The following is a 57,671-nucleotide window of genomic DNA, read 5'->3' as shown; positions in this document are numbered from 1 at the left end:
CGGCATGGAACAGTTGAACGGTATCAAAGGTATTTTGTCCCCAGATTAGCAACTTGCGCGCCTGCTCTTCACGCCCTTTCGCGCTTTTGCCGCCCATAATTACTGCAATCAGGCGATGTTTTCCCACCACATTGGAAGCGATGATGTTAAAACCGGCGGTTTCGGTATGGCCGGTTTTCAGACCATCAACATGCAGATTGTTATCCCATAGCAAACCGTTGCGGTTGTTCTGCATGATGCCATTCCAGGTCAGCGTTTTCTCGCTATACATGGCGTAAAAATCTGGTTCGCCATCAATAATCGCCCGGGAAAGTTTCGCCATATCCAGCGCACTGGAGAACTGACCTGGCGCATCCAGACCATGTACCGTTTCAAAATGCGTATTCTGTAAGCCCAGTTTTTCAACATACTGATTCATCAGTTTAACGAAACCGGCTTCGCTGCCCGCCACGTAATCTGCCAGCGCGACACAGGCGTCATTACCGGAATCAATGATCACACCACGGCTCAGATCGCGCACGCTTAGCTTGTCGCCAGGCTTGAGGAACATCAGCGATGAGCCTTTGAATACCGGATTACCCGCCGCCTAGGCATCTTTACCTACAGTTATCATATCGTCGCGGGTAATTTTTTTCTGATCGATAGCGCGATCGACCACGTAGCCCGTCATCAGTTTAGTCAGGCTGGCTGGATTACGGCGTTCATCAGGATTTCCGGCCGTCAGCACCTGGCCGGTGGTGGCATCCATCAATACCCAGGAAGCGGCGTCAATGGCCGGTGGCGTCAGGGGAAAAGGCATATCTTCGGCTTGCGCCAGCGATGCCCAAAAAATAGTTGCAGTTACAGTAATCAGCAGACGCCTTTTCAACACTTTATCCTTAGTTGCGCAAACAGGTAAACGAAACAGAAACAGCCGCACGTTTTACGGCAAAAGCGTCGAGAAGGTTTGTCTAAATTGAAAAAAAGTATGATCGGTGCAATCTGCTTCGCAACCTGTACCGGCGCGGTTGTGCTGACGCGCCCGGCAGACTATCCTGAGCGCTGATTTTTTCCCGTAAAGGAAAACGCTGTGCCTTCGGATTTAACTTTTTTGTTTCACGATTATGAAACGTTTGGCACCAGTCCTTCGCTGGATCGTCCGGCGCAGTTCGCTGGCTTGCGCACCGACAACGAATTCAATCCAGTTGGCGAGCCGCAGGTGTTTTACTGCCGTCCACCGGATGATTATCTGCCTCAGCCGGAAGCGGTGATGATTACCGGCATCACGCCGCAAATCGCCATGGCGCGAGGCGTCAGCGAAGTGGCGTTTGCCGAACGCATCCACGCGCTGTTTACCGAGCCGCAAACCTGTGTTGTGGGCTACAACAACGTGCGCTTCGACGACGAAGTGACGCGCAATATTTTTTATCGCAATTTTTATGATCCCTACGGCTGGAGCTGGCAAAACGGCAATTCTCGCTGGGATTTGCTGGATGTAATGCGTGCCTGCTATGCGCTGCGCCCGGACGGCATCCACTGGCCAGAAAACGATGACGGCTTTCCCAGCTTCCGCCTGGAACATTTGACCAAAGCTAACGGCGTGGAGCATCAGAACGCCCACGATGCGATGTCTGACGTCTACGCCACGCTGGCCATGGCAAAGCTGGTAAAAGAGAAGCAGCCGAAACTGTTTGCATTTTTGTTTACGCATCGCAACAAAAATAAACTGATGACGCTGATCGACATCCCGCAAATGAAACCGTTAGTACATGTTTCCGGCATGTTTGGCGCCGCACGGGGTAATACCAGCTGGATTGTGCCGCTCGCCTGGCATCCGGAGAATCGCAACGCGCTGATTGTCGTGGATCTGGCGGGCGATATGACTCCACTGCTGACGCTGGATGCCGATACGCTACGTGAACGTTTATATACGCGTAAAAGCGAACTGGGCGAGCTGGCCTCAGTGCCCATCAAGCTGGTGCATATTAATAAATGTCCGGTTCTGGCCCCAGCCAATACCCTGCGCCCGGAAGATGCCGAGCGGTTAGGCATTGATCGTCAGCGCTGTCTGGATAATCTGGCGCTACTGCGTCAACAGCCGGATGTGCGTGAAAAAGCGGTAACCCTTTTTGCTGAAGCCGAGCTGTTTACTCCACCAGATGATGTTGATGCGCAGTTATATGACGGTTTCTTTAGCGATGCCGATCGGGCGGGTATGACGATTATCCGTCAGACCGCGCCGCAGAACTTGCCTGCGCTGGATTTAACCTTTGAAAGCCCCCGCGTAGCGAAACTGCTGTTCCGTTACCGCGCCCGCAATTTCCCCGGCACGCTGGATGACGCCGAGCAACAGCGCTGGCTGCAACATCGTCGTGAAGTGTTAAATGCCGAGAAAGTGCAGGCGTTTTTGCTGGAGCTGGAGTCACTGGCGAGTTTGCATGAGGCGGATCAGGAGAAGCTTGGGCAGCTAAAAGCGCTGTATTTGTATGCCCAGGAACTGGTTTCATAGCGAAAGTCAGGGGCGGTATTTTCCGCCCCCAGAGATTACACCAGCGCCCAGAGCAGCCAGGTCAAGGCGAAGCCGCTCAGGCCCATCAATGTGGTCAGCACCGTCCAGGTTTTCAAACCATCTGCTACCGACAGGCCGAGATAGCGCGTTACCACCCAGAAGCCCGCATCATTGACATGCGACAGCCCTAACCCGCCGAAGCACGCTGCCAGCGTCACCAGCACGCGCTGCATATCGCTCACCCCAGCCACTGCCTGCAACAGCAGGCCGCTGGTGGTCAGGATCGCTACGGTGGCGGAACCCTGTGAAGCACGCAGCGCCAGCGACAAAATAAACGCCGCCGGTACCAGCGGCAGATGGAGCGTTTCCAGCGTCACCGCCAGCGCTTTACCCACCCCTGACTCCACCAGCACTTTGCCGAATGCGCCACCTGCACCAGCGACCAGAATCACGCTCGCTGAAGTTGGAATCGCCCGGCCAGTCAGATCTTCCAGTTTGTCTTTGCTCCAGCCGCGACGTACACCCAGCAGCCAGGCCGCTAAACCTAACGCAATCAGCAGCGCAATCGGCGGCGTACCAATCACCATCATCACTTTACGCAGCACACTCTCTTCGGACAGCAAGGTGTGCGATAAAGTGCCCAGTACGATTAACGCGATCGGCACCACAATCAACCCGCTAATGGTCAGCGCGCCTGGCGGAGCCACTTCGTGCTTTTTCTCGCTGCCTTCCGGCTTCGCCATCTGCAACTGTTCCAGCACCTCGACCGACAGATGATAATGACGACGGTTCATCACTTTCGCCGCATAATAGCCGACGATACCGACTGGAATCGAAATCGCGATGCCGAGCATCATCAACCAGCCCATATCGGTATGCAGGATCCCTGCCGCCGCAGCCGCGCCCGGATGGGTCGGCAGCGCCGCATGAACCGTCAGCATCACGCCAGCCATGGGCAGACCAAACTTCAGCGGCGATACCCGAGCCACCTTGGTAAAGCCGTAGATCAGCGGGATAACGATAATAAAGCCGACCTCAAAAAATACCGGAATACCCAGGATAAACGCCGCCATCGTCAACGCGGCTACGGTGCGCTTCAGGCCGAGGGTTTTACTGAAGCGCTGCGCCAGCGACTCCGCGCCGCCCGACGCTTCAATGATCGCGCCAAGCATCGCCCCCAGCACGATGATAATGGTGATATGGCCGAGCAGACCGCCCATACCGCTGATAATCGTCTCCATGATTTTTTCAGCCGGAATGCCGGTAGCAACCGCCACCAGCAGGCTGACAATGAGCAGCGCAACAAAGGGGTGAACTTTCGCTTTGATAACCAGCAGCAGTAAGATCACGATGCTGGCAGACGCAATAGCTAACAGCAATGCGGTAGACATGGTAAGCCTCGGTAATAATTATCTTTTTGGGATTAAGGGGGTACAGCACAGCCTGGTGCCGGTACGTCAAAAGGACGACCAGAGCCACACCGGCGCCGAAACGCCGGTGTTATTTCATGGGTTATTTCAGGATTTCTTTGCCCAGGGCGCGAACCAGCCGAGGCCACTGACCGTGTTGCCACGGGGGATATATTCGCAGCCGATCCAGCCGTCATAGCCGACATCGTCCAGCAACGTGAACAGCCACGGATAGTTGATTTCCCCCTCATCCGGTTCATGCCGGTCCGGCGCGGAGGCGATCTGCACATGGCGATAGCGCCCGGCATACTGGCGAATCAGGTGGCTGAGATTGCCATCCACCAGCTGCGCATGAAACAGGTCAAGCTGAGTAGCAACATTAGGACGAGCAATCCGCTCAACCATGTCTAAGGTTTGATACTGGCTGGAATAGAGGTAATTCGGCTTGGTTTTCGGGTTCAGCGCTTCAATCAGTAGCGTGATGCCGTGCGGCGCAAAGCGCTCCGAGGCGTAACGCATATTGTTGACAAACGTATCGACATACGACTGACGATCGGCTCCCTCTGGCACGGTCGCCGCCATAATATGGACCTGCGGACAGTTCAGTGCCAGCGCATAGGTCAGCGCGCGATCAATATCGGCATGTGCATCGGCTTCACGACCGGGAATGGCCGATACGCCCCACTCACCCGCCGCCACGTTACCGGCCGCCGTGTTGAACAGTACCAGCCTGAGATGATTCTCATCCAGTAACTGCTTCAGCTGCGCTGCAGGATAGTCATAAGGAAACAGAAATTCCACCGCCTCAAAACCGGCCTGCGCGGCAGCGGCAAAGCGCTCCAGAAATGGCACCTCGTTAAACTGCGTAGATAAGTTGGCTGCAAACTTCGGCATTATCGACTCCTTAATTCCACCACTTCGTCATCCGTCAGATAACGAATGGCGCGGTCGCCCAGCGTAAACATCAGCCGTGCGGTCTCTTCCAGCTCTTCGGTATTGTCCGCCGCTTCACGCAGCGATTTTCCCACTACCACCGGGCCGTGATTAGCCAGCAGGAAAGCGCGATAGCGCGATGCCAGCCGCGCCAGATCCTCAGCCAGCCGCTGATCGCCCGGCTTATAATAAGGCACTACCGGCACGTCACCCACACGCATGACCACGTAAGGGGTAAACGGACGGATACAGTTTTGCGTGTCCAGCCCTTGCAGACATGAGAGCGCGGTCAGGTAATGGCTGTGCAGATGTACCACCGCTTTGCAGTCAGGATTATTCAGATAGAGCGCCCGATGAAAGGCGATCTCTTTCGACGGTTTATCGCCGGATAGCCACTCGCCTTCTGGCGTGACTTTCGACAAGCGCTCGCCATCCAGCTCGCCCAGGCAGGAACCGGTCGGCGTGGCCAGCAGATTGCCATCTTCCAGCAGCATCGACAAATTGCCGGCTGAGCCAGTGGCGTAACCGCGCTGAAAGAAGGAAGCACCGAGCTGTACCATCTCGGCGCGGGCCTGCTGTTCGTTAAGAGAATATTGTTCAGGCATGGGAAAACTCCGTTTGGGCGCGGCGGAAAAAGTGCTCATCACCAAAATTGCCGGATTTCAGCGCCAGCGACAGCGGCTGCCGAATATCGCGCACCCAGGGTACGCCAGGGGAGATGGTCGGGCCGATGTGAAATGCCGTGACGCCAAGGCTCTGCGCTACCACACCCGACGTTTCGCCGCCAGCCACGATAAAGCGCTGCCAGCCGCGTTTTTTCAGCTCACGCGTCACGGCGGCAAACAGATTTTCCACTGCCTCGCTGCTGCGCTGCGCGCCGTACTGCTGCTGGATTGCCTGCAAATTTTGCGCATCAGCCGTGGCGAACAGCAGCGGAGCCAGCGCCTGATGGCTGTTGGCATCAACCCAGTCGCAAAGCTGCAGGGCATAACTTTCGACATCGTCGAGACACCGTTCGACCTGCACTTCCTGCGCTGGTGCCTGCTGTCGATAGGCGCTGACCTGGCGATTGGTCATTTGCGAGCAGGAACCAGAGATAACTATGGCGCGCGTTCCCTGGGGACGACCGGCCTGTTCGGCGCTGCGGTGATCGGCATCGTCCTGTGCCCATTGCCGCGCCAGACCGATCGCCAGCCCGGAACCGCCGGTGACCAGACGCATGTCACGCAGCGCTTCACCCTGCGTCAGCAGGTGCTGTTCGTTCAGGGTATCGATTGCGACGTAGTGAATGCCCTGCTCACGCAGTTCGTCAAGCTTACAACGTACCGCGTCCACGCCCTGCTCAACCACCTGTGAGGCAATTAATCCCGCTTTGCCTTTGGCCTGGCGCTCCATCAACCGCAGCAGGTTGCTGTCAGTCATCGGCGTTACCGGATGATGGCGCATACCGGAATCTGACAGCAGTTGCTCGCCGACAAACAGATGCCCCTGATAAACGGTGCGGCCGTTCACCGGCAGTGCCGGACAGATCACCGTTTGCGTTTCGCCAAGCGCCGCCAGCAGTGCATCGGTGACTGGTCCGATATTGCCCCGCTCGGTGCTGTCGAAGGTCGAACAATATTTAAAATAGAAGCGCTCGCAGCCCTGCTGTTGTAACCAGCTCAGCGCCGCCAGCGACTGCTCAATCGCCTGCTCAACCGGACAGGAACGCGATTTCAGGCTGATGACGATTGCCTGCGCGTCCAGCGCGTCGCTGTTATGCGGCACGCCATTAAACTGAATGGTGGAGAGACCGTTTTGCACCAAAAAACTGGCGATGTCGGTCGCACCGGTAAAATCGTCGGCAATGACTCCCAGTCGCATCAGGCTTTCTCCCCACCTTGCGGCAGCGTGATGCCGCTGAAAATTTTGATCACCGCGCTGTCATCTTCGCGGCCATAACCGGCATTGCTGGCTTCGGTAAACATATTGAGCGCAGTAGACGCCAGCGGCAGCGGGAAATGCAACGTTTTGGCGGTGTCGGCGACCAGATTCAGGTCTTTAACAAAAATATCGACGGCGGATTTAGGGCTGTAATCACCCTCGACCACGTGACGCATGCGGTTTTCAAACATCCAGGAATTGCCTGCGGCATGGGTAACCACGTCATACATGGTGTCGAGCGGAATGCCCGCACGCGCCGCCAGCGCCATCGCTTCTGCGCCCACCGCGATATGTACGCCCGCTAATAGCTGGTGGATAATTTTGACGGTAGAGCCCAGACCGATTTCGGTCCCAACACGATAGACTTTCGCCGCCACCGCATCCAGTACGGGTTGCAGTTTGGTAAAGGCTTCTTCACTGCCTGATGCCATCACGGTCATATCGCCCGTAGCGGCCTTGACCGCGCCGCCTGATACTGGTGCATCCAGCATTAATAGCTGATGCTCAGCCAGTTTTTGCTCAAACTGTTGCGCGTCCTGTGCAGAGATAGTAGAAGAGATCATCACCACCGTGCCGGGCTTCAGTTTTGCCGCCAGGCCATTTTCACCGAATAAAATCGCATTGACCTGCTTTGCATTCACCACCAGCAACAGCACCGCGTCGAGCTGATCGACAAAGCGGTCTGCTGAAGTCTGCGCATCACGCGCGCCCGCCTGACGCAGAACGTCCAGCGCGGCAGGATTAAGATCCACGCCCCAGGTATTCAGACCCGCACGGATACAAGATTGCGCCGCGCCCATCCCCATTGAACCTAAACCGATAACACAGATGTTTGAGACTGGCATCGTCGCCCCCTCTGTTAAATTAAGTGATTATTTGTTTGATGATGTTAATCCTGACAGGTCACCCGATGAAAAAATGTGTGTGGCATCACAAAAAATAACTTCAGCGCTTAGATGCAACAAATCTTCACACGCGCCCCACATCCGCGCCAGGCCTTAAGAGACGCGCTTCCAGGCAGGGATTCGTGCTTAAAGGCGGCAAATTTTCTGATCGCCTTACCTCTTAAATCCATTACAATGTGAAAAAATGATAATCATCAAGGAGACGATGTGATCCCGGTCGAACGACATCAACAGATTTTGGCGTTGGTTGCTGAGCGCGGTGTGGTCAGTATTGCGGAATTAACCGATCGTCTGGGTGTTTCGCACATGACGATCCGTCGTGACGTGCAAAAGCTGGAAGAGCAAGGCGCTGTGCTGTCCGTGTCAGGGGGAGTGCGCTCAGCGGATCGGCTGGCGGCGGAGCCTTCACATCTCACCAAAACCACGCTGTTTAATGATGAGAAAAATGCTATTGGCCGACTGGCGGCTCAGCATATTCCGCGTAATAGCTGTATTTATCTGGATGCAGGCACCACGACGCTGGCGCTGGCACGTGAACTGGTGGATCGCAATGATTTGCTGGTAGTAACCAATGATTTCATGGTGACGAATTTGCTGATGGAAGCCAGCAGCTGCCGGGTGATCCACACCGGCGGCACGGTATGCCGCGAGAATCGTTCCTGCGTCGGGGAAGCCGCCGCACGTAGCCTGCGTCATCTGGCGATTGACATCGCGTTTATTTCATCGTCCTGCTGGGGGCCACGCGGCTTATTCACACCGGATGAAGACAAAGTTACGGTGAAGCAAACGGTCAGCGAAGTAAGCAGCAAGCGCGTGCTGCTGAGCGACAGTTCGAAGTACAACAAGATCGCGACATTTTTGGCCCTTCCGCTTGAGCGGTTTGACACTATTGTGACGGACGATCAGTTAAACCACACGGCGCGAGAATTATTAAGTGCCGGAGCATGGGAACTGGTTATTGCGGGGTAGAAGAGCGGATAGGTAACGTCTTTCTGTCAGCTTTCCCCCACCTGGTGGGGGAAAGCTGATACAAACTAACTTACATCTCTTCGCTGAACTGCGGCACCGGATTACGGAAGCTGCGAGTGACAAACGCCAGATACAGAATCCCGATCGTTGCCCAAATCAGACCCAGCACCATCGAACTCGCTTCCAGGTTGATCCACAACGCGCCGACGGTTAATGCGCCAAGCAGCGGCAGCAGCAGGAACTGGACGTTATCCTTCAGCGTGCGGTTACGCTTCTCACGGATCCAGAACTGGGCAATCACCGACAGGTTCACAAAGGTAAACGCCACCAGCGCACCGAAGTTAATCAATGCGGTCGCCGTCACCAGGTCGAAGTTAATCGCCATCAGGGCAATCGCACCGACCAGCAATACGTTCAGAGAAGGCGTACGCCATTTCGGATGGATGTAACCGAAGAAACGCTCCGGGAATACCCCGTCACGGCCCATCACATACATCAGACGTGAAACGCCGGCATGTGCCGCCATACCTGACGCCAGCACCGTCACCACCGAGAAAATCAAAATGCCAAACTGCAACGTTTTACCGGCAACAAACAGCATAATTTCTGGCTGTGAGGAATCCGGGTCCTGGAAGCGAGAAATATCCGGGAAATAGAGCTGCAGGAAGTACGATGCCACGATAAAGATCACGCCACCAATCAGGGCAGTCAGGAAAATTGCGCGCGGAATAGTACGTTCTGCATCTTTGGTCTCTTCCGACAAGGAGCTGATCCCGTCAAAACCGAGGAACGAGAAGCAGAGAATTGTCGCACCCGTAATCATCGGCACCACGTGCGCATTGTCTGACCAGAATGGCTTGCTGCTGGCCAGCGTACCTGCGCCTTCGCCGTTCGCCACGCCGTAAATCACCAGCGCAGTGATACCGACCATAACGATGACCTGCAACACCACAATCAGGCTGTTGAAGTTAGCGACCGTTTTAATGCCCTTCAGGTTAGAGAGCGTCATAAAGCCCACCAGCAGCACGACAAAAATCCACGAAGGAATGCCAGGCACCAGCGTTTCAAAATAGTTTTTAGCTAGCAGGATGTTAATCATCGGCATGAACAGGTAGTCCAGCAGCGATGACCAGCCCACCATAAAGCCGACGTGCGGACTGATAGCCTTCTGAGCATAGGTATAAGCGGAGCCCGCAGAGGGGAAGCGGCGTACCAGCTTGCCGTAGCTCACGGCGGTAAACAGAATCGCAATCAGCGCAAAGGCATAAGCGGTAGCAACGTGACCATCGGTCAACCCAGAGACGATACCAAAAGTATCAAACAGGGTCATAGGCTGCATGTAGGCCAGGCCCATCATGACGACCGGAAGTAAGGTCAGTGATTTTTTCAGATGCGCACGCTGTGGTGCGGCGGAGGTATTAAACGACATGCTTCAGTCCCCCCTGTACGGCAACCAGATCGGGTTGAGCCATGGGGAAACTGCGCAAAATGCGACAGGGAGTAAGGTTTGCAGTACGTGCGGCGCCGTAGTCATCACGAAAACGCGTACCAGCGTGGGCTGGTAGTGTGGAAAACATCCCCATCTTTGTATCCTCAATCTCACGCTTCAGCGTGTTTTCAGTGTTTATCTATCCGGGTGCGTGCCCGGCCTCGGTTAAGTCAGCGAAAACAATATGCAAAAAAATAACCGGCGCGATAAGCGTCGGTTATATTCTGTTTTTGCAGGGCGCGTATTCTGCCTCAATCTGTTGGCCCGACACAAGATGCCGGAACAATAAATATAAAAATTGCTCAGGCGTTTTTCAGCATCCAGTCGATCTCAGTAGCGGTAATCAACCGTTCAAACTGCATCAACTCGTAGTTTTTGCAGGTATGCCACACTTTACCGAAACGTTCGCCCACCAGTTTTTGCAGCGGATAGCTGGTTTCAAACTCATATAGAGCCTCGCTTTGGCGAACGGGCAACGCCAGCCCTTCCGCTTCGTGGCCTTTACCTGACACCGGATGCGGCAACGGCAGTTGCGTATCCAGCCCATGTAGCAGCCCGGCCAACACCGCTGAAACCACTAAATACGGGTTAGCATCCGCGCCAGCAACCCGGTATTCGATGCGGTGGTTCTCGACGTCACCGCAGGGAATACGGAGCGCCACCGTGCGATTGTTGTGTCCCCACGACGCCTGTAACGGCACACAGGCTTCCGGCACTAAACGTCGGTAGGCATTAACATTGGGTGCCAGCAGTGCCATTGAGGCGGGCATCAGGTCGATCATTCCTGCCAGCGCACGTTTTAACAAAGGGGAATCGCTGCCATCATCGCAGGCAAACGCATTATGATCGGCAGCATCCAGCAGACTGATATGCACATGCATACCGCTGCCTGCGTACTCTTCATAAGGTTTAGCCATGAAAGTCGCCGTCATGCCGTGATTTTCTGCCACCTGGCGAATCAGGCGTTTTAACTGAACCGCATGATCGCAGGCTTGCAGCACATCACGGGTATGGTGCAGGTTGATTTCAAACTGGCCGGGTGAAGCCTCTGCCAGCGCGCCATCGGCCGGAATACCTTGTAATTTAGCCATTTCATCAATATCACGCAGCACATCGGCGAAATGATCCAGATTATCCACCGAATAAACCTGGCTCTGCATGTTGCGTTCATCGCTACCCGGCGCACAAGGCGGCTGGATATACCCCTCCGCATCACGCTTTTTATCCACCAGATAGAACTCCAGCTCTACCGCTACCACCGGAAATAGACCTCGATTGCGTAGCTGCTGCCACAACGGGTTAAGAACATTTCGGGGTTCAACGTCAAAAGGAGTGCCATCTTGGTTGCGCATGGTTAACAGCAGTTGCGCAATATGTTCTGGATCGGCGGCGGAGGGAACTAAAGTATTGGGAACGGGAAGGCAAAGATTATCGGGCTCCCCCAATGATTGCCCGAGACCGGCGTCTTCTACCGTGTTGCCAAGAATATCCATAGCGAAGACAGATGCTGGAAAATAGCAGCCCTTTTCAAGCTTAAGCAGTGCGGCGACCGGAATACGTTTACCGCGAAAGACACCATTTAAATCATTTAACAAAACATCGACATACTGCGTTCCAGGATGGCGCTCCAGCCAGGCTTTCACCTCAAGCTGGAACGCGCTGGTTCGTCTCTCTTCGCTGTGTCGCGTAAAGTCTTCTACTTCTACCAGGTTTGTCATGATCTCACCCGCCCCGTAATTGGTTTGCGCAATGCTCAAAATAACCGCCACTTATCTAACATAGCGCTAACACAAAAAGTGTGCAAACGTAACAAATCTGTTTGAAGAACGAGCAGCGGATTGCTAGATTGACAAAATATTGCACATTTAAACGTCAGTTGTGCCTTTTCGGTCGATATTTCGAACAGCGACGAGGAAGAAGATGGGCATTGTTTTTGACAACCCGTTGATTGGCGTGGTGATGTGCCAAATCGACAAGGGCGGCCACCCTACGCAGATGGTGCACAACAAATACCTCGACGCCGTGACGTTATCTGGCGGCGTCCCGCTTGCCTTGCCCCACCATTTAATCCAGACCCCTCATCAGTTAGAAAACGCAATGGCAATTCTGGATGGCGTACTGCTGACCGGCAGCCCCAGCAATATCGAGCCCTGGCACTATGGTGAGGAAGGCAAAGAGCAGCATGCCGATCCGGGGCGCGATCGTCTGGCCTTCAGCCTGATTACGCACGCCATTGGCAAAAAGATGCCGATCTTCGGTATTTGCCGCGGAATGCAGGAGTTAGTCGTCGCTAACGGCGGCGCGCTTTATCGCCAGCTTAGCCAGCATCGTCAATTTCAGCGTCATCATGAAGATCTCTCCCAACCGCTCGATCAACAATATGCACCCGTGCATGAGATTACGATTGAGCCAGACGGACTGCTCAGCACCCTTCTTGACTGCGCCACGCTGACGGTGAATTCATTGCATCAACAAGGGATCCGCGAGCCGGGTCCACAATTGCGCATCGAAGCACGTGCTTCCGACGGGCTGACAGAAGCGGTCAGTCTGCAACATCATCCGTTTGCACTCGCGGTGCAGTGGCATCCTGAATGGCACCCGGAAAGGTCGGCGGCATCGCGCCGGTTGTTCGATGGGTTTATCCACGCAGCAATCCGTTATCACAAGGAAAAGACACCATGAATGATGCCACTCTGGCACCCGGACGACGTTTATCGCAGATCCGGCAAGAGTTGGGATTGTCTCAGCGCCGCGTCGCTGAACTGGCAGGTTTAACACACAGCGCCATCAGTACCATTGAGCAGGATAAAGTGAGTCCGGCGATAAGCACCTTACAGAAGTTGTTAAACGTGTATGGCTTATCGCTGTCGGCATTTTTCTCCGAACCGAAACAGGGCGCAATGCCGAAAGTGATCGTTCGACCGGACGATTTAGTGGAGATCGGCAGCCAGGGCGTGTCGCTCAGGCTGATTGATAACGGTCAAGCCCGCAAGCTGGACATGCTTTTGGAAACCTATCAACCCGGCGCCAGCACCGGTGAGAAACTGCGGCACCCCGGCGAAGAGACCGGCACGCTGCTGGAAGGGGAAATCACACTGGTAGTGAATGGACAAAGTTTTCATCTGTACGCCGGTGAAAGTTATGTCATCGACACCGGTTTGCCGCACAGCTTTACCAACACGGCAGACCAAACTTGTCGCATTGTCAGTGCCCATACGCCAGCTAATTTCTGATAAAAATTGCGCGTTGAGGAGGTTGAGATGAAATACGTTGAGAGTTATTACGCTGCAACAGCCAATCCTCATGAACCGTGGCCGCAGTTGCAGGAGAGCATTCAGTGTGACGTTTGCATTATTGGCGGTGGCTTTACCGGTTTGTCCGCCGCGCTTTACCTGACCGAAGCAGGTTATGACGTGGTGGTTCTGGAAGCGGCACGCGTGGGTTTCGGGGCCAGCGGGCGCAATGGCGGTCAGGTGGTTAACTCCTACAGCCGCGACGTTGATGTGATTGAACAGCATTATGGCAAGGAAAGCGCGCGTATGCTGGGCAGCATGATGTTTGAAGGCGCCGGAATCATACGTGATCGCATTGATCGTTATGCCATTGCCTGTGACTATCGCCCCGGCGGAATTTTCGCCGCGTTAAATGCACGCCAAATGGGCCACTTGCGCAACCAGAAAAAGCTGTGGACCCGCTACGGCAACCACGATCTCGAACTCCTGGATGAGCGCGGCATTCGCCGGGAAGTGGCAACAGAGCGTTATGTTGGCGGCCTGCTGGACAAGCGTGGCGGACACCTGCATCCACTGAACCTTGCATTAGGCGAAGCAGAAGCGATACGCCGTCACGGCGGACGTATCTATGAACAGTCCGCGGCAGTAAACGTAGTTTACGGATCGCCGAATCGCGTCAAAACAGCGCAAGGCGAAGTGACGACAAGCTATGTCATTTTTGCCGGTAATGCCTATTTACCGACCAGCATTGAACCGCGCCTTAGCGGTAAAAGCATGCCGTGTGGCTCACAAATTGTGGCGACAGAACCGCTGAGCCGCGATCAGGCGCTGACGCTGCTGCCAAATAATTACTGTGTAGAAGACTGTAATTACCTGCTGGATTATTTCCGGCTGACCGCCGATAACCGCCTGCTGTATGGCGGCGGCGTGGTTTACGGAGCGCGTGAGCCGGGCGATATTGAGGCATTGATTCGTCCTAAACTACAACGCACCTTTTCACAGTTGCAGGATGTCAAACTGGAGTTTGGCTGGAGCGGCAATTTCCTGTTAACCCTGTCGCGTATGCCGCAGTTTGGCCGGTTAGAGAACAACGTTTACTTTATGCAGGGTGACAGCGGTCACGGTGTGACCTGCACCCATCTCTCTGGCAAGTTGATTAGCGAAGTGCTACGCGGCGATGCCGAACGCTTTGACGCCTTTGCTAATCTGCCGCATTTGCCGTTCCCCGGCGGAAGACGCTTTAAAGTGCCACTGACGGCAATGGGCGCGGTATGGTATGCGATACGGGATCGACTGGGCGTTTAGAGAAGCCCGCGCTGGGCTATTCCCTTTGCACTATTTCAGCTTATCTACCACATCCTGCCAGACAAACGGCGTGACATCGCGATAATGCAGGTTTTTCTGCGCCAGTCTGGCGGGTAGATCTGCCTGTACAGATTGCGTAGCCTGACTCATTGCCGCCATCACACCTACATCCCGCAAGGTCTTAACGACTTCACCCATCTCTTCGGCGCGGCGCACGCCGTGTTCTGCCACGCGGCTAATCAGGTAGTGCGGAAATTGTGCATCCCAGCCCAGTGACGGAAAACTCGCGTGCAGCGAAGCCAGCACTGCGTCCTCCACGCCGTACTGTCGGGCGGAGCTCAGGCATTCCGTTGTCAGGGCCTCAAGCCCTTTGATCATGACGCTACGACACATCTTAATCGCCGAAACATCACCAATACGTTCACTGGCGGCTCGTGCATTACAGCCCAGCTCACACAGACTTTCCGCAACGCGGTATGCCGCCGCCCCGCCAAGCAGCAACGGCGTGCTGAGTCGGCCTGGCGGTACGGGCGCCATTACCGCAACATCTAGATAGGTTCCGGCGCCCGCCGCTACCGCTTTTGCGCCTGCACGCTTGGTCTCGGGTGCGACGGAGTTAAAGTCGAGAAAAACCTGCTCTGAACCCAGCAGCGGCGCAGCTTGTTCTGCGACCTCCCGCGCGCTGACCGCTGTCACCAGCGAGAACACCAAATTAGCGCCGTCCAGGGCTTCAGCCAACGACCCCGTCGGCTGTACGCCAGCCTGCACAGCCAGCTCGCGCAGATGCTCCGCCTGGGTGCCAGAGAATTTTTTGTCCCATACGCTTACGTCTGCCACACCAGCCAAATCCCGGGCATAGATCTGCCCCGCTTCGCCAAAACCGACTATTGCAATACGCGTCATTCTATTCTCCTTAGTTGCCGGACCACAGCGAGCCCGGAATCGCCACCCGGCCATCAAACAGTAACCGTGCGGTGCGGATCAGACCGCTGTTGATCACTCTGCCTTCCACATCGCGGGTTAACATCACGCTGAATTCGCCGGTTGGATGCTCCACCGCCAGTCGTTGCTGGCGTGCATCACTGACATGTGCCAGTTGGTCAGTCACTGAACCGGGAATCAAACAGGCGGTTGCTACACTGACCACGCCCAGCACGCCGATCGATGCATGGCTACGATGCGGGATAAAAGTGCGTGTGCTAATGCTACCGCCCTGGGTCGGTGCCGCAACGAGGGTCATTTTGGGTACGCTACGCTGCGAGACGTCCCCCAGGTTCATACATAAACCGGCCTGGAGACGAATCGATTCCAGCCGCGCCTTCAGCTCATCGTCATTATCTAACTGCTCGCGTGTTTCCAGTCCGCTGCGCTGAAGATCGGCAGCCCGGATCAGTACTACCGGCACGCCATCAATGCGCACATCGCCCTGATATTCAACGGCGCCGTCTGGCGTGGCGATCTGTGCTTCAGCGATCTGCCCGGTATTCACCATTAAAGGCGCCCCGGGGTCAGCGCGCCTTTAATGGTCACCAGCCCTTTCTCAAGCGCGAAGGGACCGACTGCCGCAAGAATATTGCCGCAGTTTTGGCCATAATCGACGATGGCTTTATCGACGTTGACCTGGGCAAACAGATAATCGACGTCGGCATCCGGGCGTGATGACGGGGAAACAATCGCCACCTTGCTGGTGAGCGGATCGGCACCACCAATGCCGTCAATCTGCCGCGCATCCGGCGATCCCATCACCGCCAATAACACCTGGTCGCGGGTAGCAAGGTCGGCTGGCAAATCTGACGCCAGAAAACAGGCGGCCTTTGACGTGCCGCCACGCCTTATTACGCAAGGCAGAAGCGTTTGTTTCATCAGCTATTTTTCAACTCATCAAGAGAATCAACATAACGCAGCCCCTTTTCGGCCAGCTGCGGACGCATCTGGTAAATATCCAGTCCGAGTTCCCCCGCCGCCAGCCGCTGACGTTTTCTCTCTTCCGCATCCTCACGTTTCTGCGCGGCCTCTGCCACCGCCGTGGCCTGCTCACGTGGCACAACTACTACGCCGTCATCGTCCGCAACGATAATATCGCCGGGATTGACCAGCTGCCCGGCACAGGTCACCGGCACGTTCACCGCTCCCAGTGTCGCTTTCACTGTGCCCTGCGCATAAACGGCACGCGACCACACCGGGAAATTCATCTCGCGTAATGTCTGGCTATCGCGAATACCGATGTCGCCGACTAACGCCACCACGCCACGAGCCTGTAGCGATGTCGCCAGTAAATCGCCAAAAAAACCATCATGGCAATCGGACGTCGGAGCGACCAGCAATATATCGCCAGGCTGACATTGCTCGACCGCAACGTGGAACATCCAGTTATCACCGGGCGAAACCAGCACGGTGACGGCGCTGCCCGCGACCGTACGGTTTTGCTGAATCGGCCGTATCCGCACATCCAGCAACCCGCTGCGTCCCTGCGCTTCATGCGTTGTCGCCACGCCATAGCGAGCAAAACGGGACAGTATGTCGCTTTCGGCGCGGGCAATGTTTCTGACTACGACGCCCTTTTTATTCACCAGGCTCATGACAAATCCTCCGTCACGCGGGGGAACAGGCTTTGATACCCTTCGCCATGACTGATCACTTTAGGCGAGGCGATCCCGACATTACGTTTGGCCTGTACGCCGCGTTGTAATGCCACGCGCGTATAGTATTCCCACAGATGCTCCTGCCCCGCCATGCACTGAATGGCCGCGTATTTTTTGTCCCACACCGACGTGATGTCCAGTAAGACATCCGGCTTCCAGTTGCACTGCTCTGGCTGATGTGGCTCAAAGCAGTAAACCGGCGGTGCGCCGATGATCTGTTCACCCGGACGATAGCCTTCGGCCTGGGCGATGATTCGCGCTTCCTGGGTCAGATTAGCGGCCAGTGGATGATCATAGTTATACGGATCGTTTACCGAATGGGTCAGGACAAAGTGCGGCTGTACTTTACGGAACACATCGGCAAGGCGAAACAGCGTCTCTTTGTCTGCACGCAGCGGATAATCGCCAAGATCAAAAAACTCAATGCTGGCCCCCAAAATTTTAGCGGCCGCTTCGGCTTCAGCCTGTCGGTTCTGCTTGACGAGGGTTTCAGTCATGTTGCCTTTACGCCATAATTTGGCCGATTCGCCACGCTCGCCGTAGGAAAGACACACCACATGCACGTCGTAACCTTGTGAGGCATGCAGCGCAATGGCGCCACCTGAACGCCAGACAAAATCTGCGGAATGCGCACTGACCACTAAAGCACTTTTCTTCATCTTTTCCATTTCAGGTTCCTGCGTTTTGCGTTTTTTTTCATCCTGCCATGGTGATCACCAGGCGGATAATGCCTTTCATTGCGTGAGCTATGAATTTTATTTATGTTGTGACTTAGATCTCCCTCTTCGCCCGGATAAAAATGAAAAAATCACATGATGAATATCCCTTAAAAATTATGCAAATACGTGCGTTTTGCATGATTGCTGAACGTGGCATGGTCTCGGAAGCGGCAAACAATTTATTTCGCACTCAGTCTGCTAACACCCGTTCTATTCGTGATCTTGAGCACACTTTATCGACACCACTATTTGAGCGTCATGCCAGCGGAATGCTGTTAACCGAGATGGGAAAATGCGTGCTGCCACAGGCAATTGCGCAACTGGTGATACGGCATCCCGGCGTCAAAGTGGTGACTAATGAAAGTGCCTTCAGTGCATTGGTGACAGAGCTGCGCGCGGGAGATATTGATTTTATCCTTGGTGCGCTGCGTCAGGATAAAGGCGTGCTGGATATTCATAATCAGGTGTTATTTGAAGAAAAATTGATTCTGCTGGCGCGTCCCGATCATCCGCTGGCGGATCGTAAAATTACTCCCTTCGATTTGGCGCAAACGCAGTAGATTTTGCCGCGCGATAATACCCCGTCACGCCATTTGCTGAATCAGGTATTTCAGAAGTCAGGTATGCAAACGCCGCAGCCGGTCGTGGAAAGCGGTGACCTGGCGATAGTGCGCGGCCTGCTGCTTAACTCAGATATGGCGGCGGCCCACGCGATTTGCCACCCGTGAAAAGCGATGCAGCGCTGTCGCGTCACATCGGCACCAGTTTGATGAGCGATGAGTTTGATATGTCGTTTTTTATGGATAAACCGCTGGATCATGGCTTGTTTTCCCCGCTCTCGGCGCTGATCCCGTTTAAACCAGACTGGCCAACCAAAGTCATTCCGTTGCAGGAAAAGAGAAGGTAGAGTGATGTCGGGCTGGGCTGGCATGAACCTCAGCCCAGCTTCTCCTCATTCCAGCGGCATCTTAACCGGATCGTCATAGGTATAGTCGAATCCCAGCTCGCTACAAATGCGCGTGCCATCAATTAACTTACCGCTCTGCTGTCTTTCGTCTGGTAAGAACTGTGGCGGCTCCAGCCCCAGCTGGCGTGAGACGCCCGGATAAAATTCCGCGCGTGTCGGATGCTTCGGCGCGCACAGATTATACACATGCCCGCCTTTCGGCGTTCGCAGCAGCAGCGTTATCGCTTCTACCACATCATCCAGATGCACCAGATTCACGCCCTGCGCGCCCTCTGTCACCTCTTTTTTACCGGCCAGAAAACGCCCTGGATGACGCTTCGGCCCCACCAGCCCTGCCAGCCGTAAAATATCCACGCTGGTACCGGGTAAGTCATGCAGCCAGTTTTCCAGCGTTACCAGCGTTTTTCCTGCCTGGGTTTCTGGTTCAAGCGGGCTGTTCTCCTTCTTCACACCAGAACCGTTGCCGTATACCGAGGTAGAGCTGGTGAAGATAATGCGCGGAACGTGATGCACCAGCGCGCTGTCCACCACGTTTTGTACCGCCTGCAAATATTTTTCTCCCCCTTCAGCGGTGCGGCTGGCGGGCAACGTTACCACCAGCGCATCCACGCTTAATAGCGGCTCCAGATCTTCCGCTTCGCAGATCATTTCCGGCGTCAGTTCTAACTGAAATGCCTCTATGCCACAGCGGCGTGCCGCTTCTACCCCATCCGGCGTGGTTTTGCTGCCCGTGACCTGCCAGCCGCGTGCGGTCAGCGCCATCGCCAGCGGCATTCCCAGCCATCCCAGCCATCCCAGCCCCACGATTGCGACCTTCTTCATATTTGTCCTCCGACTGTGCGCATCCAGATGTTATTCATACTAGTGCTAGCCCCGATTGCAAACCAGCGTAAAACTGTTTCGACTCTTTCTGAACGTAAAGTTAAAAAAGGGTTGCGATTTAACGTTATCCTGGTTAGGTTAATCAGCACATAAATGAATACTCATTCATCTGGAATTTATATGACACGCGTTCAGTTCAACCACCATCATCACCATCATCCTGACTAGTCTTTCAGGCGATGTGTGCTGGGAGACGTTCAAGATCTTCCAGTGGTGCGAACGCAAGAGAGCCCCCGGAAGATTATCTTCCGGGGGTTTTTTTATGGGCTGACGCAACCAGACCGTTTCGCAGACAGGATTCAATAAGAGGACAGGAACCATGTTAGATAACACCCGTTTACGCATAGCTATGCAAAAATCTGGCCGTTTAAGTGATGATTCACGTGAACTGCTGGCGCGCTGTGGCATTAAGATTAACCTTCAGCAGCAACGCCTGATTGCGTTTGCGGAGAACATGCCTATCGACATCCTGCGGGTGCGCGATGACGATATTCCTGGCCTGGTTATGGATGGCGTGGTCGATATCGGTATTATCGGCGAGAACGTGCTGGAAGAAGAGCTGCTGACCCGCCGCGCGCAGGGCGAAGATCCGCGTTATTTCACGCTACGTCGCCTTGATTTCGGCGGTTGCCGCCTGTCGCTGGCGATGTCGGTTGATGACGAATATACCGGCCCGCAATGTCTGCACAACACCCGTATCGCGACCTCTTATCCTCATCTGCTGAAAAAATACCTCGACCAAAAAGGCGTCAGCTTCAAGACCTGTATGCTAAATGGTTCGGTTGAAGTTGCACCGCGAGCTGGCCTGGCCGATGCTATCTGTGATTTGGTTTCTACAGGTGCGACGCTGGAAGCGAACGGTTTGCGTGAAGTCGAGGTGATTTATCGCTCCAAAGCGGTGCTGATCCAGCGCGATGGTGAAATGCCGGGTGCGAAACAAGAACTGATCGACAAACTGATGACACGTATTCAGGGCGTCATCAAAGCGCGCGAGTCTAAATATATCATGATGCATGCCCCCAGCAATCGTCTGGAAGAGGTGATTCAACTGCTGCCAGGTGCCGAACGCCCAACCGTGCTGCCATTAGCCGGCGATCAGGCCCGGGTAGCCATGCACATGGTTAGCAGCGAAACGCTGTTCTGGGAAACCATGGAAAAACTAAAAGCGTTAGGTGCCAGCTCCATTCTGGTGCTGCCGATTGAGAAGATGATGGAGTAAGTCATGGCCTTTGCAACCCCAATCGACTGGCAACAGTGCAACGCAGAACAGCAGCAGGCACTGTTAATGCGCCCGGCAATCGCCGCTTCTGGAAGCATTACCCAAACCGTGCGCGAGGTTCTGGAGCAGGTCAAAATCAACGGTGATGAAGCACTGCGCGCGTTTAGCGCACGCTTTGACAAAGTGCAGGTTGAAAATCTGCGCGTCACGCCGCAGCAAATCGACGATGCCTGCGCACGTTTAAGCGAGACGCTAAAACAAGCGATGGCGATTGCTGTCAGCAATATTGAGACATTCCATAAAGCGCAAATTCTCGCGCCTGTCGATATTGAAACCCAACCCGGCGTGCGCTGCCAACAGTTGACTCGTCCGGTAAAATCGGTGGGTCTGTATATTCCTGGCGGATCCGCCCCACTGTTCTCAACGGTGTTAATGCTGGCCACACCCGCACGCATTGCCGGTTGTGGTCGCGTGGTGTTGTGTTCACCGCCGCCGATTGCCGATGAAATCCTGTATGCGGCAAAACTGTGCGGCGTGGAGGAGGTTTTCCAGGTTGGCGGTTCGCAGGCGATTGCTGCCCTCGCCTTTGGCACCGAAACCGTGCCGCGCGTTGATAAGATTTTTGGTCCGGGCAATGCTTACGTTACTGAAGCTAAACGTCAGGTCAGCCAGAGTGTAGATGGCGCAGCGATTGATATGCCAGCGGGTCCGTCAGAAGTGCTGGTGATTGCCGATGAAGGCGCAACGCCGGCGTTTGTGGCTTCTGATTTGCTGTCGCAGGCCGAACACGGCCCGGATTCACAGGTTATTCTGCTGACGCCTTCTGCGGCGCTGGCGCAAGGCGTCGCCGACGCGGTGGAACAACAGCTGGCACAGCTGCCGCGAGCGGCTATCGCACGCCAGGCGCTGGAAAGCAGTCGACTGATCGTGGCACACGACCTGGAACAGTGCGTTGAAATCTCCAACGCTTACGGCCCGGAGCATCTGATTATTCAGACGCGCCAGCCACGCGATCTGGTGGATTCCATCGCCAGCGCGGGTTCCGTATTTCTTGGCGACTGGTCACCGGAATCAGCGGGCGATTATGCGTCAGGCACTAATCACGTATTGCCGACGTATGGCTATACCGCGACCTGCTCCAGCCTGGGGCTGGCTGATTTTCAGAAACGCATGACGGTACAAGAGCTGACGCCACAAGGCTTTCTTAACCTGGCGGCCACCATTGAAACGCTGGCCGCCGCAGAACAGTTAGATGCCCACAAAAATGCCGTTACCTTGCGCGTTGCCGCATTAAAGGAGCAAGCATGAGTCTGAATGTTGAAGCGTTGGCGCGCGAAAATGTACGTGCATTGACGCCCTATATGTCGGCGCGTCGCCTTGGTGGTAACGGTGATGTCTGGCTGAATGCCAACGAATTTCCGCTCGCGGTGCCGTTTGAACTGTCGCAGCAGACGCTGAATCGTTATCCCGAATGTCAGCCAAAATTAGTGATTGAGCGCTACGCCGCCTATGCCGGCTTGCAGCCTGATCAGGTACTGGCAAGCCGCGGGGCAGATGAAGGTATCGAGCTGCTGATGCGCGCATTCTGCGAACCCGGCAAAGACGCAATATTGTTCTGCCCGCCAACCTATGGCATGTATAGCGTCAGTGCCGAAACCATTGGCATTGAATATCGCACTGTTCCGGCGTTAGATAACTGGCAGCTTAATCTGCCTGCGATTGCCGACAAGCTGGATGGCGTGAAAGTGGTCTACCTGTGCAGTCCCAACAATCCCACTGGCAACCTGATCAATCCAGACGATATACGCCAGTTACTGGACATGACCGCTGGAAAAGCACTGTTGGTGGCCGATGAAGCCTATATTGAATTCTGCCCGGAAGCGACGCTGACAGGCTGGCTGAAAGATTATCCACATCTGGTGGTGCTGCGCACATTGTCCAAAGCCTTTGCGCTGGCTGGTCTGCGCTGCGGATTTACGCTCGCGAATAAGCCCGTGATCGATCTGCTGCTGAAGGTCATTGCCCCTTATCCGCTGGCAACGCCAGTTGCGGATGTTGCGGCCCAGGCGCTAAGCGAACAAGGTATTGCCTTGATGCGTGAACACGTTGCGCAGTTGAACGACAACCGCAACTGGCTACTGACGCAACTGGATCAGTGCGCCTGCGTCGTGGAGACCTTTGCCAGCGACACCAATTATGTGCTGGCGCGCTTCGCAGATTCACCACGCGTCTTTAAAACCCTGTGGGATCAGGGCATTATCCTGCGTGACCAAAACAAAAATCCGGGCCTGTCGGGATGCCTGCGCATTTCCATCGGCACGCGGGAAGAGTGCCAGCGTGTGATCACCGCGCTGCAAGCCATATCTGTGGAGCAAGCATGAGCCAAAAGACCCTTTTTATTGACCGCGACGGCACCATCATTTCTGAGCCGCCTGTAGATTTCCAGGTGGATCGCATGGACAAGCTGGCGTTTGAGCCTAATGTCATCCCAACGCTGCTGGCGCTACAAACCGCCGGTTATCGTCTGGTGATGATCACCAATCAGGATGGTTTGGGCACCACCAGTTTTCCGCAGGCCGACTTTGATGGCCCGCATAACCTGATGATGCAGATCCTGACCTCGCAGGGCATCCGGTTTGATGACGTGCTGATTTGCTCGCACATGCCTGACGACAACTGCGATTGCCGCAAGCCGAAAACTAAAATGGTCGACGCGTGGCTGGCAGAAGGCGCAATTGATGTAGCAAACAGCTATGTGATTGGCGATCGCCTTACCGATGTGCAGCTGGCGCAAAACATGGGCATTCAGCCGATCCGCTACGGTGCCGACGGTGAAGACTGGAACGCCATCCAGCAGCGCTTAACCCGACGAGATCGCTATGCGCTGGTAAACCGCAATACCAAAGAAACCCAGGTCAAAGTGGAAGTATGGCTGGATCGCGAAGGCAGCAGCAAGATCAATACCGGGGTCGGTTTCTTTGATCACATGCTGGACCAGATCGCGGTACACGGCGGCTTCCGCATGAATATTGAAGTAAAAGGCGATCTTTATATCGACGATCACCACACGGTTGAAGATACCGGTTTAGCGCTGGGCGAAGCCTTATTGAAGGCACTGGGCGACAAACGCGGCATTGGCCGTTTCGGCTTTGTGCTGCCAATGGACGAATGCCTGGCACGCTGTGCACTGGATATTTCTGGCCGCCCGCATATCGAATTCAAAGCAGAGTTTAACTATCAGCGCGTCGGCGATCTCAGCACTGAAATGGTCGAGCACTTCTTCAGTTCGCTGTCCTACAGCATGATGAGCACCCTGCATCTCAAAACCAAAGGGAAGAACGACCATCACCGCGTTGAGAGTCTGTTCAAAGCCTTTGGCCGGACCTTACGCCAGGCGATTCGCGTTGACGGCAACACCCTGCCGAGTTCGAAAGGAGTGCTGTGATGAATGTGGTGATCCTTGATACCGGCTGTGCCAACCTGTCTTCGGTAAAGTGGGCGGTTGAGCGGCTTGGCTATACCCCAGATGTCAGCCGTGATCCTGACGTGGTGTTGCGTGCAGACAAGCTGTTTCTGCCCGGCGTAGGGACGGCCCAGGCGGCGATGAACCAGCTTCAGGAGCGCGATTTGATCGAGCTGGTCAAAACCTGTACTCAGCCCGTGCTGGGTATCTGTCTCGGCATGCAGTTGCTGGGGCGTGGCAGCGACGAGAACGGCGGGGTTTCCACGCTGGGCATTATTGATGAGCCGGTTTCCCTGATGGATACGCAAGGTTTGCCGCTGCCGCATATGGGCTGGAACCGCATCACTGCGCAGGCTGGTCATCATCTGTTCCGCGGCATTGACGATGGCAGCTACTTCTACTTCGTACATAGCTACGCAATGCCGGTGAATGCCGCCACTATCGCGCAATGCCATTACGGTTTACCGTTCACCGCTGCGCTGCAAAAAGATAATTTTTTCGGTGTGCAATTCCATCCCGAACGCTCCGGCAAAGCGGGCGCGCAGTTGCTAAAAAATTTCCTGGAGATGTGATGATTATCCCCGCGTTAGATTTAATTGACGGCAATGTCGTTCGCCTGCATCAGGGCGATTACGGCCAGCAGCGCGACTACGGTAGCAACCCGCTGCCACGTCTGCAGGATTATGCCAGCCAGGGTGCCACTGTGCTGCATCTGGTGGATTTAACTGGCGCGAAAGATCCGGCCAAACGCCAGATCCCTCTGCTTAAAACCTTACTGAATGGCGTTGACGCCATTGTCCAGGTTGGCGGCGGTATTCGTACTCGCGATGATGTAAAAGCGTTGCTGGATGCGGGTGCCAGCCGCGTGGTGGTCGGTTCCACCGCAGTAAAACAGCCTGAAGAGGTGAAGCAATGGTTTGAAGAGTTTGGTGCCGAGGCGATTGTACTGGCATTAGACGTGCGCATTGACGCGAATAATCGCAAAGAAGTAGCGATCAGCGGCTGGCAGGAAGCGGCGGGCGTGACGCTGGAAGATATCATTGAACAGTTCCAGTCGGTTGGCCTGAAGCATGTGTTGTGCACCGATATTTCACGTGACGGCACGCTGAGCGGCTCCAATGTGGAGTTGTATCAGGAAGTGACCGCACGCTATCCCGCGATTGCCTTTCAGTCTTCCGGTGGCATCGGTGAGCTCAGCGACATCGCCGCACTGCGCGGCAGCAGCGTACAAGGCGTGATTGTTGGACGCGCCTTGCTGGAAGGTAAATTCACAGTTTCGGAGGCAATCGCATGCTGGCAAAACGGATAATTCCTTGTCTTGATGTGCGTGACGGTCAGGTTGTTAAAGGGGTTCAGTTTCGCAATCACGAAATTATTGGTGACATCGTACCGCTGGCGCAGCGATACGCTGAAGAAGGCGCTGACGAGCTGGTGTTTTATGATATTACCGCTTCATCCGCTGGCCGTGTGGTAGACAAAAGCTGGGTATCACGCGTGGCAGAAGTGATCGATATTCCATTTTGCGTCGCGGGCGGGATTAAAACCCCGGAAGATGCAGCGCGCATTCTGGAGTTTGGCGCGGACAAAATCTCTGTTAACTCGCCAGCGCTGGCCGATCCCACGCTGATTACCCGCCTTGCCGACCGTTTTGGCGTGCAGTGTATTGTTGTGGGCATTGATACCTGGTTCGACGAAAACAGCCATAAATATCATGTCAATCAATATACCGGCGATGAGTCCCGTACTCGCGTAACGACCTGGGAAACCCTCGACTGGGTGCAGGAAGTGCAAAAGCTGGGCGCAGGCGAAATCGTGCTTAATATGATGAATCAGGACGGTGTGCGTAACGGCTACGATCTGGTGCAGCTTAAGAAAGTACGTGAAGTCTGCAACGTGCCACTGATTGCTTCTGGCGGCGCAGGCACGATGCAGCATTTTTTTGATGCCTTTGAGCAGACCAACGTCGATGGCGCACTCGCGGCATCGGTGTTTCATAAACAGATTATTAATATCGGTGAGCTGAAAAGTTTCCTGATTGACAACGGTGTGGAGATTCGCGCGTGTTAACAGTTCAACAACTGGCTCAACTCAACTGGAATAAAACGCAAGGCATGATGCCGGTTATCGTCCAGCATAGTGTCTCTGGCGAAGTGCTGATGCACGGTTACATGGATAAAGAGGCACTGGCGAAAACGCTGCAAGACGGCAACGTGACGTTTTTTTCCCGCACTAAAAACCGCTTATGGACCAAAGGCGAAACCTCGGGCAATTTTCTGAAAATGGTCAGCATCACGCCAGACTGTGATAACGATACCTTGCTGGTACTGGCTAATCCGACAGGCCCAACCTGCCATCTTGGCACCTCAAGCTGCTTTTCGCCTGCTGCGCCAGAGTGGACCTTTTTATATCAGCTGGAGCAGCTGCTGGCCGAGCGTAAAAACGCCGATCCTGACAGTTCTTATACCGCGAAACTTTATGCCAGCGGCACCAAACGCATCGCGCAAAAAGTGGGTGAAGAAGGCGTTGAAACGGCGCTGGCCGCGACCGTGAACGATCGTCACGAGCTGACCAATGAAGCGTCAGATTTGCTCTATCATCTGCTGGTTTTGTTGCAGGATCAGGATTTAAACCTCAGTACCATCATCGCCAATCTGCGTTCCCGCCATAAATAAACGTGCAATATACTGCTCAAAATTGTGCTGGGCTGGCGATTTTGAGCAGTATACTTCTCAAAAAAAGTAACGCTAATATTGCGCAATATATTGCTCAAGCGAGACGTGCAATAGTAACCCTGCAATTAGGTGGCGATAGCCATGTCTGAAATAGCGCCATCCTTAAAAAAACCAAAAGCCAGTGGCTTGCACCAGCGTATGATTTTGCGTCAATGAAAGTCGATCCAGAGAAAACACTTCGCACCACGCAGTGGGGTTCGCCTGACGAAGAGAATGGACATTATCAGTGGCACCGAAATTGCTAAAGCATTGCACGATTTCGTTCCACAGATGACGCTGTTGACTCAGCTTGCTGCTCAAGGAGAAGTGAATGACCACACATGAAAAACTGATCGTCCTGCTCGACCAGCATCAGGCGCGTTACCGACTCATGGCGCATGAAGCGACGGGAAAATGTGAAGCTGTGGCGGCGATTCGCGGCACGCATATTGGACAAGGTGCCAAAGCCCTGGTGTGCCACGTTAAAGGTAACGGCGTGAAGCAGTATGTCCTGGCCGTGTTGCCAGCCGATCAGCAGGCCGATCTCAGCAAAGTAGCAGAAGCGGTGGGCGGACGGCGCGCGTCACTGGCCAGCCCGGCGGAAGTGGATACGCTGACCGGCTGTGTATTTGGCGCGATTCCACCGTTTAGCTTTCACCCCGATTTAAAGCTGGTAGTCGATCCGCTGCTGTTTGAGCGCTTTAGCGAGATTGCCTTTAATGCAGGCGTACTGGAGCGTTCTGTCATCTTAAACACCGAAGACTATCGTGCCTTGTGCCGAGGTGAATGGTGCAATGCTAACATAGTGAAATTAATCCGGTAATTGCCATCACATCAGGTGAAAGGTACTCTGCATGCTTCAACATCACGGATAAAAGAAGATATTTTTTATGGCAATGTTTTTCACTAAAACACGCCTGCGTCAGACGCTGGCGATGGCGATGATGGCGGGTTGCGCTTTCAGTGCGCAGGCAAAAATAGAACAGGTACGTTTCGCTGTTGATCCCACCTACCCTCCTTTTGAGTCCAAAACGCCACAGGGCAAACTGGTCGGTTTTGACATCGATCTGGGTAATGCTCTGTGCGAGCAGATGCAGGCAAAATGTGTGTGGGTAGAAAGCCAGTTCGACGGCATGATCCCGGCACTTAAAGCGCGTAAATTTGATGCCATTCTTTCTGATATGGGCATTACCGAAGAACGTATGAAGCAGATTAACTTCACCGTGCCGCTTTACGATACGCATACTCAGCTCATAGCACGCAAAGGTGCCGGTATCCTGCCAACCGCTGACTCGCTGAAAGGCAAAACCGTCGGCGTTGAGCAAGGTACCGTGCAGGAGCGCTACGCGCTGGCCAAATGGCAGCCGCATGGCGTAACGGTGGTGCCATATGGCGATCAGGCACAAGTTGAAAGCGATCTGGTTTCTGGTCGTCTGGATGCCATTTTCACTGACGCAGCGCAGGCCGCGATTGGCTTTTTAAAACAACCGCAGGGCAAAGATTTCGAGCTGGCTGGTCCGATTGTGCAGGATCCGATTATCGGCCCAGGCACAGCGATTGGTCTGCGTAAAGATGACACTGAATTAAAAACTGCGCTCGATAAGGCGTTCGGTGAAATCAAGCAGAACGGCACATTTGATAAGATTCAGAAAAAGTATTTCGCGACCGACATCTCTATTCAGCCGTAATAACGCAGGCGGCATTTCATTTGTGCCGCCTGTTGTAATTCAGCACTATACTTCTCTTTTTCTGCTTAATTTAAAGGCGTTACATTTTTCGCCCACTGCTGATTACAGGACCGTTATGCATCAACAACATCATCCTCTGCTAAGCGCCTCGTTGGGTACTCAACGGGAAATCATTAGTTTCCACTTCGGCGAAGACAATAAGCGCCAGGTCTATATTCAGGCGGCTTTGCATGGCGATGAACTGCCCGGTATGGCGGTGGCGTGGTTTCTGAAAAAGCGACTGCAGGCATTAGAATGTGCAGGTCAGTTGAAGGCGGCTTTTACGCTGGTGCCGGTGGCGAATCCATTAGCATTAGGGCAACACTGGCATGGCACACATTTAGGCCGATTCCATACGCTGTCCGGCCAGGATTTCAATCGTAAGTTTCCCTCTTTGGGCGAAACGCTGGCTGCCAGGCTGGCGGGTTCGTTCACGCAAAGTGAATATGATAATAAGCGATTGATACGCGATGCTGTTGACCTGCACTATCGTGACACCATTCCAAAAACCGAACTGGATGCACAGCGTTTTACCCTGATGCGTATGGCAAGTCAGGCCGATTTAATGATCGATCTGCATTGCGACTGGGAAGCGGTGCCACATTTATACACCACACCTCATGCCTGGCCGGACATCGAACCCTTTGCGCGTTGGCTGGGCAGCGAAGTACAGCTGCTGGCGCAGATTTCAGGCGGTGAACCGTTTGATGAAGCGTGCTGCGAACCCTGGCTGACGCTGGCTGAGCGTTTTGGCGACGAGTTCCCCATGCCGCGCGGCTTGTTGCCAGTGACGCTGGAATTACGCGGAGTGCGGGATGTCTGCCCAGAGCAGGCGGAGCAGGATGCCGATGCGATTATTTCCGCATTGCAGGAAAGTGGCTATATAAGCGGCAGCGAACCTGCCGTGTCGGTCGAAGTTGCGGCGCCGGTGATTGGTGGCGATGAGCTGGTGTCAGCCACCACTGACGGCGAAGATGTGGCCGCCAGAGTGGAAAATGAAGCTGGCCTGAGCACGCATGAAGTCATTGAGGCGGCAAATGAGCAGAGTGTGATTAAAGAGCGTTATAGCGAAGGTTCTGTTGCTCCATCCCCTGCCCTGAAAAACCCACCGACACCGCTGGCGGGTTGTGAATACATTCACTCTCCGGTATCAGGTTTGATCCTGCATCGTAAACCATTAGGAGCGCATGTTCGACCAGGCGAGGTGGTCGCCGAGATTATCGATCCGGTGACTGATCAGATCACGCCGTTAGTGGCGGAATATGGCGGACTGTTATATGCGAGACATTGGGTGAGTTTTGCGACAGCAGGCATGCTGGTAGTGCGGTTGGCTGGGGAGAATGAGGTGAGGCAGGGGGAATTGTTGGTGGAATGAAAAAAGGCTTCCCGAAGGAAGCCTTTTTAAAGGATTAATCTAACCACTCAGTATGGAACACGCCGTCTTTATCGATACGCTTATAAGTATGCGCACCAAAGTAGTCGCGCTGAGCCTGAATCAGGTTAGCCGGCAAAACCGCTGAACGGTAGCTGTCGTAATAGGCGATAGCAGCAGAGAAGGTTGGTGTTGGAATACCATTCTGTACAGCATAAGCAACCACATCACGCAGCGCCTGCTGGTATTCGTCAGCAATATTCTTGAAGTAAGGTGCTAACAGCAGATTTGCGATGCTAGCGTCTTCGGCATAGGCATCAGTGATTTTCTGCAGGAACTGAGCGCGAATGATGCAGCCAGCACGGAAAATTTTCGCGATTTCACCGTAGTGCAGGTCCCAGTTGTACTGATCTGAAGCAGCTTTCAGCTGTGAGAAGCCCTGCGCATAAGAAACGATTTTGCCCAGGTAGAGAGCACGACGCACTTTCTCAACGAATTCAGCCTTATCACCGGTGAAGGTTTTAGCTTCAGGGCCGCTCAATACTTTAGATGCCGCAACGCGCTGTGATTTCAGTGAAGAGAGGTAACGGGCAAAGACTGACTCAGTAATCAGTGACAGCGGCTCGCCGAGATCCAGTGAGCTCTGGCTGGTCCACTTACCGGTGCCTTTGTTGGCGGCTTCGTCCAGAATCACATCAACCAGATATTTTCCATCTTCATCTTTTTTGGTGAAAATGTCTTTGGTGATGTCGATCAGGTAGCTGCTCAGCTCACCATCATTCCACTCGCTGAAGGTTTTAGCCAGCTCTTCATTGCTCAGACCCAGCGCGCCTTTCAGCAGAGAATACGCTTCAGCAATAAGCTGCATATCGCCATACTCGATGCCGTTGTGCACCATTTTTACATAGTGACCAGCGCCATCTGGGCCGATATAGGTCACACAGGCTTCACCCTCAGCGCGGGCAGCAATTTTGTCGAGGATAGGAGCGACGAGCTCATAGGCCTCTTTTTGTCCGCCAGGCATGATTGATGGACCTTTCAGAGCGCCCTCTTCACCACCGGAAACACCTGTACCAATAAAGTTAAAGCCTTGCTCAGACAGCTCTTTGTTACGGCGAATAGTATCTTTATAGAACGTGTTGCCGCCGTCGATCAGGATATCGCCCTTATCAAGGTGCGGCGTCAGGGAGGCGATGGTCTTATCAGTGGCTTCACCGGCCTGCACCATAAGCAGGATGCGGCGTGGTTTTTCCAGAGAATCAACGAACTCTTCAATGGTATAGGATGGAGCGAGCTTTTTACCTTCGTTTTCCGCGATGACTTCATCGGTCTTTTCGCGTGAGCGGTTGAAGATAGAAACAGTGTAACCGCGGCTCTCAATGTTAAGAGCCAAATTGCGGCCCATGACTGCCATACCTACAACGCCGATCTGTTGCTTGGACATTTTATACTCCTGTCTGAAGGTCACTTCACAAACATATGAGTTTGTGAACAAAAGTGGTAAACATGTTAACTCATGAGCCACGTAAAAAGGTAGTGATTGATGCGATAAGTTTTATTCATAAAATCATAAAAAAACAAGTATTAATTAGTGACATTGAGGGTTAAGATCAAGTTTTTTAATGCTCTCAAAAATAGCTTAACAGACATTAACATTAGATTAGCTTTAATGAAAATTAAGTAATTAGAAAATTACATAAAAAGCAGACATCAAATCGAAAGAAATAATATATTTAAATATTTTCGAAGTATGGTATTACTTGCAATGACATCTTATCTAAATTCAACTCCAAATCAGTGAGATAAATACTCCCTAGAATTCCATACCTCATAAAATTTAACATTTACAATCCTAAGACATCATCTGGCTTCCTTATAATGCAATAAAAAATCAAAGAATTCACTTACACATACTTACCAAAAATCTTATGATAATAAATATTCGCAGCCGTGAGATTTATTAAGAAATTAACAATTAAAATTTGGCTTAAAGGAAAAGCTAACTTTGTACACGACTATCTTTTTTCCAAAACAGCGTAAATAAAATTATATAAATGCGGGTTTAACTTAACACAATAAAATAATTTAAAAATGCTTATGTGGTAAGTACCTTCCCATCATACAAATTCTGTTAGAATAAAAATCAAACAGCTTGTACCGGTTAGAGAAACCACTAAAAAAAGAGTATAATTTAGTGCAAAGAGGGGGTCGATTTGTAAATAGACCCGTTTTAGTTCCATGCATTTTTTGAGATCCCGGCCAGATAATGTTGTAGTCGGTATTCCTCCGGTGTCAGATTGTTCTGTGATTCATGGGAACGTTCGCAGTTATATTCCAACAACCATTTTTCCGTTACTTTCCGTACTTCATTCAGTGCTCTGAACAGATAAAAATCGAGTATTTCTGTTCGATATGTTCGGTTAAAGCGTTCTATAAAAGCATTCTGCATTGGTTTGCCTGGCCTGATAAATTCCAGCTTTACGGCATGCTTCTCCGCCCATTCGGCAAGCATCAGAGATAAATTCCGGGCCATTATCCATGCGAAGCATGACGGGATATCCCCGGTTGGCTGCTATCCTGTCGAGTACACGAACTACTCGCTGGGCTGGCAGATTCAGGTCTATTTCGATCAACAACTCCTCACGATTAAAATCATCAACGACATTGAACGTACGAAAACGGCGACCGCACATCAGAGATGTCGTGCATGAAATCAACGTACCAGAGCTGGTTTAACGCTTCAGGCGTAGCCAACGGTACTGGATTACGCACAGACAGGCGCTGTTTACCTTTGCGGCGAAAGTTCAGCTTCAGCAGACAGTAAATTCGGTGGATCCTTTTATGATTCCACGGTATCCCTGCCGCCGCAGGATCTGAAATAACTTTGGGAAACCATATCGTGGATACCTTTCGGCGGTAGCCTGTAATGCGGAAATAACAGGTTCATCACGAGTGGTATCCGGGCGGTAATGGTAAACCGTTCTGCTCAGATTCAGGCTCCGGCAGGCCTGACGAATACTGAGTCCGAATGTCGTTATCAGATGAGCTACCAGCTCACGCTTAAAGGCTGGTTTTAAAGCTTTTTTTCGATAACATCTTTCAGCGCCCGGCTCTCAAGGCTGAGATCGGCAAACATCTGTTTGAGACGGCGGTTCTCATCTTCAAGATCCTTTATCTTGTTAATATCAGAAGCTTCTATGCCGCCGTATTTGGATTTCCAATTGTAGTAAGTCGCCTCAGAAATACCGGCCTCCCGGCAGACATCCTTAACAGTTCGTCCTGCTTCGACCGACTTAATCACGGCGATGATCTGGTGCTCAGTAAAAGGGGCTTTACGCATAGCGATCTCTTTCGTTGGCAGATTGAGTATGCCGGAAGATATCTAAAAGTGAATGCAACATTATGCGGGATACTTACACTATTCTTACATTTGCGAGTTCATCTCTCTAAAGCTATTTAGAAAAACAGAGCCTCTGTCATCATGAAGCTTAACACCTGACTTTTGTTCGAAATTATATAGATTGATATCTTTCAAAAACACCTCACCTGATAATCCCTTAATCGAAAATGATACACTTCCATCTATTGGTGGAAATGATAATTGAATTGATTTGTCATTCCTAACATAAATAATTCTTTTATTTTCACCAACGAATATAAGCAAATCACCACTACCGGATAAATTAATATCTAATCTTGTTATACCACCAGAATAACCAAAATGGTTTCTTTCTGGTGGTATAAGTTGCTCGATAGATGAATCTTTTTCTAATTTTATAATATTATTGCTTTTGTTTTTAATTGTTTTTATTTTTTTACAGAACCAACCATCGCATCCAAGACTGAAGTTGCTATTATATAATAGGTTTCCTCTATAGTCTCTATATGTCCATAAAGCATAACCAGAAGTTTTATCTTTAATGTCGCTAGATATTTTTTCTAAAAAATGGGGTATTTCAATATCGCTTATTACAGCATTCCTTGATGCTGATGGAGTATTGTCTACAAATAAGAACTGGCCAATAATAACTTTATTCTTGGTTTCTGAGTTAATTTTATTAGCCATAAAATTAAAGGTCCCTACCGCTTGCTTTGATGTTACCTTTTCACCATCATTCTTTGCGCCTTGAGCTGGTGACCAGTAAGTAAATAGGTATTCTGAAGAAGGTATTGAGTATGTATTCTTGTGTGAGTACTAAGAGATTATTTTCTCACCATTATATATTGGGTCATCATCGACTCTAGCCTCTAAGCTTGCACTTTTAAAATTTTTATCCATGATAGGCATCAATCTATGCATAATAAAAAAATCGAACCACTCATAAACCATTGAGAAATCCGTGCTTGATGAGCTTGGTATTAGATAGGAGCCATAGTCATTTAACTCATCATGGTGAGATTTTGCATATTCTTTTTTGTTTAAAATCAACCAATCAGAAAAACCAGTTTCTTTGCTCAAAGAAGCGGAGTTAATTTTGTCACTTGCGTTCTTGAACCTATCAATAACGCTCCAATAATCCTCCCATGATATAAAAGAAGCATCAGAGCATTCTTTAGTTTCGTAGTTAATTTTCTTTAAGTAATCATTCCAAGCTTTAATTGTTTTCCTGTCATTATAAAGCTTATAAAATCTTTCAGTAGTTGGGTATTGTACATTAGGCATATAATCCCATAGATATGAAACCCTAGCAAAAAAATGGATATTTAAAGATTTCGCTAATGTGCAAAGATCACCCAGTCTTTTTAAAGCATTTTCATTATATGACATGGGGTTTATTTTGGGCTGGAATTCCCCCCAAGGCACAGAGACTATAACTGAATTGAAACCATCTTTTTTATTTCAATTAAATTCTCCCTATCTTTACTTATATCATTAGAATTCCAGAAATTTATAGGCCATGCCGAGCCAAAATAATTTACACCTTTTATTAAGGAATCATCTGCTGAAGCTGAAAATATTGCCATAGAAGTTATAATGGTTATTAATTTACTTTTCATACACCTTTCTTCGATGATTTATCGAATATTTTAAATGGGATAAGTTATCAATAAGCTAGAACACCCTATTATCTTAATGCATATAATATGGACTCATCATAATAAAGGTAGTAACTCTTGATGATGCCAGAGGATAGATCGTTTGTCGGCCATGCCTATGTTTATGATAAATTTGGGCTCATGAAGGATCATTCTAAAAACTCTGCTGATATTGATACTTCTAATGAAATTACCGAAAAGCTTATTAGGGATATTTATGGTAAAAGGTTAAAAAGTTACAACTTACATACAATCACTTCAGATGAATTAACTCAGATGATCTCTGATGTTGATCAAAATGAGTTTTTATTTCAACTCAAACCGGCAAGATTTCTATCAAAGTTTCATAACATTGAAAGCGCTTACAATCTAATCGAACAGTATGAAAATGAGCACGGTTTTTCGTATGAAAATATTATAATTGCAAGGCCCGGCCTTGCTTTTTACAGCGCACTTAGCTTATCTAAATTAAGAAAGGGTAGTATGCTAATACCCTCAGGTATGGGATTCCATCCTCATACTGGAACTCGAAATTATGGCTTAGTACAACCTCTATATTATAAAAATGCTCTTAATGGTACATGTATCCCAACAGGAATGCATTTTAATGATCAGCTAATGGCTTTAAAACGTACAGATTGTATCATCCTTAAAGAACTGCTTTCAGACTGTGTCTGTTACATAAAAAATAGAGTTCTCCTTACTCCTGAAAGTATTTTATTTTATCACTTCAACTCAATACATAATTTAAATATTGTCCCGACTGATAAATGGTTATATGAAAAATTTCGAGTTAGAGCTCCTGAGATTGAAAATATAACTAATTTACCATTAATAGAACGATTTAATTCTCACCTTCCTATAGTTAAATAAAGGACCAAAAAAAGCCAGATAAAAAATTTATTAAAAAGGCTTCGTCAGGCTTTTTATTATTATAAGGATAAAATTAAAATAATGTTTCAAGGCTAAATTCTCATTAAGTCACTATTAAATCACAAAACGTATTATTTATAATTAAATTTAACCATAAAAACCCTGCAGATTAGCAAGCTTCTTTATGGTTAATGCTGAGTTTGATAATCAACGAAACCCGTTCGGATTTTTTTGCTGCCAGTTCCACGTATCACGCATCATCTCATCGATGCCGCGTGTCACGCGCCAGTCCAGCTCGCTGTTTGCCAGGGAGGCATCCGCCCAGAAGGCAGGCAAATCCCCATCGCGGCGTGGTTTGATGTCAAATGGAATGGTTTTTCCAGACGCCTGTTCAAAGGCCTTAATCATTTCCAGCACCGAGAATCCTTTACCACCGCCAAGGTTGTAAGCTTTGTAGCCTTCCACTTTTGCTAAGTGATCTAACGCTTTCAGATGCCCTTCTGCCAGGTCAACAACGTGAATGTAATCGCGCTGGCAGGTGCCGTCCGGCGTGTCGTAATCACCGCCAAATACGCCTAATTTGTCCAGACGACCAATGGCGACCTGAGCGATATAGGGCAGCAGGTTATTGGGGATGCCCGTAGGATCTTCACCAATTTCGCCGGATTCGTGGGCACCAACCGGATTGAAATAACGCAGCGCAATCGCTTTGAAATGCTTATCGGCTTTAGCGAAATCGCGCATCACAAACTCAATCATCAGCTTTGAGGTGCCATAAGGGCTGGTCGTCCCACCAATCGGCGTGGTTTCCACATAAGGAACCGGCGCATCCGCACCATAAACAGTCGCAGACGAACTGAAAATAAAGTTCCACACACCCGCGCTGCGCATCTCTTCCAGCAGCACCACGGTGCCCGCTACGTTGTTCTCGTAGTACTCCAGCGGCATACGGGTCGATTCGCCCACGGCTTTCAGCGCCGCGAAGTGGATCACCGCAGAAATCTCATTCAATGCGAACAGGTCGCGCAAACAGGCGCGGTCACGAATATCGCCCTCAACAAAAGTGGCTTTCTTCCCTGCCAGCTTCTCGACGCGATTAATCGCTTCCTGCGAGGCATTGCACAGGTTATCCAGTACTACAACGTCGTCGCCACGCTGTAACAGCGCCAGCACCGTATGGGAGCCGATATAGCCTGCGCCGCCCGTTACTAAAATAGCCATGTGAACTCCTTTCAGTCTGCCGCGTCAAAGCGCGGCGCATATTGTTGATTACTTCGCCAGGATCTTCTGAATAGCTGCGCGGAAATCGCGCCCTTGCGCATTATTACGCAGGCCATAGGACACAAATGCCTGCATATAACCCAGCTTACGTCCGCAGTCAAAGCTGTGGCCCATTAACAGCGCGACGTCGACGGTTTTCTTCTTGCTCAGGCTGGCGATGGCATCCGTCAGCTGAATACGACCCCATGCACCTGGTTCAGTACGCTCCAGCTCTGCCCAAATATCAGCAGAAAGCACATAACGACCGACTGCCGCCAGATCCGAATTCAGTTCACGCGGATTCTCTGGCTTCTCAACAAAGTTAGTGATGCTGCTGACATCGCCTGGGTTATCCAGCGCCTCTTCGGTAGTGATTACCGAATATTCAGACAGGTCAGAATCCGGCATATGTCTCGCCAGCACCTGGCTATGACCCGTTTCTTCGAAGCGTGCCACCATCGCGGCAAGATTATAACGCAGATGGTCAGCGGTGGAATCATCCAGCAGCACATCTGGCAGAACCACAACGAACGGATTATCACCCACCATCGGGCGGGCGCACAAAATAGAGTGACCAAGGCCCAGCGGCTGCGACTGACGCACGTTCATAATCGTCACGCCAGGCGGGCAGATAGATTGCACTTCGCTCAGCAGCTGACGCTTAACGCGCGCTTCAAGCAAAGCTTCCAGTTCATAAGTGGTGTCAAAGTGGTTTTCCACCGCATTTTTGGAAGCATGAGTAACCAGCACTATCTCTTTAATGCCCGCCGCAACGCACTCGTCGATAATGTATTGAATCATCGGCTTATCGACAACTGGCAACATTTCTTTCGGAATGGCTTTAGTCGCAGGAAGCATATGCATACCGAGACCCGCAACCGGGATTACTGCTTTAAGCTTGGTCATATTTATTCCGTTTAATGAAGTAAAAACATGGATCGATTATGCAGGATCGGCCAGAACGGCAAGTATAATCTTTATCTGAAAATCCTACACTAAACGCCTGTCAAATCATGGAAATTCGTCTTTTTACCCATCCGGTCAAAAGGCAAAAGATAAGGAAAGACAAGCGTTCATCGCCAGATAAAATTCTTTTTTTGCAAAAATGCTTAACCGCTGCCTGGGGCCAGCCATAAAAAGAAACGGGCGACATAAAGTCGCCCGAACTGTTTACTGCCGTATGTTTACAGCCAGCCGGCAAACCACTCCGGCATCACGAATAAATGGAAATGATTAATCAACAGAATTGCGGCAATGAACACCACAGAGACAGAAACCCATTGACGTGCGTAGGGCATAAAGCGGATGCCAATCACCGGCTTAATGAAGAATGGGTGGGCAAAAGTTGAAATCAGTACCTGCGAGATAGAGAGCGTCAGCGCCACATAGAGCACGTTTGGCCAGAGGAACGTTGTCGAGAGCACCGCTATCACGACCAGGCTCGCCACAATGTTCCAGTAGAATTCCACGTTGGTACGACCGTTGGCCTGAGAAATCGCGCCAGTCAGTCCCCCCATCGGACGCAACATCCCAAACAGCAGCATCAGTGGAATGAGGTGGTAAACCTGTTCATGTGAAGCGCCATACAGCACGCGCACAATGACGGGTGAGAACACGCCAATCACCAGATACATCGTGCTGCTGAACAGCATGATGGCCAGCGTGCCTTTCAGGAACAGTTTTTTCAGCTGTTCAGCGTCATGCTGTTTCTCAGCAAAACGCGGCAGCGCCAGTCGGTTAATCACCGGGGTAACCAGTTTCAGCGGTTGCAACACCAGCTCTTTCGCCAGCGAGTACACCCCGAGCATTTCGGCGCCCATCACTTTACCGACGACCAGCGCATCGGCCTGGGTTCGCAACTGGTTGATAGTCTGCGAGCCCAACTGATAACTACCGTAACGCACCGCATCGAAGAAAGTTGTTTTATCGAACTCCCAGGTGGGTCGCCAGGACTTTTCACCTAACGCGATCATGCAGAGAATACGGGTAAAGGCGTTGATGAACAGACCGAGAATCGCCGCCGCAACCGTCAACGAGGTGAACTCCAGCATGGCGACGACACTGAGAAAAGCAAACAACTTGGTGCCCATCTCAATCTTCGCCAGTGAAACCATTCGCTTAGTTTTGATATAATGCGCCTGATACTGTGAGAGATGGCCCAGCACAAGAAAGTTCAGGCTGGTCAGCATAATCAGTCCAACAAGTTCCGGTAGGTGATAGAACCAGGCCACCGGGAAAGCAATCGCCAGCATGATCACACCGGTACACAAGCTGAGTGATACGTTTACCCAGTAGATTGTGCTTTGCTCGCGGCGAGTAATATTTTGACGATGCACAAGGTAGCTGCTCATCCCCATGTCCTGCAACACACCAGCCACCGCCAGAATGGCGTTGATGATCGCTAAAAGCCCCAGCTCATGGGTTTCCAGCTTACGTGCGAGGATACTCAGTTGTGCAACCTGCAGCACCGCCGAAAAACAGGTGCTACCGAATAACCATATCGCCTGCGACTTTAATCCACTCACACCATTCGCTCCAGAATTTGTGCCAGCTCGCCATAAGCGACATGCTGATTGAACTCGGTCTCAACTTTATGTCGGGCTGCGGCAACCACTGGCGCGACATCTACTTTTCCCTGCGAGAGTTGCAGCAACGTCTCCGCCAGCGCTTCCGGATTATCCTCTTCGACCAGCCAGCCGGAAACGTTGTGTTCAATCAGTTCAGGGATCCCGCTGTGAAAAGTAGAGACCACCGGCAAACCCACCGCCATCGCTTCCATTAACGCCACGGGAATACCTTCCATGTCGCCGTCAGCCGCAGTTTTAGAAGGCAACAGAAAGATGTCGGCTTCATTCAGTGCGTTTCGAATCTCGTCCTGCGGTTTAAAGCCAGGCATAGTGACGCAATCTTCCATCCCCTTTTCGGCAATAAAGTCACGCATCATCTCGTCCTGATCGCCATTACCGATAATGGTGTACTGAAACTGTCCGCCGCGCTGTTTAAGGATCGCGCTGGCTTTCACTGCCACATCCAGCCCCTTTTTCTCGGTGAGACGGGCAACCGAGACAATGCGCAGCGGCTTATGAAAGCCCTGACGCGGGTGAAAGTTGAATTTTTCCGGTTCAATGCCCATGCGAGTGACATGAATTTTTTCCGGGGGACATCCCATTTCAATCAGCCTGTTCTGCCACAGGTGGCTGATGGGCAGCATTAATTCGCTCTGTTTAAACAAATTGACGTAGTCACGTTTATGCTCATCTAAAATGTGACGACGCGAAATATCCGCACCGTGAAACACCGTCGCCTGTTTACCGCGCAGTACCCCCAGTTCGCGTAACTTATTCGCCAGCGCCCCGGCGTAACCGAAATGCACCAGGAAAACGTCGGCGGTAAAGGTCTGGCTTGCATTCGCCACAATGGAAGGCAGTAACAGCTTGCTGGATTGTGCACCATAGCGGCGCACGTTAAGCGATCGAAGCAGCGACGGTTTCGCCACTTTTGGCAACACCAGCTTAAGACGCTGGTTCAGCTTATCTACAATTGAGACTTTCTCTTCCGGCAGCAAATAGTGGGTTTTTGCTGCCAGCTGGTACTCATCAAAAGCAGCATGCCGATTCACCAAATCACCTGGAAATACCGAAATAATCTCCACGTCGTAACCGGCATCAATAAAATGGGTCACCTGATTCAGAACAAATGTCTCAGAGGCAACCGGGAAACGCATGGTGAAAAAAGTCAGTTTCATCTCATTACCCTAATACTTTGAGAATCTCTTCAGTGATCCGATTGCCAATTTCCCTTTCATTCGCAACGGCGCGATCGACCTGGAGCTTGATGTTATCGTAATCGGCAAGCACCGTCTGGACCTTGTCGATCAGCGAACCATCCATCAGGCTCTTTACATCCGTTGCCATCTGCGGCAAGCCAAGCTGATTCATCACGCCCATTGACTTGTGCTCATAGTTGATCGCAACGGCTGGCGTGCCGAAGTTCATGGAGATAATGGCGGAATGCAGGCGTGTGCCAATCGTCAAATGACAGTGGCTTAAAAGAATCCCCAGTGCAAGATCGTTAAATTCGTCCATGATCACGTGGTAATGCTCCGGTTGCGCGACATGGTCGCGCAGCGTCAGCGCTACCATGCGGTCATCTTTCGCATAACTGTCAATGCCGGTACAGGTTGAGAAAGCCACAACCTGATACCCTTCAGCAATCATTGCGTTAATGACGCGCCCAAAGGCTGCTTCATACTCTTTTTGCGTGACACCGAGACGTTTATCGAACGGCGCCAGTTCACGCACGGTAATCGCAATGGTTTTACGCGCGCTGATAATCGACTGCCAGTGCAGCAGATTATGTCCTGGATTCTCAACCTCACGCGCTTTTACCAGAAAGGCCGTATCAACGCCGGCCGCCACTTTTGAACTGGTCACGCCATCGCGCTTCATCAGATCGAGGCTGACTGATTCACGCAACACCAGGCTGTTTACGCGATCAAACACAAAGTTTGCCAGGGCGTTAACCCGTGGATTTTGAAACGGCCCCACCGAGTGGCCAATCATGTAAATCGGCTTTTTCGCCATTAGCGCACACAGCGCATGGTCAAATTGCGTTACGCCATACAGATCGACAAAGAATGAACCGCCAACCTGAATAATCGCATCATACTGTTTCAGGCTTTCCGTAAAGGCTTTCAGATGCGGTGGCACGGCGAAAGATTTGTACAAGCCGCCTTTACCCAGATGCGCCATCATAATGTCAGGCATCAGACGGTTCGCCACTTTACGCTTTACCGAGCCCACCAGTCCTTTGGCTGATTTATTGTTATGCAAAAACAGCGAATCTTGCTGAATATTCTGTTGAAGCAAATAACCAGAGCTTGTTGGATAACGACTAATGACATCAATATCAATATCACTGCGAGCAGACTGTATTGAATCAATCAGTCCACGAAGAATCGCGCCATCCCCACGATTCCCACAGGTATGGTTACCCACCAATAAAATTTTCATAAAAACTCCGAATAAATTTTTTTAATTCTGCAAGCAGCCATCTTCCGAACTGGCAAAGTGAACTCTGTTAAATAACCGCAATAAGCGCAATAACGCCAAAAGGCCCTGCTCCATCTGCTGCTGGCCGCCTCCATTATGGCGGCCCTTACTGCTATGACTTGATGGCAAAATAAGGCATTGCTACCCGCTCACCGTTGATCACCACCGAAACAAAACCGGCGGGTTTGCGGGTGTCCACCTGATCGTCAGAAAGCGCGCGCGAAGCCAGTAACAGATCGCCGTCTTCATTGGCGCCGATGCCCGCCTTACCGTTATGCAAACTGAAACGCTGAGGTGCCTTCTGGCTGCCGTCTCCGCCCGGTGGGCTGGCTTTTACCATTTTGGCGTTAACGCGTGCACAGCGACCTGTGTCAAAGCGCGTTTTACCGGTGCTTTTCACCAACACTACGGCTGCTGGCGTCCAGCCTGCCAGCTTCACGAAAATACGCACATCGGTATCGTGAGGCGCCACATAGCGTACTTCGACAACCGGGCAACTGCCTTCGGCTGACCAGCTGGCTTCCGACTTGCCTTTTTTGCGTTGAACATGGATCACTGCCCGCCCGCCAGTGGTTTTATCGTTGACCACATTCATCAGCGGCTGGCTATCAGTGCCGTTGCTAAATTGTGCCTGGCCAAAGATTTCGATTTCCCATGCGTCGCCGACATCCGGTGAATAGAGGCTGCCAAGCTCAAACCAGGTTTGTTGATTGGTATTATTTTCAAGCCGCCAGCGTGAGGTGATGTAGTTGTAATTCAGACTGCCATCAATCGCGACGCCATAGGATTCGACCCGGGTTGAACCCATTTCCCAGATGCTGAGTAAACGATCGCCCTGCGCGGAATTATCGATCCAGCTTCCTGATTGCAGGCTGGTCTGACGCATGTTCAGACGCGTGTTATGCGCAATCAAAGGGTTTTTGCAGTCTTCGATGCTGAGCGCGTCAACAATCCATTGCCCGTTGGAGATGTCGCCCGGATAGTCACAATGCTCAATCCAGCCGTTGTGAATAATGGATTGACCACAGCGTGGCAGATTCAGCACTTTGCCGCCGCTACAGTGCTGGGCGTTAAAATTCGAAAGTTCGATCGCAGTACTGTGGTCCCACTTACCTTGTTTCTGACCGGACCAGCCGGATTTAATCACATCGCCGGTGCAGCGAGACGCATACCACTGGTCGATTTTGCAATCCAGCGTATCCTGCAGGCTCAACGCCGTGCCGCCGACCCGCGAAAAGCGCAAACAGGAACCCCGAAAATACTGACCGCCCGGACAAATGTTACGGAACAAGCCTTGCTTATTCGGATGGGTATCCGTGTTGCCGTTAAAAATCAGGTTAGAGATTTCAACCCAACGCGCATTCACTTCAAAGACAAAATCCGACTTGCCATCTGACACCAGAGTGGTCGCAGGAAAATAACCGAAGTTCACCATTGCGCCTGAAATACGGAAAAACCGCATATAATCCGGGCCGAAGTTGCAGGCAGTGACAAAAAAGGTGCCTGCCGGGAACTGCACGCAAATTTGCAGCCCGGCCTGTTGCGACCACTGATACATCGCTTTGATGGCTGGCGCCGTATCGGTTTTACCGTCCGCAATGGCGCCAAAATCAAACAACGTTAAGCGATTGTAATCTTCGACGACGCGCCGCCAGTGGAATCCCTGTCCGGCAAAAGTGACGCCACCATCATCTTTTGCATTCTGGAAACTGCCGACAAACTCACCGCCGCCAACTTCAAAGCCCGCATGCCAGCTTTTCAGCTTGATCTTTGCGCCTTCAAACAGTGGGCGCGTATTACGCAGCTCCTCCACTGACGGAATCTCACCAATGAGCTGATACCCCGTAGGCTGCGTCAGACGCTGACTAAAATCAGCGTGTCCTGGGCGGCTCACGTCAGCAATGTTAAACAGCATATGGCCGCTGTTATCTTCTACCGCCATTGAGTGCGCAGGTGCGGCAATTAAAGCGGCATTATCTTTAATAAACTGCGTGAGATTGCCTTTATTCAGAATAACTGGCTGGCTGATTTCAGAGACTGAGCCATTAGCATCACGCAGGAAAACGGGAATTTGGTTACCCGCCTGACTGGCGTCACTGCCGGCTTTACCGATCCACAATTTGCCTTCAAAACTCTGCCAAAATTGGGGTGGCATAGCGTAAATATTTTCAGGCGTCAGGATCGGCACATCGCCTTTTGGTACAGCTTCGGTATCCACTGATTTCAGTGCAACACCATTACTTTTTGCTGCATAGCTGGAAAAAGTACTCACGGAGAGAGCACCAACGATGGCTGAGGCTGCGGTTTGCAATACTTCTCTTCTTTTCATGCAACATATCCCGTGGTTAATGAGGCCGTGTTACCGGCCAGGGCTTAGTCCCTTGAGGCATTTTGCAAGCGGGCATTTCTTACCCCTGTTTAAACCAACGCCAGCCAGCTTTGCTTTATTTGTTTACCGTCGAATTTCAGTGCGGTTTCTTTGGTTTTTTCGCTCATGGCGTAAAACAGCGTATCGTCGCTGGCGAGCTGATCCATCCGCGCCAGGAAGCCGGCTTTGTCATTCATCGGCACAAGGAAACCATCCTCACCATGATTAATGATTTCCTGCGGCCCGGTCGGGCAATCATATGCAACCACCGGCAGTGACCACGCTTTAGCCTCAAGCAATACCAGCGGCAATCCCTCATAGCGTGACGTCATCAATGCCATATCGCTGTCACGGTAGTAATCGTTGATATTGCTGACTTTACCGACAAAATTAACGCTATCGGCAATGCCTAATACCGCGGCCTGATCGTGTAACTGCTGGCGCAGTTCACCATCACCAGCAATGACCAGGGTCCAGTCAGGATGGGTTTCAACAAAGTCTCGCCAGATACCGAGCAGTAAATCGAAGCCCTTTTGGTGATCTAAACGTCCCACAGCTAACGCCTGACGGCTGCGCTTCTGGCGCTGAAAGGCTTTAAACACCACGGGATTAGGAATTTGTTCGCTGGGAATGCGCCAACGGCTGAAAACCTGGTGATCTTTGTCAGTCAGAACAATCACACGGTCGTAGTAGCGCAGCAGCAGGTATTTGAGGAGTTTGATAGGCTTACTGAAGGAGTTAATGGCGATATGTTCACAGGCATAGGCCTTACCTCGCTTTTTCTTCATCGCCAGCAGGTTCCAGAAAGCGAACATCACGCTCAGGCGGCCCATGCTGATCAGGAACACGGTATCGAAGTGTTCCTCATGGATACGGCTGACGGCGCTTTTAATCGGATTACTGTGACCTTCGAAGCTGACAATCTCTTTCACATGCTCAAAGGGATAGAATGTTTTTCCGCTGCCTTCCAGCGAGTACACGGTGACATCGTGTGTTTCACCAAGACATTCTGACATGAAGTTACAGATGTTCTCGGTGCCCGCATACGAATAGGCATCTTTGATCACCAGGACAATTTTTTTCATGTAACGTTACCCACTTCAAAAGAGTAAAAAGACAATCCTGCCGATCAGTTTAACGATGCTTCAGGGTAAACAGCACACCGTTCACCATATACCAGCCGTAATAGTAATAGATTTTTAACGGATTGTTTTTATAGATAATTCTTAATAATTCGAGGTGCCATTTTGCTGCTTTGTTTTTGTTGCGCGAAAGGGAGTCACCCAATTCGTAATAATTCACCAGTATTGACTGGATCAGTCGCGCTTGTTTGTAATGGCTGAATAACTCGTAGAGAAAGAGAAAGTCTTCATGGCCTTTGCGCTGGAAAAAAATTCCCTGCGGAGGGCGGCGAAAACAGACCGATGAGAAGCAGATCCGGTACTGCTTCTTCACAAAGTTCTCTTGTTGTAGGTAGGGTTTGGTGTAGGTAATGTCGTGGTCGGCTTTAGCCGTTTTGTAATGATATTCAGTAATTACAAAATCATCACCGGCCGCTATTGCTGCCACCTGCTGCTGTAGCTTGTCAGCATGCCATTCGTCGTCGCTGTCGAGGAAAGCGATAATCTCCTCTTTGGCCGCGCGCAGCCCAACGTTTCGGGTTTCTGCTGCGCCCATGTTAACCGCGTTATCCAAAATGGTGATGCGTGCATCCTGACAATGCTCGCGCACATAATCCAGCGAATCGTCGGTGGATTTATCGTTAATCAGGTAAAGATGCCAGTCTGCGTAACGTTGATTGATAACCGATTGCACGGCGCGTAGTACCGTCTGGCGCGCATTATACATAGGCATAACAATGCCGACGGTTCCAACATGATTATTCATTTTCATACCTGGATAAAAAGAAAAAGGCATAGCGAATGTGCTCCCGAGGTCAGGAGCAATGATGAGCTAACCGGCGTCAGGAGAGCGCTTTCTCTCCGCCAAAGCGTGCCCTCACCTTGTCTTTCAGACGATTCATAAAATAGGCACGGTTATCTTTGTTGGTGAGGAAGAAATAGCGTGCAAAGCTCACGCTTGCCATCAGGGAATTGCCATCCATTTTGTAGCGTAGCGGCAGTTTGAAGGCTTTATAGGTGTGAATGTCGCGCGGAGTCAGGTGCGGCTTCATGGTGTCGAGCCAGAAAATAGAATACTTCACCGATTCACCTTTGTGTTTGGAACCGAATTTGGTGACCAGGTGGTAATTGGCTAACGGCGCGGCGATCATAATAAAGTCATAGCCCAGGCGGTCGGTGCGAATGCAGAAATCATAATCCTGATGGCGAATGTAGCGCGCATCAAACTGGATTTTGGCTGCATCTTCACGCTTCAACACAATGGTGCTGGTCTGAATAAAACCGTAACAACCAAACAGGTATTCAGCGACAGTTTCATCTTTACCCGGCGGCTGCATCGGCATCACTTTCAGAAAACTGCCATCCTGGTAAATATTCACCTGGCTGAAAACGATAAAATTCTGTTTGCCCTGCGCTTCCAGCTGAGCGATTTTCTCGCTGACCCGCAGCAGCTTATCCGCGTGCCATTCATCATCGGCATCAAGAAAACTGACGTAATCACCCGTCGCTAATTCAATGCCTTTGTTACGTGCACCAGCACCGTTTAGCTTGACGTCGGACAGTACCAGATTAATATCCAGCTCCTGATAGCGCTCACTGCGAACCACCTCAGCCAGCGCCGCTGCATCAATGGATTTATCATCTACGATAATCACTTCAAAATTGCGATAACTTTGCGCCTTGACGCAATCCAGCGTCGTCACGATCGATTCTGATGCGTTATAAGCCGGAATTACGATGGAGAAGCGAATGTCCTTCATTGCCAGCACCTCATTCAAAAAATTTCCAAAGTCAAAGATATAATGGTTGGACGATTAAGGGGAACCGGTGATGTCCTAATTTAACGGCGACACAGCGATCGCCAAAATGTAATCGTGGGATAAACGAGAAGATGCGTTGATAGCCGTCTGCAATACGCACAAGCCGGAAATACGTTTTATATCACTTTCATTAGGCATCCCACTGGGACAAGGAAGCGCACGTAAAATAAACAATGCAAAAAAGCACTACATTATTGAAAGACCATAATGACTGACAGACTGCGCCAGTAGCAGCGCAGTCATCTGAATGGCAATCCAGCTTTCTGTCCTACCCCGTTCATATTAATGAAACAATTTAAACTCACTCGCAACTTCATAGCCGACAACGGCCTGCTTAAGTGAAATGGTGTTGTAATAGAGATAATAAACGAGAAAGAAAACAAACATCGCGAAAAACGCAGGCTTCAGGACTCTTTTTGACTGATAAATCAACGACGTTAAAATAATCGGCTCAACCTGTAATAAATAGTTCGACAAGCGTGCGCCTGATGAATAGTTATAGAAGAAGATCCTGATGCCGCCGCCAATGGCGAAGGTCAGTATCAGCAGGTAGTTTAAACGGAAAACATCATAATTATCGCGTTTGAGCTGATTGCCCAGCATGTAATAAACAAAGATAAATACCAGTGCGACGTTTTTCAGGTTGGAAATAGAAAACACGCTGCCCGTTTCTGCCGCCACAGAGTTATCATGGTTATAGCTTGCCGCCCTTTCCCCTAATGACCCTAAATGCCCGGCAATTAAGTTCACGAATCCCATCCCGCCGATTTTCGACAGGGGAATACTGGCAATAATAATGATTACTGGCCACCAGCGCGATTCTCGAATAAACAGGAACGGGATAATGGTGACGACCATTACGGCGGTATTGTGGCTCAGGAATGGCAAAATAAAGAAACCAAACGCCAGCCAGTAACGCTTGACATAAATAGTCCATAACACACCAAGGAACAGTGCTGAACTCAATCCAAAGCGGATTTGGTTCATATCCTTATTGATGTAAATATGGGCCGAATAAAGCGCCAGCGCCATGATCGGATAAGGCGACATTTTCTTAAAGAAAGTCGCGTTGGTTGCCACCGCCAGAATGCTAAACACAAGCAAAAAGGCGCTGGAGTTATGCGAGATCAGGCTGGTTATCCAGGCAATGGCAAAAATTAACGGCTCGTAGCGAAAGAAAGCCACCGTATTAAAGAAGCCGTTTACCTGAATGCGCTGAATAAAATCGTCAAAAAAGCTTCGGTATTGGTAATCATCCATGCCGGTGCCAGGCCCACGGATGCCGCCAAAAATAATTAGCGTAAGGGTGGCAATGCAAAGCAGATAGGTAAGAATATGTGTTGTTCTTTCGTCTTTTTTCAGCAGGATTTCGACCAGCGAAATCAACAGCAAAAACCCTGATAGATACCAATATGGAGCCATGGTGTGATTCCTTAATTCCACAAGTTCTCATGCTAACAGTGGCTTGCGCTGATTACCTTCCCGGCTGACTTCTCAGCGTGTCGCGCACCTCACGCCAACGGCAGATGATGGGCGGACATCAGTCCTGTTGCTGATGTGTTCTGTTGATTAGCGCTTACTTTGCGACTTCAGCTGTGTCGCGATTTTTGCGTTAAACCCAAAATCACCTGTGTAAATCGTTGCGTGTCGTCGTTCAAACGGTGCGATAAAAAAGGGCGGTAAAACCGCCCCCAGAGTGCTGACAAACCTGAAGCGCGGAAACACAGGCCGGGCGGTCAGGGATACTTTTGCTCTTTACGATCGGCCTGTGTGACCTGTTCTGGCTTGCTGTCAACAATCTCAGGGGCGGTCGCACCGCTCCCTTTATCCACTCAATTATCAGCTCTTCGTCGGTTTGCCATACTCATAATCGTAATAGTCGTAACCGTATCCATACGCGTTGGCAGCTTTACGTACTACGGCGTTGAGGATCACACCTTTAATCTCAATACCGTTTTGCGCGAAGCGTTTAAAGCTCACATCAACTTCTTTGGTGGTGTTGGTTTCAAAACGCGCCACCATCAGCGAGGTTCCAGCCAACTTACCAATGATTGACGCGTCAGTTACTGCCAGAATCGGTGGCGTATCGATCAGCACCAAATCGTAGTTCTTGCTTGCCCAGTCGAGCAGTTCGCCCATGCGACGATGCATCAGCAGCTCAGAAGGGTTAGGTGGAACCTGGCCGCGTGGCAGGAAATCAAAGCCGTAAATGCCTTTCTGAATCAGAGCCGGACTGAATTCAGTTTTGCCTGACAGCACATTTGACAAGCCTGACTTGTTTTCCGCACCCAGCAGTTCGTGGGTATAACCACGACGCATGTCGCCATCAATAAACAGCACGCGCTGACCCGCTTTCGAAACCAGCGTTGCCAGGTTAGAACAGATAAAGGTTTTACCAATACCCGGACTGGCGCCGGTGATCATCAGGATGTTGTTCTTCGCTTCCATCATCGCGAAGTGCAGGCTGGTACGCAGGCTACGGATTGCTTCAATCGACAGATCCGTTGGGTTGCCCAGCGCCAGCAGCGTATCGTGCGGGTCGCTTTTAACCTTATGGCCCCGACGCGCCAGGGCTTCGGTATCTTTCTTACGTTGCCATTCGGAAAGCGGGACGCTGGCGTACACGTTCATGCCTAACTCTTCCAGCTGCTCCGGGTTTTCGATACCGTGATGCAGTAATGCTTTCAGCAGAACCAGACCAACGGAAACAAGCAGACCGAGAATCAGACTGGCAGCAACGATTAAGGCTTTCTTCGGTGCAACCGGCGAGTTGCCCGTTTCAGCGCCATCAATGATGCGAACATCACCCACGGTGCTGGCTTTGCTAATGCCCAGTTCTTGTTGGCGATTCAGCAACTGCATGTAGATTTCCTGGCCTGACTGCACATCCCGTGTCAGACGTAAAATCTCCTGCTGCGTTTGCGGCATCTGCGAAATTTTCTTATTCAGCTGTGCCTGCTCACCTTCCAGGGTTTTACGTTTTTCCAGCAGTGCGCGATAGGTAGGGTGATCTTTAGTAAACAACTGAGAAACTTCAGCTTCGCGGAAGGTCAGTTCGTTTAGCTGGCTTTGTACGCTGACTGAAGAGTCTAACGCCGATTTCGCTTCCAGTGACAGGTCAACGGAATCATTCTGACGACGGAAAGTATTCAGCTTGTTTTCAGCATCATCCAGTTTAGCGCGCACTTGCGGTAACTGTTTGCGCAGGAATTCCAGGCTTTTTTCCGCTTGTTCAGACTTACGTTCAACGTTTTGCAGCAGGTAATTGTTGACGATTTGATTAAGCGTCGCGCTGGTTTTTTCAGGATCTTCACCCAAATACTCCAGGCCTAACACACCGGTGTCTTTGCCTTTATCCGCCACGGACAGGTTGCTTAACACCGTGTTGATCGCCTGCAATTCGTTCAGCTTCGTGATGGTGAAGCTCGTGCCTTCATCCGCATTAATATCGCTGACCAGCATGGTAATTTCGCCGTGCTTTTCCAGCTGACCCACTTTCCCTTTGAATAACTCGTCACCATCTTTAGAGACGGTGTAGGAATCTGGGCCCGTCACTTCCAGCTCGACGTTACGCTTATCAATCGTGCGGGGAATTTCCAGCCGAGAAATCGCCAGGTCAAATGGCTTATTGCCCATCAGGCGGGATAAACCTTTACCGATAACCGGGAAGTAGTTCTGCTCAACAACGGTATCTAATCCCAAATCTTCGACGGTTTTACCAATAACCATACGTGATTCAAGGATCTGAATTTCTGCGTCTGACGCAGGTGTTGCTGGCAGAAGGGTTTGCAGATCGTCCAGCACCGTGCTGGCGTTTTTCTGCTCAACCTGTACTAATGCATCAGCGCGATAAATCGGCGTAGCGAACAGTGTGTAGAGCGTTGCCACCAACATAAAGAAGGCGGTAACCGCAACAATGATCCAGCGATGGTCAATAAGCTGTCCCACAAGATGCGCCAGATCCCACCCATTCGAATCCTCTCTCGGCGCGGTCATAACCTTATTTTTTATATTCATGGATAATCCCAACTATCGGCTTAATACGTTGACCCATTTCTGGGTAGCGTTGTCCAGTAACCCGTAAACTTCTTCAAAGGCCTCACGGCTTCTTTTGTACGGATCCGCAATTTCTCGTTGATTGAGCCAGTGCCCAAGCAACATGGTTTTGCCACGTGCTGCCGGGTCGATGCGATTTACCTGCTCAACATGGTGCTTTTCCATCACCAGAATCAGGTCGTAGTCACGACACATTTCTGCCGTTAACTGCCGCGCCTGATGACCTTCCAGCGACAGGCCATGAACGGCGGCCACATCGCTGGCAGTCTGATCGGCCGGAAAGCCTTTCAGTGCACCCAGTCCTGCAGAGGCCACACGGGTGTGAGGAAGCGCACGTTTGAACAGGCGCTCTCCGGTAGGAGAGCGGCAAATATTGCCAACGCATACGACTAACACGGACGTAATCATGGTTGAACCTAGTTAGACCAATTGCGGACACGCAGTGCGGCCTCGCTCGCATCGTTGATACCCGCGATGGTTGGCAACAGTTGCGAAATTACGCGGTTCCAGCGCGTGAGCGGCGTGGAGGTGACATAAACGATGTCATAAGGTTCCAGTTGGAATTCGGTGCCCATCACCATGGATGCCGCATCCTTGGTATTCAACTGATAGATGTTGGCGATCTTGGTACGATCGGTGCCGCGGATCGGACGGATAACAAACACGCCGGTAGCGTCTGAGCTGGTTTGATCCATGCCTTGTGCATTGCCTAACGCTTCTGCCAGCGTCATGCCGCTGCGATCCATCTTCAGCGTGGTTTGCTGTTTCACCTCACCCATCACGAACACCTTCAGCTCGTCATTACGCGGCACATACAGAATGTCGCCGGGATAAAGCAGATGGTTTTGGCTCAGATCGCCGTTTTGCATCAGCGCCTGCAAGGAGACACGCTGTTCGTGGCCATTATGGGTGAGCACCACATTGCGCCAGTCGGCATCTGCGGTCAGGCCGCCGGCGGCATTAATCGCATCCAGAATGGTCAATGGCACGTTCGTGATCGGCTGTTGACCAGAGGTGGTAACAGAGCCGGTCACGTAGGTTTTCTGCGATTTGAAGGAGGCGATACTGACGTCAACCTGTGGGCTTTCAATATACTGAGCCAGGCGACGCGCAACTTCATTACGTACATCACCCACGGTGCGGCCCGCTACGCGAACCCGACCAATGTAAGGATAAAAAATGGTCCCGTCGGAATGTACCCAGTTACCGGTATCGCTGGCGCTGCGGTATTGACCTGCGGGAGTGGTTAACTCAGGGTGATCCCAAACCGTTACCGTCAGAACGTCGCCGATACCAATGCGATACTCATAGTTTTGAATTTCGTTTTGTAATGCCGGGTTGGCCTGGGCAACCAGCGGCTTAGGACGCATCTGCTCAACCAGACGTGGCGTTAAGGGAAAGACGTTAACGTATTTGTCGATGTCAAAGTTGCTATCCTGTTGCTCAATGACATCTTTTCCCGATGTGGAAAGGCGTTGACCCGGTTCGATCGTACACCCAGTGAGAAAAGTGGCGGATACCAATAAAGGTATCAATTTCATTTTGATTGTAATCATTTAGATCTTCGCTATCAGTTATTGATTGATAGAGGCGAATACGCCGCTGTGTAAGCGTCCAACAAAAAGTAAAATTACCTGATTAAGCACTGAACCTGTCGTTCATTATCCTTTGCTCCTGTCTTTTATGTAGCTGCCGGTCAGCAAGGCGAAATAAGTCAACGTACATTATTACCATTTATAAATGACGACTTAATGCGTCCCTGAACAGGGCTGCTAATGACACGCCTAACAACGGCCCTTAATAAGAGAGCGTCCGCATTACGCTCCCCTGCTCGCCCCATGATCAATACGCACCATCCCGTTTCAGTACAACCCCCACTGTTTTAAACAGAATGGCAATATCATTCCACAGAGACCAGTTTTTAACATACCACGAGTCGAAGTAGACACGTGTTTCATAATCAACGTCATTACGACCGCTGACCTGCCACAATCCCGTCATGCCTGGTTTTGCCATCAGGTAGTAATCGACATCACCGGCATAACGGCAGAGTTCATCTTCAATTACGGGCCGCGGGCCAACCAGACTCATGTCGCCGCGCACCACATTCCACAGCTGCGGAAGTTCGTCGAGACTGGTTTTACGGATGAAATGGCCGACTTTCGTAATACGAGGATCGTTCTTCAGTTTGAAGTCTTTATCCCATTCCGCACGCGCGACCGGATCGGTGCGCAGCACCTCTTCCAGCACTTCTTTAGAATTGATGACCATTGAGCGGAACTTAAGGCACTTAAACTTACGTCCGTTTAAGCCGACACGCTCGTGACCGTAAATCGGCGGGCCACCGTCGCGTCCAACCAGGAAGCCAAGCACCAGCAGCGCAGGCATAAGCAGCACTATAATGGAGAGCGCGCCGACAATATCGAAAGCGCGTTTCAGAAAACGTGACGTCCGTTTTGCCAGGTTATTCTGGACGCGAAGGATCATCACTTCATGGCTGAAGATATACGCCATATCGGTGCCATAAAGTGGTACGCCACGCAGGGTTGGGATAACAGACACGGAGCGGCAGTTGTGCATCGCCAGTGATTTCAGCCACATGTCACGATACTGGCTTTGTTCGAATTCTACCGCCACGATAAACTGCGTTTCGCTATTGGTCAGCCTCCACAACTCTTGTTCGTCACGCAGCACCGGCACACCGGAAAAGCTACTTTGCGAACAGCTGCCATCTACATCGTAAAAAGCGATAACGTCAAAACCCATTACCTCTTCACTCTGCAGCGCCTGCCAGGCTTCATGGGCATTTTTACTGCTGCCGATAATAATGATTTGTTTTTTCCACAAGCCGTATTGATTTAACAGACGCCTGGAAAGTGCGCGGCAGCTCGGAATTAAGATAATTGCCAGAACCCAAGTTAATAACCAGACGAAGCGCGACATTTGCCATTGTGATAAAGCTGTAATCGAAAGATCGATGATGGAGAATATCAGAATAGTACGAAATATTTCTTTTAATTCGAACCAGAACGGCTTGCGGTAAGTATAGTGACGCAATCTTACCCAGAACCACCCTACGCAAATAATTGACAAACAAATATGCGTAACTATTTTTAAATTGATTTCTTTTTCAGATATATCTGCCAGTGGCGATTCAGACATCATATTAATGAGCGCCAGCGCAATAAATAAGGCTGCGTTGAAACAAATTAAATCTGAGCAAGCTAATAATAATTTGGTGATAAGACTTTTAAACGTAAATTCTGTATCGCGCATATTTAACTCTTTATTTTATTTCCTTTAACCCGTAACGCCCCAAGCCTGTGTATTAAATGAGCGGCAATGAATTTTCAGGCTGAACCGTTGCTGAGGGGAGCTCCTGCGGCGTTTACGCCAATGCCCTTATCAATAAAACCAAAAAAATCGTGATAAATACCAACAGATTACTCTGACTTTTGCTCAGATAATCACCGTGCGTTTAATAAGCAAAAAAGCGATTCAGGCACGCTACCGCCCTTGGCTGTCGCTGCCAATACCGTTATTCGTCATATTTCCTTGCCGGTTGACCGATAAATGACATGCAAATTGCCACTTTATCGGGCGTGATCACAATTCATAACTTTCAATGCTGTTTCACTGTACGAATAACGACTTTAGCGCAGACATTTACTAACTCGTTGCTATACTAGTTATTACTGGCTTGTTTACAAGTAGGCCCTGCCTTCCCTGCACTATTTTAGGAAAAAGACTACCAGTAATTAGTATTGATGCCAGTCATGACGGGTACGCTTATCTTTAAATTTCAGATTTATTCCATACTCATCAACTCAGGAAATTGCATCAGAATTGCATGTCATTACTCTTCTTATGACAATTATTTCTCCTGCTATGCAGCGCGACTTGCTTACGTTTTTAATACAATATGATTTTTCCGATGTTGTTCAATAACAGAGCAATCTTACGTACAGGATGTAATCATCTGGCGAGGCGCTATTTGTCGCCTGCTTTGCCCTCCACTATCATCAGATTAAACGCATTTATAAACATTCAGGTGAATAAAGCATGTTGGAGGTCATTAGTGATCCCTCGATTTGGGCAGGATTAGTCACGCTTATCGTTCTTGAGTTGGTGCTGGGGATTGATAATTTAGTATTCATCGCTATCCTGGTCGAAAAACTTCCCGAAACGCTTCGGGACCGCGCACGCGTCATTGGATTATTGCTTGCGTTAGTTTGTCGCCTGTTGCTGCTTGCCTCGCTTTCGTGGCTGGTTACGCTGACCCAGCCGCTGCTGACGCTGTGGCATCACCCCTTTAGCGCACGGGATCTGATTCTGCTGGTGGGAGGGATTTTTCTGTTATTTAAGGCTACGACAGAGCTGAATGCGCGCCTTGAAGGTAGCGATGACGATCAGGGTCAACAAAAAAGCGGTGCTAAATTCTGGCCCGTGGTCGCTCAAATCGTGGTGCTGGATGCTATTTTCTCGCTGGATGCAGTGATTACTGCTGTCGGCATGGTTAATGACCTGCCGGTTATGATGACCGCAGTAACTATCGCCATCTTGTTAATGTTACTCGCCAGCAAGCCGCTGACCCGTTTCGTCAACAGTCATCCCACTATTGTCATTCTTTGCCTGAGCTTTCTGCTGATGATCGGCTTCAGTCTGGTGGCGGAAGGGTTTGGCTTTGTCATCCCTAAAGGGTATCTGTATGCCGCGATTGGCTTCTCGGTGGTGATCGAGGCGCTGAATCAGCTGGCACAGTTTAATCGTCGTCGCGTACTTTCCGCGGGTCGTCCTTTACGCCAGCGTACCGCCGAGGCGGTGCTGCGTTTATTACGCGGCGAAGCTGAACGTGCCGAACTGGATGCCAAAACATCTTCATTGATCGCCGACAGCGAGTCAAATGTCCTGTTTAATCGCCAGGAACGCGTGATGATTGCACGCGTACTGGGCTTAGGGCAGCGCCATGTGAATAGCGTTATGACCTCACGTCATGACGTTGAACATATCGATCTTAGCGACGACCCGGCTGAAATCATGGCTCGCCTCGACCGTAATCAGCACACCCGCTTGCTGGTTACCGATAAAACCAACGAGCCACTGGGTGTGGTGCACGTTATCGATTTACTGCATCAATCCTTACATCAGGATTCCCTGGATTTACGCGCCCTGATCCGTCAACCGCTGATTTTTCCAGAACGCTTAACCTTGCTGCTGGCGCTTGAGCAGTTTCGCAAGGCCCATACGCATTTCGCTTTTGTCGTTGATGAATTTGGCTCTGTGGAGGGCGTAATGACATTAAGCGATGTGATGGAAACTATCGCCGGAAATTTACCGAATGAAGCGGCTGAAATTGATGCGCGTTATGATATTCAACCTAACGGCGCTGGCGGCTGGATTGCTAACGGGCATATGCCGCTGGAGGATCTGGCGATGTATGTGAAATTGCCGCTGGATGAGAAGCGCAATTATCATACGCTGGCGGGGCTATTAATGGACAGCCTGCAACATATTCCGCAGGAAGGGGAGGAACTCCAGGTTGGCCGTTATCTGTTACGCACCCTACAGGTTGAAAACCATCGGGTGCAAAAAGTTGAAATAACTGAACTGTACTAGCTCAGACCTGATCTGACAGTTACCGGTTATTTATACAGGTGTCTGTCAGATTAAATCTGGTTCAGATTCTTTTCTGCCCAGACCCGTTTTCCATCAAGTAACGTGGCCATTGG

At 51.0% G+C, this 57,671-nt stretch carries 49 protein-coding genes, 5 pseudogenes and 1 other annotated feature (1 of these 55 running past the window's edge); of the genes and pseudogenes, 21 read left to right on the top strand and 33 right to left on the bottom strand.

What is annotated here, in order from left to right; translation table 11 throughout:
* Positions 1–868 (bottom strand): annotated as a pseudogene (gene dacD / locus QRY16_RS13830) (serine-type D-Ala-D-Ala carboxypeptidase DacD); it reaches 296 nt to the left of the window's first position.
* A 201-nt stretch (positions 869–1,069) separates the two neighbouring features.
* Between dacD and sbcB the strand changes: the two are divergent.
* Positions 1,070–2,488 (top strand): exodeoxyribonuclease I, encoded by a 1,419-nt coding sequence (gene sbcB, locus QRY16_RS13825; protein ID WP_289776992.1) that lies wholly within the window; start codon positions 1,070–1,072, stop codon positions 2,486–2,488.
* Between the two features lie 35 nt (positions 2,489–2,523).
* On the opposite strand, the gene QRY16_RS13820 is transcribed toward sbcB, so the two are convergent.
* From QRY16_RS13820 to ltnD, 5 genes are all read right to left on the bottom strand, one after another.
* On the bottom strand, positions 2,524–3,879 hold the full coding sequence (locus QRY16_RS13820) for a GntP family transporter (RefSeq protein ID WP_289776991.1): 1,356 nt from the start codon (positions 3,877–3,879) through the stop codon (positions 2,524–2,526).
* Positions 3,880–4,005: 126 nt separating this feature from the next.
* On the bottom strand, positions 4,006–4,791 hold the full coding sequence (locus QRY16_RS13815; RefSeq protein WP_289776990.1) for an HPr family phosphocarrier protein: 786 nt from the start codon (positions 4,789–4,791) through the stop codon (positions 4,006–4,008).
* Positions 4,791–5,435, bottom strand: a complete 645-nt coding sequence (gene otnC, locus QRY16_RS13810; protein WP_193404941.1) for a 3-oxo-tetronate 4-phosphate decarboxylase — start codon at positions 5,433–5,435, stop codon at positions 4,791–4,793. Before otnC ends, QRY16_RS13815 begins: the two co-directional genes overlap by 1 nt.
* Positions 5,428–6,693, bottom strand: a complete 1,266-nt coding sequence (gene otnK, locus QRY16_RS13805) for a 3-oxo-tetronate kinase (protein ID WP_289776989.1) — start codon at positions 6,691–6,693, stop codon at positions 5,428–5,430. Before otnK ends, otnC begins: the two co-directional genes overlap by 8 nt.
* Complete coding sequence (gene ltnD, locus QRY16_RS13800) at positions 6,693–7,598, bottom strand: L-threonate dehydrogenase (RefSeq protein ID WP_289776988.1); 906 nt, start codon at positions 7,596–7,598, stop codon at positions 6,693–6,695. Before ltnD ends, otnK begins: the two co-directional genes overlap by 1 nt.
* 267 nt (positions 7,599–7,865) lie before the next feature.
* On the opposite strand from ltnD, the gene ygbI reads away from it, so the two are divergent.
* Positions 7,866–8,627 (top strand): DNA-binding transcriptional repressor YgbI, encoded by a 762-nt coding sequence (gene ygbI / locus QRY16_RS13795; RefSeq protein ID WP_289776987.1) that lies wholly within the window; start codon positions 7,866–7,868, stop codon positions 8,625–8,627.
* Positions 8,628–8,697: 70 nt separating this feature from the next.
* Here ygbI and QRY16_RS13790 read toward each other — a convergent pair whose 3' ends face one another.
* From QRY16_RS13790 to QRY16_RS13780, 3 genes are all read right to left on the bottom strand, one after another.
* Entirely contained in the window at positions 8,698–10,056 is a 1,359-nt protein-coding gene (locus QRY16_RS13790) for an APC family permease (RefSeq protein WP_193404937.1), read from the bottom strand.
* The gene (locus QRY16_RS13785; RefSeq protein ID WP_193404936.1) at positions 10,046–10,210 is read right to left on the bottom strand and encodes a hypothetical protein; all 165 of its coding nucleotides are present in this window, start codon (positions 10,208–10,210) and stop codon (positions 10,046–10,048) included. The genes QRY16_RS13790 and QRY16_RS13785 overlap by 11 nt, the downstream gene beginning before the upstream one ends.
* A gap of 208 nt (positions 10,211–10,418) precedes the next feature.
* Positions 10,419–11,837 carry a glutamine synthetase family protein gene (locus tag QRY16_RS13780; RefSeq protein ID WP_289776996.1) on the bottom strand — a complete coding sequence of 473 codons (1,419 nt, stop codon included), beginning with the start codon at positions 11,835–11,837 and terminating at the stop codon, positions 10,419–10,421.
* A gap of 199 nt (positions 11,838–12,036) precedes the next feature.
* On the opposite strand from QRY16_RS13780, the gene puuD reads away from it, so the two are divergent.
* Genes puuD through QRY16_RS13765 form a run of 3 tightly spaced genes read left to right on the top strand, consistent with a single transcriptional unit; the run spans position 12,037 to position 14,654 of the window.
* Positions 12,037–12,798 (top strand): gamma-glutamyl-gamma-aminobutyrate hydrolase, encoded by a 762-nt coding sequence (puuD, locus tag QRY16_RS13775; protein WP_289776986.1) that lies wholly within the window; start codon positions 12,037–12,039, stop codon positions 12,796–12,798.
* A complete protein-coding gene (puuR, locus tag QRY16_RS13770) occupies positions 12,795–13,349 on the top strand; it encodes an HTH-type transcriptional regulator PuuR (RefSeq protein WP_193404934.1) in 555 nt (184 codons plus the stop codon). Before puuD ends, puuR begins: the two co-directional genes overlap by 4 nt.
* Before the next feature lie 27 nt (positions 13,350–13,376).
* On the top strand, positions 13,377–14,654 hold the full coding sequence (locus QRY16_RS13765; protein WP_289776985.1) for an NAD(P)/FAD-dependent oxidoreductase: 1,278 nt from the start codon (positions 13,377–13,379) through the stop codon (positions 14,652–14,654).
* 30 nt (positions 14,655–14,684) lie between these two features.
* Here QRY16_RS13765 and QRY16_RS13760 read toward each other — a convergent pair whose 3' ends face one another.
* The 4 genes and pseudogenes from QRY16_RS13760 to QRY16_RS13745 form a co-directional block, all read right to left on the bottom strand.
* Positions 14,685–15,557 (bottom strand): DUF1932 domain-containing protein, encoded by an 873-nt coding sequence (locus QRY16_RS13760; RefSeq protein WP_289776984.1) that lies wholly within the window; start codon positions 15,555–15,557, stop codon positions 14,685–14,687.
* Between the two features lie 10 nt (positions 15,558–15,567).
* Positions 15,568–16,517 (bottom strand): annotated as a pseudogene (locus tag QRY16_RS13755) (PrpF domain-containing protein).
* Positions 16,517–17,233, bottom strand: coding sequence for a 4-carboxy-4-hydroxy-2-oxoadipate aldolase/oxaloacetate decarboxylase (locus tag QRY16_RS13750; RefSeq protein ID WP_289776983.1), 717 nt, complete (start codon positions 17,231–17,233; stop codon positions 16,517–16,519). Before QRY16_RS13750 ends, QRY16_RS13755 begins: the two are co-directional and overlap by 1 nt.
* The gene (locus QRY16_RS13745) at positions 17,230–17,964 is read right to left on the bottom strand and encodes a PIG-L deacetylase family protein (RefSeq protein ID WP_289776982.1); all 735 of its coding nucleotides are present in this window, start codon (positions 17,962–17,964) and stop codon (positions 17,230–17,232) included. Before QRY16_RS13745 ends, QRY16_RS13750 begins: the two co-directional genes overlap by 4 nt.
* A 131-nt stretch (positions 17,965–18,095) precedes the next feature.
* On the opposite strand from QRY16_RS13745, the pseudogene QRY16_RS13740 reads away from it, so the two are divergent.
* A pseudogene (locus QRY16_RS13740) lies at positions 18,096–18,722 on the top strand (LysR family transcriptional regulator); the annotation flags it as partial.
* Positions 18,713–18,907, top strand: a pseudogene (locus QRY16_RS13735) (DODA-type extradiol aromatic ring-opening family dioxygenase); the annotation flags it as partial. The pseudogenes QRY16_RS13740 and QRY16_RS13735, both read left to right, overlap by 10 nt.
* 60 nt (positions 18,908–18,967) lie before the next feature.
* Here the strand turns inward: QRY16_RS13735 and QRY16_RS13730 are convergent.
* A complete protein-coding gene (locus tag QRY16_RS13730) occupies positions 18,968–19,804 on the bottom strand; it encodes an SDR family oxidoreductase (protein ID WP_289776981.1) in 837 nt (278 codons plus the stop codon).
* 180 nt (positions 19,805–19,984) lie between these two features.
* On the opposite strand from QRY16_RS13730, the gene hisL reads away from it, so the two are divergent.
* The 12 genes from hisL to QRY16_RS13670 all read left to right on the top strand — a co-directional run bounded on the left by hisL (position 19,985) and on the right by QRY16_RS13670 (position 30,359).
* Positions 19,985–20,032 (top strand): his operon leader peptide, encoded by a 48-nt coding sequence (hisL, locus tag QRY16_RS13725; protein ID WP_100396937.1) that lies wholly within the window; start codon positions 19,985–19,987, stop codon positions 20,030–20,032.
* Positions 20,008–20,128: a sequence feature (His leader region), on the top strand. Its footprint overlaps the gene before it by 25 nt.
* 55 nt (positions 20,129–20,183) lie before the next feature.
* On the top strand, positions 20,184–21,083 hold the full coding sequence (gene hisG / locus QRY16_RS13720; RefSeq protein ID WP_289776980.1) for an ATP phosphoribosyltransferase: 900 nt from the start codon (positions 20,184–20,186) through the stop codon (positions 21,081–21,083).
* A gap of 3 nt (positions 21,084–21,086) precedes the next feature.
* On the top strand, positions 21,087–22,391 hold the full coding sequence (hisD, locus tag QRY16_RS13715) for a histidinol dehydrogenase (RefSeq protein WP_289776979.1): 1,305 nt from the start codon (positions 21,087–21,089) through the stop codon (positions 22,389–22,391).
* Positions 22,388–23,464, top strand: a complete 1,077-nt coding sequence (hisC, locus tag QRY16_RS13710; protein WP_193404927.1) for a histidinol-phosphate transaminase — start codon at positions 22,388–22,390, stop codon at positions 23,462–23,464. The genes hisD and hisC overlap by 4 nt, the downstream gene beginning before the upstream one ends.
* Positions 23,461–24,528, top strand: coding sequence for a bifunctional histidinol-phosphatase/imidazoleglycerol-phosphate dehydratase HisB (gene hisB, locus QRY16_RS13705; RefSeq protein WP_289776978.1), 1,068 nt, complete (start codon positions 23,461–23,463; stop codon positions 24,526–24,528). Before hisC ends, hisB begins: the two co-directional genes overlap by 4 nt.
* Positions 24,528–25,118, top strand: coding sequence for an imidazole glycerol phosphate synthase subunit HisH (gene hisH / locus QRY16_RS13700; RefSeq protein ID WP_193404925.1), 591 nt, complete (start codon positions 24,528–24,530; stop codon positions 25,116–25,118). The genes hisB and hisH overlap by 1 nt, the downstream gene beginning before the upstream one ends.
* Positions 25,118–25,855: a 1-(5-phosphoribosyl)-5-[(5-phosphoribosylamino)methylideneamino]imidazole-4-carboxamide isomerase gene (hisA, locus tag QRY16_RS13695; RefSeq protein ID WP_289776977.1), complete on the top strand. Its 738-nt coding sequence runs from the start codon at positions 25,118–25,120 to the stop codon at positions 25,853–25,855. Before hisH ends, hisA begins: the two co-directional genes overlap by 1 nt.
* Positions 25,837–26,613 carry an imidazole glycerol phosphate synthase subunit HisF gene (hisF, locus tag QRY16_RS13690; RefSeq protein ID WP_193404923.1) on the top strand — a complete coding sequence of 259 codons (777 nt, stop codon included), beginning with the start codon at positions 25,837–25,839 and terminating at the stop codon, positions 26,611–26,613. Before hisA ends, hisF begins: the two co-directional genes overlap by 19 nt.
* The gene (gene hisIE, locus QRY16_RS13685; protein WP_289776976.1) at positions 26,607–27,218 is read left to right on the top strand and encodes a bifunctional phosphoribosyl-AMP cyclohydrolase/phosphoribosyl-ATP diphosphatase HisIE; all 612 of its coding nucleotides are present in this window, start codon (positions 26,607–26,609) and stop codon (positions 27,216–27,218) included. Before hisF ends, hisIE begins: the two co-directional genes overlap by 7 nt.
* A gap of 370 nt (positions 27,219–27,588) precedes the next feature.
* Positions 27,589–28,080: a YbaK/prolyl-tRNA synthetase associated domain-containing protein gene (locus QRY16_RS13680; protein ID WP_193404921.1), complete on the top strand. Its 492-nt coding sequence runs from the start codon at positions 27,589–27,591 to the stop codon at positions 28,078–28,080.
* A gap of 67 nt (positions 28,081–28,147) precedes the next feature.
* The gene (locus QRY16_RS13675; protein ID WP_419776133.1) at positions 28,148–28,945 is read left to right on the top strand and encodes an ABC transporter substrate-binding protein; all 798 of its coding nucleotides are present in this window, start codon (positions 28,148–28,150) and stop codon (positions 28,943–28,945) included.
* Positions 28,946–29,060: 115 nt separating this feature from the next.
* A complete protein-coding gene (locus QRY16_RS13670; RefSeq protein ID WP_289776975.1) occupies positions 29,061–30,359 on the top strand; it encodes a succinylglutamate desuccinylase/aspartoacylase family protein in 1,299 nt (432 codons plus the stop codon).
* Between the two features lie 34 nt (positions 30,360–30,393).
* Here QRY16_RS13670 and gndA read toward each other — a convergent pair whose 3' ends face one another.
* The 5 genes and pseudogenes from gndA to QRY16_RS13645 form a co-directional block, all read right to left on the bottom strand.
* A complete protein-coding gene (gene gndA / locus QRY16_RS13665; protein ID WP_289776974.1) occupies positions 30,394–31,800 on the bottom strand; it encodes an NADP-dependent phosphogluconate dehydrogenase in 1,407 nt (468 codons plus the stop codon).
* A gap of 786 nt (positions 31,801–32,586) precedes the next feature.
* A pseudogene (locus QRY16_RS13660) lies at positions 32,587–33,696 on the bottom strand (IS3 family transposase).
* 84 nt (positions 33,697–33,780) lie between these two features.
* Positions 33,781–34,422 carry a hypothetical protein gene (locus QRY16_RS13655; RefSeq protein WP_289776973.1) on the bottom strand — a complete coding sequence of 214 codons (642 nt, stop codon included), beginning with the start codon at positions 34,420–34,422 and terminating at the stop codon, positions 33,781–33,783.
* Positions 34,423–34,551: 129 nt separating this feature from the next.
* On the bottom strand, positions 34,552–35,124 hold the full coding sequence (locus QRY16_RS13650) for a hypothetical protein (RefSeq protein ID WP_289776972.1): 573 nt from the start codon (positions 35,122–35,124) through the stop codon (positions 34,552–34,554).
* A gap of 41 nt (positions 35,125–35,165) precedes the next feature.
* Complete coding sequence (locus QRY16_RS13645; protein ID WP_289776971.1) at positions 35,166–35,354, bottom strand: hypothetical protein; 189 nt, start codon at positions 35,352–35,354, stop codon at positions 35,166–35,168.
* Positions 35,355–35,474: 120 nt separating this feature from the next.
* Between QRY16_RS13645 and QRY16_RS13640 the strand changes: the two genes are divergently transcribed.
* On the top strand, positions 35,475–36,266 hold the full coding sequence (locus QRY16_RS13640) for a hypothetical protein (protein WP_289776970.1): 792 nt from the start codon (positions 35,475–35,477) through the stop codon (positions 36,264–36,266).
* 207 nt (positions 36,267–36,473) lie between these two features.
* On the opposite strand, the gene galE is transcribed toward QRY16_RS13640, so the two are convergent.
* From galE to wbaP, 14 genes are all read right to left on the bottom strand, one after another.
* On the bottom strand, positions 36,474–37,487 hold the full coding sequence (galE, locus tag QRY16_RS13635) for a UDP-glucose 4-epimerase GalE (RefSeq protein ID WP_289776969.1): 1,014 nt from the start codon (positions 37,485–37,487) through the stop codon (positions 36,474–36,476).
* 48 nt (positions 37,488–37,535) lie between these two features.
* Positions 37,536–38,432 carry a UTP--glucose-1-phosphate uridylyltransferase GalF gene (gene galF, locus QRY16_RS13630; RefSeq protein WP_289776968.1) on the bottom strand — a complete coding sequence of 299 codons (897 nt, stop codon included), beginning with the start codon at positions 38,430–38,432 and terminating at the stop codon, positions 37,536–37,538.
* 278 nt (positions 38,433–38,710) lie between these two features.
* The gene (locus QRY16_RS13625) at positions 38,711–40,051 is read right to left on the bottom strand and encodes a lipopolysaccharide biosynthesis protein (protein ID WP_289776967.1); all 1,341 of its coding nucleotides are present in this window, start codon (positions 40,049–40,051) and stop codon (positions 38,711–38,713) included.
* Positions 40,048–41,271, bottom strand: a complete 1,224-nt coding sequence (locus QRY16_RS13620; protein WP_289776966.1) for a glycosyltransferase — start codon at positions 41,269–41,271, stop codon at positions 40,048–40,050. The genes QRY16_RS13625 and QRY16_RS13620 overlap by 4 nt, the downstream gene beginning before the upstream one ends.
* Before the next feature lie 4 nt (positions 41,272–41,275).
* Positions 41,276–42,538, bottom strand: coding sequence for a colanic acid biosynthesis pyruvyl transferase WcaK (gene wcaK, locus QRY16_RS13615; RefSeq protein WP_289776965.1), 1,263 nt, complete (start codon positions 42,536–42,538; stop codon positions 41,276–41,278).
* Positions 42,539–42,689: 151 nt separating this feature from the next.
* On the bottom strand, positions 42,690–44,906 hold the full coding sequence (locus tag QRY16_RS13610) for a phage tailspike protein (protein ID WP_289776964.1): 2,217 nt from the start codon (positions 44,904–44,906) through the stop codon (positions 42,690–42,692).
* Positions 44,907–44,995: 89 nt separating this feature from the next.
* Positions 44,996–46,030 (bottom strand): glycosyltransferase, encoded by a 1,035-nt coding sequence (locus QRY16_RS13605; RefSeq protein WP_289776963.1) that lies wholly within the window; start codon positions 46,028–46,030, stop codon positions 44,996–44,998.
* Between the two features lie 49 nt (positions 46,031–46,079).
* Positions 46,080–46,832: a glycosyltransferase family 2 protein gene (locus QRY16_RS13600; RefSeq protein WP_289776962.1), complete on the bottom strand. Its 753-nt coding sequence runs from the start codon at positions 46,830–46,832 to the stop codon at positions 46,080–46,082.
* 76 nt (positions 46,833–46,908) lie between these two features.
* Positions 46,909–47,826 (bottom strand): glycosyltransferase family 2 protein, encoded by a 918-nt coding sequence (locus QRY16_RS13595; protein ID WP_289776961.1) that lies wholly within the window; start codon positions 47,824–47,826, stop codon positions 46,909–46,911.
* 342 nt (positions 47,827–48,168) lie between these two features.
* On the bottom strand, positions 48,169–49,308 hold the full coding sequence (locus QRY16_RS13590; protein ID WP_289776960.1) for an EpsG family protein: 1,140 nt from the start codon (positions 49,306–49,308) through the stop codon (positions 48,169–48,171).
* Positions 49,309–49,725: 417 nt separating this feature from the next.
* Positions 49,726–51,903 (bottom strand): tyrosine-protein kinase Wzc, encoded by a 2,178-nt coding sequence (gene wzc / locus QRY16_RS13585; RefSeq protein WP_289776959.1) that lies wholly within the window; start codon positions 51,901–51,903, stop codon positions 49,726–49,728.
* 12 nt (positions 51,904–51,915) lie between these two features.
* Positions 51,916–52,350 carry an arsenate reductase/protein-tyrosine-phosphatase family protein gene (locus tag QRY16_RS13580; protein ID WP_193404896.1) on the bottom strand — a complete coding sequence of 145 codons (435 nt, stop codon included), beginning with the start codon at positions 52,348–52,350 and terminating at the stop codon, positions 51,916–51,918.
* Between the two features lie 8 nt (positions 52,351–52,358).
* Positions 52,359–53,498 carry a polysaccharide export protein gene (locus QRY16_RS13575; protein ID WP_193404895.1) on the bottom strand — a complete coding sequence of 380 codons (1,140 nt, stop codon included), beginning with the start codon at positions 53,496–53,498 and terminating at the stop codon, positions 52,359–52,361.
* Positions 53,499–53,784: 286 nt separating this feature from the next.
* Complete coding sequence (wbaP, locus tag QRY16_RS13570) at positions 53,785–55,218, bottom strand: undecaprenyl-phosphate galactose phosphotransferase WbaP (protein WP_289776958.1); 1,434 nt, start codon at positions 55,216–55,218, stop codon at positions 53,785–53,787.
* A 786-nt stretch (positions 55,219–56,004) separates the two neighbouring features.
* On the opposite strand from wbaP, the gene QRY16_RS13565 reads away from it, so the two are divergent.
* Positions 56,005–57,558 (top strand): TerC family protein, encoded by a 1,554-nt coding sequence (locus QRY16_RS13565; protein WP_289776957.1) that lies wholly within the window; start codon positions 56,005–56,007, stop codon positions 57,556–57,558.
* Positions 57,559–57,671: the final 113 nt, after the last annotated feature.

The sequence above is a fragment of the Mixta mediterraneensis genome (assembly GCF_030283135.1).
Taxonomy (GTDB): domain Bacteria; phylum Pseudomonadota; class Gammaproteobacteria; order Enterobacterales; family Enterobacteriaceae; genus Pantoea; species Pantoea mediterraneensis.
This window is presented reverse-complemented; position numbering and strand designations above follow the sequence as displayed.

What these genes read in the sequence shown, in the direction of transcription:
- QRY16_RS13820 (WP_289776991.1), bottom strand. Translation starts at nt 3,879, where the DNA reads ATGTCTACCGCATTGCTGTTAGCTATTGCGTCTGCCAGCATCGTGATC.
- QRY16_RS13815 (WP_289776990.1), bottom strand. Translation starts at nt 4,791, where the DNA reads ATGCCGAAGTTTGCAGCCAACTTATCTACGCAGTTTAACGAGGTGCCA.
- otnC (WP_193404941.1), bottom strand. Translation starts at nt 5,435, where the DNA reads ATGCCTGAACAATATTCTCTTAACGAACAGCAGGCCCGCGCCGAGATG.
- otnK (WP_289776989.1), bottom strand. Translation starts at nt 6,693, where the DNA reads ATGCGACTGGGAGTCATTGCCGACGATTTTACCGGTGCGACCGACATC.
- ltnD (WP_289776988.1), bottom strand. Translation starts at nt 7,598, where the DNA reads ATGCCAGTCTCAAACATCTGTGTTATCGGTTTAGGTTCAATGGGGATG.
- QRY16_RS13790 (WP_193404937.1), bottom strand. Translation starts at nt 10,056, where the DNA reads ATGTCGTTTAATACCTCCGCCGCACCACAGCGTGCGCATCTGAAAAAA.
- QRY16_RS13785 (WP_193404936.1), bottom strand. Translation starts at nt 10,210, where the DNA reads ATGGGGATGTTTTCCACACTACCAGCCCACGCTGGTACGCGTTTTCGT.
- puuD (WP_289776986.1), top strand. Translation starts at nt 12,037, where the DNA reads ATGGGCATTGTTTTTGACAACCCGTTGATTGGCGTGGTGATGTGCCAA.
- puuR (WP_193404934.1), top strand. Translation starts at nt 12,795, where the DNA reads ATGAATGATGCCACTCTGGCACCCGGACGACGTTTATCGCAGATCCGG.
- QRY16_RS13765 (WP_289776985.1), top strand. Translation starts at nt 13,377, where the DNA reads ATGAAATACGTTGAGAGTTATTACGCTGCAACAGCCAATCCTCATGAA.
- QRY16_RS13760 (WP_289776984.1), bottom strand. Translation starts at nt 15,557, where the DNA reads ATGACGCGTATTGCAATAGTCGGTTTTGGCGAAGCGGGGCAGATCTAT.
- QRY16_RS13750 (WP_289776983.1), bottom strand. Translation starts at nt 17,233, where the DNA reads ATGAGCCTGGTGAATAAAAAGGGCGTCGTAGTCAGAAACATTGCCCGC.
- QRY16_RS13745 (WP_289776982.1), bottom strand. Translation starts at nt 17,964, where the DNA reads ATGGAAAAGATGAAGAAAAGTGCTTTAGTGGTCAGTGCGCATTCCGCA.
- QRY16_RS13730 (WP_289776981.1), bottom strand. Translation starts at nt 19,804, where the DNA reads ATGAAGAAGGTCGCAATCGTGGGGCTGGGATGGCTGGGATGGCTGGGA.
- hisG (WP_289776980.1), top strand. Translation starts at nt 20,184, where the DNA reads ATGTTAGATAACACCCGTTTACGCATAGCTATGCAAAAATCTGGCCGT.
- hisD (WP_289776979.1), top strand. Translation starts at nt 21,087, where the DNA reads ATGGCCTTTGCAACCCCAATCGACTGGCAACAGTGCAACGCAGAACAG.
- hisC (WP_193404927.1), top strand. Translation starts at nt 22,388, where the DNA reads ATGAGTCTGAATGTTGAAGCGTTGGCGCGCGAAAATGTACGTGCATTG.
- hisB (WP_289776978.1), top strand. Translation starts at nt 23,461, where the DNA reads ATGAGCCAAAAGACCCTTTTTATTGACCGCGACGGCACCATCATTTCT.
- hisH (WP_193404925.1), top strand. Translation starts at nt 24,528, where the DNA reads ATGAATGTGGTGATCCTTGATACCGGCTGTGCCAACCTGTCTTCGGTA.
- hisA (WP_289776977.1), top strand. Translation starts at nt 25,118, where the DNA reads ATGATTATCCCCGCGTTAGATTTAATTGACGGCAATGTCGTTCGCCTG.
- hisF (WP_193404923.1), top strand. Translation starts at nt 25,837, where the DNA reads ATGCTGGCAAAACGGATAATTCCTTGTCTTGATGTGCGTGACGGTCAG.
- QRY16_RS13680 (WP_193404921.1), top strand. Translation starts at nt 27,589, where the DNA reads ATGACCACACATGAAAAACTGATCGTCCTGCTCGACCAGCATCAGGCG.
- QRY16_RS13675 (WP_419776133.1), top strand. Translation starts at nt 28,148, where the DNA reads ATGGCAATGTTTTTCACTAAAACACGCCTGCGTCAGACGCTGGCGATG.
- QRY16_RS13670 (WP_289776975.1), top strand. Translation starts at nt 29,061, where the DNA reads ATGCATCAACAACATCATCCTCTGCTAAGCGCCTCGTTGGGTACTCAA.
- gndA (WP_289776974.1), bottom strand. Translation starts at nt 31,800, where the DNA reads ATGTCCAAGCAACAGATCGGCGTTGTAGGTATGGCAGTCATGGGCCGC.
- QRY16_RS13655 (WP_289776973.1), bottom strand. Translation starts at nt 34,422, where the DNA reads ATGGCTAATAAAATTAACTCAGAAACCAAGAATAAAGTTATTATTGGC.
- QRY16_RS13650 (WP_289776972.1), bottom strand. Translation starts at nt 35,124, where the DNA reads ATGTCATATAATGAAAATGCTTTAAAAAGACTGGGTGATCTTTGCACA.
- QRY16_RS13645 (WP_289776971.1), bottom strand. Translation starts at nt 35,354, where the DNA reads ATGAAAAGTAAATTAATAACCATTATAACTTCTATGGCAATATTTTCA.
- QRY16_RS13640 (WP_289776970.1), top strand. Translation starts at nt 35,475, where the DNA reads ATGATGCCAGAGGATAGATCGTTTGTCGGCCATGCCTATGTTTATGAT.
- galE (WP_289776969.1), bottom strand. Translation starts at nt 37,487, where the DNA reads ATGGCTATTTTAGTAACGGGCGGCGCAGGCTATATCGGCTCCCATACG.
- galF (WP_289776968.1), bottom strand. Translation starts at nt 38,432, where the DNA reads ATGACCAAGCTTAAAGCAGTAATCCCGGTTGCGGGTCTCGGTATGCAT.
- QRY16_RS13620 (WP_289776966.1), bottom strand. Translation starts at nt 41,271, where the DNA reads ATGAAACTGACTTTTTTCACCATGCGTTTCCCGGTTGCCTCTGAGACA.
- wcaK (WP_289776965.1), bottom strand. Translation starts at nt 42,538, where the DNA reads ATGAAAATTTTATTGGTGGGTAACCATACCTGTGGGAATCGTGGGGAT.
- QRY16_RS13610 (WP_289776964.1), bottom strand. Translation starts at nt 44,906, where the DNA reads ATGAAAAGAAGAGAAGTATTGCAAACCGCAGCCTCAGCCATCGTTGGT.
- QRY16_RS13605 (WP_289776963.1), bottom strand. Translation starts at nt 46,030, where the DNA reads ATGAAAAAAATTGTCCTGGTGATCAAAGATGCCTATTCGTATGCGGGC.
- QRY16_RS13600 (WP_289776962.1), bottom strand. Translation starts at nt 46,832, where the DNA reads ATGAATAATCATGTTGGAACCGTCGGCATTGTTATGCCTATGTATAAT.
- QRY16_RS13595 (WP_289776961.1), bottom strand. Translation starts at nt 47,826, where the DNA reads ATGAAGGACATTCGCTTCTCCATCGTAATTCCGGCTTATAACGCATCA.
- QRY16_RS13590 (WP_289776960.1), bottom strand. Translation starts at nt 49,308, where the DNA reads ATGGCTCCATATTGGTATCTATCAGGGTTTTTGCTGTTGATTTCGCTG.
- wzc (WP_289776959.1), bottom strand. Translation starts at nt 51,903, where the DNA reads ATGAATATAAAAAATAAGGTTATGACCGCGCCGAGAGAGGATTCGAAT.
- QRY16_RS13580 (WP_193404896.1), bottom strand. Translation starts at nt 52,350, where the DNA reads ATGATTACGTCCGTGTTAGTCGTATGCGTTGGCAATATTTGCCGCTCT.
- QRY16_RS13575 (WP_193404895.1), bottom strand. Translation starts at nt 53,498, where the DNA reads ATGATTACAATCAAAATGAAATTGATACCTTTATTGGTATCCGCCACT.
- wbaP (WP_289776958.1), bottom strand. Translation starts at nt 55,218, where the DNA reads ATGCGCGATACAGAATTTACGTTTAAAAGTCTTATCACCAAATTATTA.
- QRY16_RS13565 (WP_289776957.1), top strand. Translation starts at nt 56,005, where the DNA reads ATGTTGGAGGTCATTAGTGATCCCTCGATTTGGGCAGGATTAGTCACG.